The sequence below is a fragment of the Chitinophaga sp. ARDCPP14 genome (assembly GCF_051362515.1).
Taxonomy (GTDB): Bacteria; Bacteroidota; Bacteroidia; order Chitinophagales; family Chitinophagaceae; genus Chitinophaga.
Window position 1 is genome coordinate 1,038,087 of the sequence record NZ_JBKIXB010000001.1, and the last position, 57,671, is coordinate 1,095,757.

General features: G+C 46.7%; 44 protein-coding genes (2 of these 44 cut by a window edge). 23 read left to right on the top strand and 21 right to left on the bottom strand.

What is annotated here, in order from left to right; all coding sequences use genetic code 11:
- Both sprA and ruvA read right to left on the bottom strand, forming a co-directional pair.
- Positions 1 to 6,698, bottom strand: partial view of a cell surface protein SprA gene (gene sprA / locus ACLHR0_RS04005; RefSeq protein ID WP_436484901.1) — the 5' portion only. Its footprint begins 577 nt before the window's first position; 6,698 of the gene's 7,275 nt are visible here — the first part of the coding sequence; it begins with the start codon at positions 6,696 to 6,698; its stop codon lies beyond the left edge, outside the window.
- A gap of 35 nt (positions 6,699 to 6,733) precedes the next feature.
- Positions 6,734 to 7,321: a Holliday junction branch migration protein RuvA gene (gene ruvA, locus ACLHR0_RS04010; RefSeq protein ID WP_370909334.1), complete on the bottom strand. Its 588-nt coding sequence runs from the start codon at positions 7,319 to 7,321 to the stop codon at positions 6,734 to 6,736.
- Positions 7,322 to 7,511: 190 nt separating this feature from the next.
- Between ruvA and ACLHR0_RS04015 the strand changes: the two genes are divergently transcribed.
- Positions 7,512 to 8,522 (top strand): beta-ketoacyl-ACP synthase III, encoded by a 1,011-nt coding sequence (locus tag ACLHR0_RS04015; protein WP_436484903.1) that lies wholly within the window; start codon positions 7,512 to 7,514, stop codon positions 8,520 to 8,522.
- A gap of 50 nt (positions 8,523 to 8,572) precedes the next feature.
- Here the strand turns inward: ACLHR0_RS04015 and ACLHR0_RS04020 are convergent, their stop codons facing one another.
- The 4 genes from ACLHR0_RS04020 to ACLHR0_RS04035 all read right to left on the bottom strand — a co-directional run bounded on the left by ACLHR0_RS04020 (position 8,573) and on the right by ACLHR0_RS04035 (position 13,739).
- Positions 8,573 to 10,510 (bottom strand): sensor histidine kinase, encoded by a 1,938-nt coding sequence (locus ACLHR0_RS04020; RefSeq protein ID WP_436484904.1) that lies wholly within the window; start codon positions 10,508 to 10,510, stop codon positions 8,573 to 8,575.
- On the bottom strand, positions 10,507 to 12,429 hold the full coding sequence (locus ACLHR0_RS04025; RefSeq protein ID WP_436484906.1) for a sensor histidine kinase: 1,923 nt from the start codon (positions 12,427 to 12,429) through the stop codon (positions 10,507 to 10,509). The genes ACLHR0_RS04020 and ACLHR0_RS04025 overlap by 4 nt, the downstream gene beginning before the upstream one ends.
- A gap of 74 nt (positions 12,430 to 12,503) precedes the next feature.
- Positions 12,504 to 13,199, bottom strand: coding sequence for an NUDIX hydrolase (locus tag ACLHR0_RS04030; protein WP_436484908.1), 696 nt, complete (start codon positions 13,197 to 13,199; stop codon positions 12,504 to 12,506).
- A 48-nt stretch (positions 13,200 to 13,247) separates the two neighbouring features.
- A complete protein-coding gene (locus ACLHR0_RS04035; RefSeq protein ID WP_436484910.1) occupies positions 13,248 to 13,739 on the bottom strand; it encodes a DinB family protein in 492 nt (163 codons plus the stop codon).
- Positions 13,740 to 13,971: 232 nt separating this feature from the next.
- On the opposite strand from ACLHR0_RS04035, the gene ACLHR0_RS04040 reads away from it, so the two are divergent.
- The gene (locus ACLHR0_RS04040) at positions 13,972 to 14,439 is read left to right on the top strand and encodes an N-acetyltransferase family protein (protein WP_436484912.1); all 468 of its coding nucleotides are present in this window, start codon (positions 13,972 to 13,974) and stop codon (positions 14,437 to 14,439) included.
- A 71-nt stretch (positions 14,440 to 14,510) separates the two neighbouring features.
- On the top strand, positions 14,511 to 15,365 hold the full coding sequence (locus ACLHR0_RS04045; RefSeq protein WP_436484914.1) for a GNAT family N-acetyltransferase: 855 nt from the start codon (positions 14,511 to 14,513) through the stop codon (positions 15,363 to 15,365).
- Positions 15,366 to 15,575: 210 nt separating this feature from the next.
- Here the strand turns inward: ACLHR0_RS04045 and fabD are convergent, their stop codons facing one another.
- From fabD to ACLHR0_RS04060, 3 genes are all read right to left on the bottom strand, one after another.
- Complete coding sequence (gene fabD, locus ACLHR0_RS04050; protein WP_429044807.1) at positions 15,576 to 16,466, bottom strand: ACP S-malonyltransferase; 891 nt, start codon at positions 16,464 to 16,466, stop codon at positions 15,576 to 15,578.
- A gap of 120 nt (positions 16,467 to 16,586) precedes the next feature.
- Positions 16,587 to 17,174: a GTP cyclohydrolase I FolE gene (folE, locus tag ACLHR0_RS04055; RefSeq protein ID WP_429044805.1), complete on the bottom strand. Its 588-nt coding sequence runs from the start codon at positions 17,172 to 17,174 to the stop codon at positions 16,587 to 16,589.
- A gap of 45 nt (positions 17,175 to 17,219) precedes the next feature.
- On the bottom strand, positions 17,220 to 17,633 hold the full coding sequence (locus ACLHR0_RS04060; RefSeq protein WP_079469374.1) for a 6-pyruvoyl trahydropterin synthase family protein: 414 nt from the start codon (positions 17,631 to 17,633) through the stop codon (positions 17,220 to 17,222).
- A 114-nt stretch (positions 17,634 to 17,747) separates the two neighbouring features.
- On the opposite strand from ACLHR0_RS04060, the gene mqnB reads away from it, so the two are divergent.
- From mqnB to ACLHR0_RS04095, 7 genes are all read left to right on the top strand, one after another.
- Entirely contained in the window at positions 17,748 to 18,416 is a 669-nt protein-coding gene (mqnB, locus tag ACLHR0_RS04065; protein ID WP_436484917.1) for a futalosine hydrolase, read from the top strand.
- 26 nt (positions 18,417 to 18,442) lie between these two features.
- On the top strand, positions 18,443 to 19,240 hold the full coding sequence (locus ACLHR0_RS04070) for a 1,4-dihydroxy-6-naphthoate synthase (protein WP_436484919.1): 798 nt from the start codon (positions 18,443 to 18,445) through the stop codon (positions 19,238 to 19,240).
- Positions 19,241 to 19,272: 32 nt separating this feature from the next.
- A complete protein-coding gene (locus tag ACLHR0_RS04075; RefSeq protein ID WP_436484921.1) occupies positions 19,273 to 19,881 on the top strand; it encodes an RNA polymerase sigma factor in 609 nt (202 codons plus the stop codon).
- Between the two features lie 125 nt (positions 19,882 to 20,006).
- Positions 20,007 to 21,023: a FecR family protein gene (locus ACLHR0_RS04080; RefSeq protein WP_436484923.1), complete on the top strand. Its 1,017-nt coding sequence runs from the start codon at positions 20,007 to 20,009 to the stop codon at positions 21,021 to 21,023.
- Positions 21,024 to 21,121: 98 nt separating this feature from the next.
- Positions 21,122 to 24,568 carry a SusC/RagA family TonB-linked outer membrane protein gene (locus tag ACLHR0_RS04085; RefSeq protein ID WP_436484925.1) on the top strand — a complete coding sequence of 1,149 codons (3,447 nt, stop codon included), beginning with the start codon at positions 21,122 to 21,124 and terminating at the stop codon, positions 24,566 to 24,568.
- Between the two features lie 11 nt (positions 24,569 to 24,579).
- Positions 24,580 to 26,040 (top strand): RagB/SusD family nutrient uptake outer membrane protein, encoded by a 1,461-nt coding sequence (locus ACLHR0_RS04090; protein WP_436484928.1) that lies wholly within the window; start codon positions 24,580 to 24,582, stop codon positions 26,038 to 26,040.
- Between the two features lie 4 nt (positions 26,041 to 26,044).
- Positions 26,045 to 27,196 carry a TlpA disulfide reductase family protein gene (locus tag ACLHR0_RS04095; RefSeq protein ID WP_436484930.1) on the top strand — a complete coding sequence of 384 codons (1,152 nt, stop codon included), beginning with the start codon at positions 26,045 to 26,047 and terminating at the stop codon, positions 27,194 to 27,196.
- A gap of 54 nt (positions 27,197 to 27,250) precedes the next feature.
- On the opposite strand, the gene ACLHR0_RS04100 is transcribed toward ACLHR0_RS04095, so the two are convergent.
- The 9 genes from ACLHR0_RS04100 to ACLHR0_RS04140 all read right to left on the bottom strand — a co-directional run bounded on the left by ACLHR0_RS04100 (position 27,251) and on the right by ACLHR0_RS04140 (position 34,902).
- Positions 27,251 to 28,555 carry a cryptochrome/photolyase family protein gene (locus ACLHR0_RS04100; protein ID WP_436484932.1) on the bottom strand — a complete coding sequence of 435 codons (1,305 nt, stop codon included), beginning with the start codon at positions 28,553 to 28,555 and terminating at the stop codon, positions 27,251 to 27,253.
- Positions 28,556 to 28,569: 14 nt separating this feature from the next.
- Complete coding sequence (locus ACLHR0_RS04105) at positions 28,570 to 29,409, bottom strand: aminotransferase class IV (RefSeq protein WP_436484934.1); 840 nt, start codon at positions 29,407 to 29,409, stop codon at positions 28,570 to 28,572.
- A gap of 207 nt (positions 29,410 to 29,616) precedes the next feature.
- Positions 29,617 to 30,273 carry a 3-oxoacid CoA-transferase subunit B gene (locus tag ACLHR0_RS04110; RefSeq protein WP_370909315.1) on the bottom strand — a complete coding sequence of 219 codons (657 nt, stop codon included), beginning with the start codon at positions 30,271 to 30,273 and terminating at the stop codon, positions 29,617 to 29,619.
- 36 nt (positions 30,274 to 30,309) lie between these two features.
- A complete protein-coding gene (locus ACLHR0_RS04115) occupies positions 30,310 to 31,002 on the bottom strand; it encodes a CoA transferase subunit A (RefSeq protein ID WP_436484937.1) in 693 nt (230 codons plus the stop codon).
- An 18-nt stretch (positions 31,003 to 31,020) separates the two neighbouring features.
- Positions 31,021 to 31,512 (bottom strand): DUF4296 domain-containing protein, encoded by a 492-nt coding sequence (locus ACLHR0_RS04120; RefSeq protein ID WP_436484939.1) that lies wholly within the window; start codon positions 31,510 to 31,512, stop codon positions 31,021 to 31,023.
- A 4-nt stretch (positions 31,513 to 31,516) separates the two neighbouring features.
- Positions 31,517 to 32,446 carry a DUF4835 family protein gene (locus ACLHR0_RS04125; RefSeq protein WP_436484941.1) on the bottom strand — a complete coding sequence of 310 codons (930 nt, stop codon included), beginning with the start codon at positions 32,444 to 32,446 and terminating at the stop codon, positions 31,517 to 31,519.
- Positions 32,439 to 33,659: a bifunctional phosphopantothenoylcysteine decarboxylase/phosphopantothenate--cysteine ligase CoaBC gene (gene coaBC, locus ACLHR0_RS04130; protein WP_436484943.1), complete on the bottom strand. Its 1,221-nt coding sequence runs from the start codon at positions 33,657 to 33,659 to the stop codon at positions 32,439 to 32,441. The genes ACLHR0_RS04125 and coaBC overlap by 8 nt, the downstream gene beginning before the upstream one ends.
- Positions 33,660 to 33,761: 102 nt before the next feature.
- Positions 33,762 to 34,103, bottom strand: coding sequence for a DNA-directed RNA polymerase subunit omega (locus ACLHR0_RS04135; RefSeq protein WP_079469388.1), 342 nt, complete (start codon positions 34,101 to 34,103; stop codon positions 33,762 to 33,764).
- Positions 34,072 to 34,902: an outer membrane protein assembly factor BamD gene (locus tag ACLHR0_RS04140; protein WP_370909310.1), complete on the bottom strand. Its 831-nt coding sequence runs from the start codon at positions 34,900 to 34,902 to the stop codon at positions 34,072 to 34,074. The genes ACLHR0_RS04135 and ACLHR0_RS04140 overlap by 32 nt, the downstream gene beginning before the upstream one ends.
- Positions 34,903 to 35,403: 501 nt before the next feature.
- On the opposite strand from ACLHR0_RS04140, the gene mraZ reads away from it, so the two are divergent.
- The 13 genes from mraZ (at position 35,404) to ftsZ (ending at position 52,053) form a co-directional block, all read left to right on the top strand.
- Positions 35,404 to 35,871, top strand: a complete 468-nt coding sequence (gene mraZ / locus ACLHR0_RS04145; protein ID WP_079469390.1) for a division/cell wall cluster transcriptional repressor MraZ — start codon at positions 35,404 to 35,406, stop codon at positions 35,869 to 35,871.
- Between the two features lie 12 nt (positions 35,872 to 35,883).
- A complete protein-coding gene (gene rsmH, locus ACLHR0_RS04150; RefSeq protein WP_436484947.1) occupies positions 35,884 to 36,795 on the top strand; it encodes a 16S rRNA (cytosine(1402)-N(4))-methyltransferase RsmH in 912 nt (303 codons plus the stop codon).
- A gap of 101 nt (positions 36,796 to 36,896) precedes the next feature.
- Positions 36,897 to 37,268: an FtsL-like putative cell division protein gene (locus ACLHR0_RS04155; protein ID WP_429044777.1), complete on the top strand. Its 372-nt coding sequence runs from the start codon at positions 36,897 to 36,899 to the stop codon at positions 37,266 to 37,268.
- A gap of 239 nt (positions 37,269 to 37,507) precedes the next feature.
- On the top strand, positions 37,508 to 39,586 hold the full coding sequence (locus ACLHR0_RS04160; RefSeq protein ID WP_429065477.1) for a penicillin-binding protein: 2,079 nt from the start codon (positions 37,508 to 37,510) through the stop codon (positions 39,584 to 39,586).
- The gene (locus tag ACLHR0_RS04165; RefSeq protein WP_436484949.1) at positions 39,587 to 41,053 is read left to right on the top strand and encodes a UDP-N-acetylmuramoyl-L-alanyl-D-glutamate--2,6-diaminopimelate ligase; all 1,467 of its coding nucleotides are present in this window, start codon (positions 39,587 to 39,589) and stop codon (positions 41,051 to 41,053) included.
- Between the two features lie 88 nt (positions 41,054 to 41,141).
- Positions 41,142 to 42,401 (top strand): phospho-N-acetylmuramoyl-pentapeptide-transferase, encoded by a 1,260-nt coding sequence (gene mraY, locus ACLHR0_RS04170; protein WP_370909305.1) that lies wholly within the window; start codon positions 41,142 to 41,144, stop codon positions 42,399 to 42,401.
- Between the two features lie 28 nt (positions 42,402 to 42,429).
- Entirely contained in the window at positions 42,430 to 43,770 is a 1,341-nt protein-coding gene (murD, locus tag ACLHR0_RS04175; protein ID WP_429044772.1) for a UDP-N-acetylmuramoyl-L-alanine--D-glutamate ligase, read from the top strand.
- A gap of 64 nt (positions 43,771 to 43,834) precedes the next feature.
- Positions 43,835 to 45,031: an FtsW/RodA/SpoVE family cell cycle protein gene (locus tag ACLHR0_RS04180; RefSeq protein WP_370909303.1), complete on the top strand. Its 1,197-nt coding sequence runs from the start codon at positions 43,835 to 43,837 to the stop codon at positions 45,029 to 45,031.
- 38 nt (positions 45,032 to 45,069) lie between these two features.
- Positions 45,070 to 46,161 carry an undecaprenyldiphospho-muramoylpentapeptide beta-N-acetylglucosaminyltransferase gene (gene murG, locus ACLHR0_RS04185; protein WP_436484952.1) on the top strand — a complete coding sequence of 364 codons (1,092 nt, stop codon included), beginning with the start codon at positions 45,070 to 45,072 and terminating at the stop codon, positions 46,159 to 46,161.
- Positions 46,162 to 46,183: 22 nt separating this feature from the next.
- Positions 46,184 to 47,551: a UDP-N-acetylmuramate--L-alanine ligase gene (gene murC, locus ACLHR0_RS04190; protein ID WP_436484954.1), complete on the top strand. Its 1,368-nt coding sequence runs from the start codon at positions 46,184 to 46,186 to the stop codon at positions 47,549 to 47,551.
- 11 nt (positions 47,552 to 47,562) lie between these two features.
- Positions 47,563 to 48,645 carry a cell division protein FtsQ/DivIB gene (locus ACLHR0_RS04195; protein ID WP_429044767.1) on the top strand — a complete coding sequence of 361 codons (1,083 nt, stop codon included), beginning with the start codon at positions 47,563 to 47,565 and terminating at the stop codon, positions 48,643 to 48,645.
- Positions 48,642 to 50,045 (top strand): cell division protein FtsA, encoded by a 1,404-nt coding sequence (gene ftsA / locus ACLHR0_RS04200; protein ID WP_429044765.1) that lies wholly within the window; start codon positions 48,642 to 48,644, stop codon positions 50,043 to 50,045. Before ACLHR0_RS04195 ends, ftsA begins: the two co-directional genes overlap by 4 nt.
- 172 nt (positions 50,046 to 50,217) lie before the next feature.
- Positions 50,218 to 52,053 (top strand): cell division protein FtsZ, encoded by a 1,836-nt coding sequence (gene ftsZ, locus ACLHR0_RS04205; RefSeq protein ID WP_429044763.1) that lies wholly within the window; start codon positions 50,218 to 50,220, stop codon positions 52,051 to 52,053.
- Between the two features lie 84 nt (positions 52,054 to 52,137).
- Here ftsZ and ACLHR0_RS04210 read toward each other — a convergent pair whose 3' ends face one another.
- From ACLHR0_RS04210 to ACLHR0_RS04220, 3 genes are all read right to left on the bottom strand, one after another.
- Positions 52,138 to 53,895, bottom strand: a complete 1,758-nt coding sequence (locus ACLHR0_RS04210) for a glycoside hydrolase domain-containing protein (protein WP_436484957.1) — start codon at positions 53,893 to 53,895, stop codon at positions 52,138 to 52,140.
- Between the two features lie 179 nt (positions 53,896 to 54,074).
- Positions 54,075 to 56,027: a KUP/HAK/KT family potassium transporter gene (locus ACLHR0_RS04215; RefSeq protein WP_370909297.1), complete on the bottom strand. Its 1,953-nt coding sequence runs from the start codon at positions 56,025 to 56,027 to the stop codon at positions 54,075 to 54,077.
- Between the two features lie 157 nt (positions 56,028 to 56,184).
- Positions 56,185 to 57,671 carry the 3' portion of an OmpA family protein gene (locus ACLHR0_RS04220; RefSeq protein WP_429044756.1) on the bottom strand. It continues 64 nt past the right edge of the window, so 1,487 of the gene's 1,551 nt are visible here — the last part of the coding sequence; its start codon lies beyond the right edge, outside the window — the gene reads right to left on this strand; it ends in the stop codon at positions 56,185 to 56,187.

Here is a 57,671-nt window from a genome sequence, read left to right on the forward strand (position 1 = left end):
GATGTATTATAGGAGTTCATGCTCAGCGTACCGGTGTAGGCGTGCCTGATGGTAAAATTGGTGAGGAAGGAACGGAATGGTTCCAGCTTGGTTAAACCATTGTAGGTAATACTCCAGTTCGGTTTTGGAATATAATTACTGAATGGATTGCTCTTCACATTATCATTGCCTTGTTTCAGCAGTGATACCTTATCCGGGTCGGCGCCGGTATATGCCGCCAGGAAAGCTGGTATCAGCACGTCCTGCGCATACCTTGTATAACCGTATGCATAAGCCGGATCTTTAGGATCGGTGGCTGGTACGCCTGGATCTTTATTGTATGGATTGGCGGCGCCCAGTCGTTTTGAAATGGCGTTGCGGTATGATTCAAAGTTGCGGAAGGTTTGTGAAATACCATCCGACGTATTGATTTTACCGAACATGGTTTTGATGGCGATGTAAGTAATTTCAAAACCACCGGCATCATATGGACTCAGGTGCTGGAAGTCTGTTGGATCTGTGAGATTTTTGAACAGTTCCGTATGTGTTTTGGTAAACGACTTCGTCATGGTCAGATCAATACGCAGATCGTTTAGCGGTTCCAGCTGGGCCTGTAAGTCCCATCTTTGTGTAAATTGTTGTTGTGCCTGGATATTAAACATGGTATCCGGGGTAATGAGTCCTTTCTGCGCAAACCTGTCGAGCCATTTCCTGTCGGGCTGGTAACCAAATACGAAGTTAAGTCCCGGCGCCATGGTGGCCCAGTTCATACCAATAATTTTGGTACTGTCGATATACCCTGGCAAACGGGTACCGGCATTTTCATTGTAGTTAAACCCGATTCGTTTCAGCATCATCAGTGGTTTCAGCAGTCCTTTTACCCACGGTGAAATTTCGCTGGAAGAAGCGGTCTGGTTCTGATTGGACTGTTGATTGCCGTTGTTGTTTTTGTTATTGTTGTTATTATTCTGATTGTTGTTATTCTGTGGTTTCCTCGCATTTATTTCGCGCAGGAATTTCGATTTATTATACAGTTCCGTGAATTTGAATTCCGCCGTCAGTGTTTTCTGCTGAGAGTTTTCGATCGCGTTACCGAGGTACAAGGCCAGCTGGGAGGCGCCTGTCCACCGGTATTCCGTGCTGTAACCGAATGCGATGTTGGTCCAGCTGAGTGCGGGGAACTTCGACGTAGGCAATGTGTACGTGAAGTTGGCGTTGTGCATGTAGTTGGTATTACGCCCGCCTTTGAAGAAGTTACTGCGTACGGTATCTTTCTTCGCTGAGTTATTGATACGTCCGGCGGGTTCGTCGATGCGGGCGTTATTTACTGCGTTGAATTCAAAATTGATACTACGGGTAAGATCCCATTTAACGGTGTAGTACCGGTCGAACGTAAAGTATTTATTATAGGTTTCCGGGAGCTTGTATTTCACGTCGCCGCCTACATTACGTACGCGGGTAACGCCAAACTGCCTGGAAATATCTGCCCTGAAGCTCAGGATAGAAGGTACATAGTTGACATTGAAATCCCGTATCAGGTCGAGCCAGTGCGTTTTACTTTTGATCAGTTTCTTAAACGGTTCCAGGTAATGCGGCTGACCGGCATAATTATATCCCAGGCCTCCCCTGTGTTTGGTGAGCATATCATTTTCAATCAGGGGATTGTGCCGCAGGATCTGGGAAAAGGAGTAGCTGATATCAAAATTTTCCACATCCCACAGGTGTCGTTTTCCGCCGCCGCCCAGGTTGAGTTTCCGGACGTTGGTGAAGTTGAGACTTTTGATAGAGGTGAAGTCCTGTGCATCGCGCCGGATAGAATCTTTTTCCCGCCGGCTTCTGGCCAGGGCAATTTTATCTTTCAGTTTTATATCCAGGTCGTAAGGATCATACTCCGGGTTGCTGGCCGACTGTGAGTAACCGGCATATACGGGAATGGAGATACCTGCTTTCTTTGGCAGCAGTTTACCCAGATCCAGGTTGGCTGCGGCATCGTATTGCAGGAAGTTATCGCGGAACCGTTCATTTACGCGCTGATCAATATTTCCGAAGCCGGCGGTATGCATGTTGCCGGAAACAGAGATGGATCCCAGGTCGGAGAGTTGCACATCTACCCTTGCCAATGCAGCGTATCCGCCTTTCTCATCGAAATCGGAGAGACGCAGTTCATCCAGCCATACTTCCGCACAACGTGGCTGACCGTCATCTTTCGGGTTCTGGATACCGATCATCATGGTACGGGCATCTCCCAGGCTGGGGTTACCGATTACCGTCATAAAGTTTCCGTACTGGTCGGCTACCGGGTTAGCAGGATAAGGCAACAGCGGTGAACAGGAATCGCACATGTTGCGTTGCTGTTTCAGGGTGCTGAGCTGCGACATGAGCAGGTCGAGATTATTACGTTCCGGCCAGATGTCGAGCGCTGTTTTAGGACCGTTCCAATCCGTTACTTTCAGCGGGATGCGGTATTCATAATAATTGCTTACAAAGTCGCTACCAATGCGAATTACCGCCTGCACCTGTCCATCTTTCAGGGCAGTAGCGGCGCCTACCGCTTCGGCGTGAATATACATCTGCAGTTTTTTATACTGGCGGAGATCCATATTCAGTGTTTTGTACAATGCGCGGATTTCCCCATCCTGCAGATTACATAACTGAACAGACAACGATTGTTCATTCAGTTGCAGGGTGGTGTTATTGGTGCTGATGGTATTTTGCCTTACTACTCCCGGTGGTAACACGTATGGTATTGGTGTACGGGAAGAGTTTTCTTCAATATTAACAGCAGATGAATTAAAGGTAGTGGTATTATCCAACGGGATAGGATCACCGGGACGCAGTTCGTACATATAACGGCGCCATTGGTTACGTACCAGTTCCAGTTTACCAAAACGCACTACGATGGAGTCGTTAAAGTTGGTAAGGAACATACGCATAAACCGGATGGATTTAAAATCCGGTATGCTGCCTATTTTAGCGTTGTATTGGTTCAACGGTACTTTGAACTGGTACCAGGTTTCTGTTGTTTTCTGGTTATTGGGCAATGTCACATCTGCCTCTACTTTATCCACAATAAAGTTGGAACCTACCGCCATATTGGGTTTCAAATCTACCCTATACTGGAAATATTCCTCTGTTTCATTCATGGTATTATCCCTGTTCAGGTCTTCTGATTCAGGAATATTGGTAGCGGCGGAGGAGAATTGTGATTTCGGGTCAGACACCGGGGAGTTACCTTCCGGGTTGCTGTAGTTCTTATAGCGCTGCAGAATGGTGAGACCATTATATACCGGATCGCGGTAATGCTTGTAGTCATCATTGGCCGGGTCCTGTAAAGCGTGGTTATATACCGGGCTGCCGCCGAAATTTTGTCTCAACGTATCCATGTATCCTTTAAAGAAGGCCCCTTCGTCCTGTGACTTCAAGCCGTCGTAGCCCACATCCTGGTAGTTACGGATATTGGGGTCGTTATCAAAGGCCTGGGTGATCTGCTGCTGGAATTTAGGTACGCGGCCCCATTTGGAAGAGTCAATCTTATTCGGATCCTGGCGGGGATCGGGCATTCCGTTTTCAAAGAACTTTTTGGAGTCTTTGAGGATATCTTCCGACACGTTACCGAGGTTGAAATACAGGGAACCGCCGGTGCTGTTAGGCTGTTTTATAAAGGGGTCCTGTATCCAGAATTCGATGTATTCTATATTGGCTGTTTCGAAATCACTGTTGTCGATAGCCCTCATGATACCGCCCCATTTACCCTGTGGCCGTGCCAGGTGACCGTTATTGTCCATGGCTATGGGGGTATTGGTAAAGTTATAAGGACCTCTTTCCGTAGGATAGTAAGCCAGATCGAGGGTGCTCAGCTGGCTTTGCCCGAAATCGGTAGACCTGTTCTTGAACACTTCTTTCTGGTATACCAGCCTTACCCGCGGGTCCGACTGATCATCTACCGAAATACCTGCCGGCAGGTTGGGTGATTTTGGTAACTGGAGGGTAGGTTCGATGATATACCAGGACAGTTTTGCCCTGTTTTTTCCGTAATCCAGTATATTATTCAATTCTGCTTCCGGGAACATTACCCTGCCGCTGGCGTCTGTAGCGCCTTTTGGCGTAGAGGCGAGCGCCCAGCTGGTAGCAGGGAACTTCAGGTCGTAGCCACTTTTTACACCTTCGAAATCGTCGATATAAGCAGTACCGCTTTTGCTGCCGGGTTCATTAACCAGTTTGCTGTGGCCCGGGAATAAGCGGGCTACCTCACCGGTGAACAGGATATTGGAAGGGGAAGTGCTGTTATAGTTGGGTAGTTTATCCAGGAAGCGGTTAAGTCCTTTCCATTCGGAGGCGTAGTTTGCGTCTACGCCCACCATTGTATTTTTAATGGGGTCTTCGCCGTAGTTCACCTTTTGGTAATAGGGCCGTTCGCTCATACGCACCACAGTACCTCCGAGGCTTAACTTATCATTTACCAGATAGTCCAGGCGGGTACCAAAATAGTTCCGGACCTGTTGCCCGAACAGGGAGTTATTTTCAAACTGCACGTTGATAGGTACGCCGGAGTTGAGTACGCCTCCATTGATAATTTTCAGACGTCCGAGGTTATAATCAATGATATAGTCCACATTTTCGCGGAGTTGCTGGCCGCCGGCGGTTACTACCACTGACCCTGGCGGAATGGTGGTGCCGGAACCAAGGTTGATTTCCGAGCTGCTGGCTGATTTATAGGAGCCCCTGATCACGTACCGGTTCAACTGCGGGAATTGTTGGGCTATAACTTTGATGGAATCGTATAATACGTTGTAGAGATATTGTTTTTCCAGGCTGGCGTCGCCGTTAAAGGCTTTCTTCAATCCGTCGGCAAAGGGTTCCAGTACGGGGAACATGATTTTACCCGACAGGGAGTTGATCGTATAGCCTTCCACGTAGTCGAACACGCCATCCGGCTGTGGATCCAGCTGGTTATTGAGGCGGTCGAGGCTAAGGATGGTGATGATGGGTGCGCCGGCGTAGTCGCCTTTGGCATCGGGGATATACCGCTTATCGCTGGGGGGCCTTCCTTCAGCGCCCGGATCTTTATAATATACGTCCATGCGGAAGTCTTCCTTATTTACCTGGAAGGCGCCGGTAGCATAAATATTTTTCATCATCAGGTCCCATACCGGGAGGGTAGGACGGGCGGACGTGGCTTTAAGCAATTTGAGGAACAGAACGGGCTGATTGGCGCTGTTGTTCTGGTCCGGCGGTACATCCTGGGAGAACTCACCCACCTGGTACACCCTTCCGTTGTAGGTATATTGATAGGCTACAGCCAGTACTTCATCCGGTTGCAGCTGTTGGTTAAGGGAGATAAAGCCCAGTTGCCTGTTGTAGATGTATTCGGTAGAATCGAGTTTACGGGCGAATGTTTTTTCGAACTCTGATACCGGCTGCAAGCCGATATTGAGCAGGCGGCTCACCACTGTCCCGGTATTCCGGCTGCCCGGATCGCTGATCAGTTTTGAATAGAGGTCGTTGGTTCCTCTATCCGGCAGCTTGGAGCTGGTGAGTACAGTGATATCATCCTTATTATAAGGCTCCTGTTCCGCCAGGTCCATCAAACCAACGATGTCGCGGGTTTGGGTGGTGGCCCCGGTTTTATTGGTAACCCATACTTCCAGCCTGGTGATATTGACCAGTGACTTGATCACCGGCAGGTTGGACATGGCGCTGTTGAAATTATTGCGGAAGTATTGTGCCAGCAGGAAGTGGCGGTTATCTTCATATTCGTCGGCCCTCAGGTTATAGTCCTGTACCTGGGTACCGCCTTTGAGCATGAGGTTTTGTTTCTGCGACTTCTGATTGGAGAGTACACTGGTAACGGTTAAGCGGCCGAACTGCAACTGGGTTTTCACCCCGAAAAGCGACTGGATACCGGATATGAGGGTACTGCGCAGGGGAAAGCTGACGTTACCGGCTTCAATTTTCTTTATAATTTCATCGTTGTAGCCGGTGTATTCCAGTTTTACCTGGTTTTCAAAATCGAACTGTGACTGGGTATTATAGTTGGTGATGAGTTTCAGTTTATCCCCGATTTTGCCGACTACGTTCATGTTGATGCCCATATCAAAATTAAACCCGCCATTTTTCCTGGCTTGTTCCACCAGCACGGGGTTTTTGATATTCTGGCCCTGGTATCCGAAAGTGAGGTCCAGGCTACCTTGCGGGCGGATATCCACTTTGCTGCCTCCGAAGATACGGTCGAACAGGTTGTTGCCATTGTACAGGGTGGGTCCATTGGCACGTTGGTTCAGGTTACCAAGTGCGCTGGCTCTTTTCTGCCAGTAATCCTGTTCACTTTGTTTGGATTGCAGTTTATAGAACTCGTCGAAGTTCATATAGGTAGGGTTACGGTAATACTGGTTACCTATTTTTTCGGTAACGGTGTATTGTTTGGTAACCGGATCGTATTCTACTGACTTGTTGATATTGGAAGGGTCCTTGAGATCAATAGCATTCCCTGACCCCTGATCCGTTATTTTGGGGCCGCGTCTGTCTTGAAGGGGGTATTTCAAGGTATCTTTTTTCCCGGTAGTATCGATTTTGGTTTGAGGAGTAATGGTGGTATCCGGTTTCCATCTACTTCTCGATAATTTCAGATTCCCAGAACGATCCCTAGCGGCAGTATCAACAATGATAAAAGATACAATTGCTGTCACTACAAATGCACCATAGTATGTCTTTCTTGCCAAGAAAAATAGGTTTTATAGAGGATTTTATTTACTTCTTATAACGTTTTCAGAGCCTTCTTTATCAGTTCTTCCAAATTTTGCAATAGCGGCTCGGTTTTCATGACCTTCTGGATAGATGATTCTGCCATACCCCGGGCTATCCCCAGAGTTATCAGAGCATTTAACGCATCTTCGTGGATTGTATTGTTCACGTTTGCAGATAAATGTATACCGGTATCCTTATGCTTCGTCAATTTGTCTTTGAGTTCCAGGATGATTCTTTTGGCTGTTTTCGCACCGATCCCCTTCACGCTTTCGAGCATTTTTTCATTTTCCATCATGATAGCGCGTTGTACATCTTCCGGTTGTAGAGATGACAACATCATGCGCGCGGTACTTGCGCCTACCCCTGAAACACTGATCAGCAGGAGAAAAAGGCTTCTTTCTGCTTCTTCAAAAAAACCATATAACGTGTGTGCATCTTCTTTAATCTGGAGGAAGGTCAACAGTTTGCAACTTTCCATATTCTGTATACGGGAATATGTATTCAGGCTAATCTGTACTTCATAACCGATTCCATTCACATCCATATGAACAAGAGCAGGTGATTTATATGCTAATTTACCATTCAGATAAGCAATCATACGAGGTAAAGGTTCAGTAAATTAATTAAACTTTTGGAAAATGGTTAATAATGTATCCGGGAAAACCGGGGCAAAGATGCTAACTTTTAACGGATTGACAATCCCTAATATTTGTCATATGCGACTTTTTTAGGAAATATACGTTTATATCGTATTTTTACGCCTCGTTTTAAACACATATTTAGTTTATATGAATAAAATAACGGCCGCTATTACAGCGGTGGGTGGGTATGTTCCCGATTACGTGCTAACCAACCAGGAATTAGAAAAATTAGTAGATACAACGAACGACTGGATATTAACCCGGACGGGCATTTCGGAGAGAAGGATATTGAAGGGAGAAGGGAAAGGTACTTCTGATTTGTGTGTTCCGGTAGCATTGGAAATCTGCAAAAAGAGAGGAATTTCCCCCGAAGAAATCGATCTGTTGATTGTGGCCACCGTAACCCCTGATATGACTTTTCCAGCTACTGCCAACGTGGTAACCGACAAAATTGGCGCTAAAAACGCTTTTGGCTTTGATATCAGCGCTGCCTGTTCCGGCTTTTTATATGCCCTGGAAACCGGCGCCCGGTTCATTGAAAGTGGCCGTTACGCCAAAGTAATGATCATCGGGGCCGACAAAATGAGTTCTATCATTGATTATACCGACAGAACCACCTGTATCATCTTTGGCGATGGCGCCGGTGGCGTATTGCTGGAAGCCAATACAGAAGGTTTCGGGTTAATTGACAGCATCCTGAAAAGTGATGGTCACGGCCGTGAATACCTCCATATGAAGGCCGGCGGCTCTGTAAAACCTGCCACCATTGAAACCGTAAACAACCGCGAACACTACGTATACCAGGAAGGTAAAATGGTGTTTAAATACGCCGTTTCCAACATGGCGGAAGCAGCGAAAGATGTAATGGAACGCAATAACCTTACCTCAAACGATATTTCATGGCTGGTACCCCACCAGGCGAACAAACGTATCATTGCGGCCACTTCCCAATACATCAATGTACCGGATGAGAAAGTGATGATGAATATTCACCGCTATGGTAACACTACTGCGGGCACTATCCCTTTATGCCTGTGGGATTACGAAAAGCAGCTTAAAAAAGGCGACAACGTAATGATGGCTGCCTTTGGCGGCGGATTCACCTGGGGCGCCAACTACATCAAGTGGGCGTACGACGGCGATCAATACGGTAAATAACCTTACTCCCGATATTACAACGGATAACAGTGACGGATCACCCGCAGCTGTTATCCGTTTGTGTTTTTTACGCCTTCCAGCACGGCCGTAAACACCAGGTACCGTCCTTCACTGGCGGTAGCCAATACAGTCCCTTTCATCTTTTCCATAAAATCCCGGGTAATAGCGTAGCTAAGGGCATACATATCGTACTGCCAGCAGACCAGTTGCTGTAAGATCTCTTCTGTAGCAGGGCCGGCATCGGCAATGATGCGGATATATACCGCCCCTTCGTTGTTCCAGGCCGACAGGATCAGCAGGCTGCCCGGCTGTGCATACTGTATGGAGAGCCGCAGCAGGTGCAACTGTGCAATACGGAGCATTTCCGGATCCGCCATTACCACCGCCCCTTCCGGCAGCAGGTTAACTACCACCAGTATTTTTTCCTTTACAGCAGCCGCTGTTTGTTTTAATACCTGCCGGAAGATATCACTCAGCTGGCAATGTGTTCCCTGATAAGCAAACCCCGACAACTGCATGCGGATCCACATTAAGATGTTGTCAAATACATAGAGCGTGTTACCGGATACCGATGCAATTTCCCTGATCAAAGCAGCCATGGCAGGCTGGCCGGCCTCCTGATTCCGCAGCTTCATGGCCACCTCCGAAATATAATACAGCGGTGCGCGGAAGTCGTTGGCGATGATGGTAATCAGCTTGTTCTTAAACTCATCATTTGCCCGCAGGGCCACATTTTTAAGCGATACCTGTGTATAACTGTCTGAAATAGCATCTTCCTGTTCCTGCCAGGTGATGTATTGCCGGTATCTGCTGTAAAGCAGGATAAACAGCAGGATCACAATAATAAACAGGCCCGCTATTACAAACTGGCTATGCTTTTTCCGCAACTGCACCTGTTCCAGCTCCAGTTGTTGCTGCCTATTGCTGCGCGACAGCTGTTGCAGGGATTGTTCTTTTAAGAAAAAGGCCATGTAATTAATAGGGTCCTTTCCCTGCTGGTAGCGGTGTTGCGCGGCCAGCCGCATGATTTCCCGGCTGTAATAACCGGTTTTCACAACGTTGTTATGCCGTTGGTAGTAGTCGTACAACCCCGCCAGCACCGGCAGGTTCAGCTCAATGCATCCTGCTTTTTTTGCCAGCTCATAAGACAGCTCCCGGTAACGGGTAGAATCTGTATGGTAGCCGAGCCGGTGATAGTCTTCCAACCGGTTATAAATATCCATGGCCACATAGGGCAGTCCCCTGTTCAATGCAGCAGCAGCCAGGCTGTTGATCCTGGCCTCTGCCTCTTTTCCACGTCCCTGTATTACCAGTGTATCTGCTGCGTAAGCGTCGATGTACAACGGCAACCGGCTTTGCGGATACTTCTTACTGATACGCGCAGCTGTTTGTAATGCCCATTGTACGGAGTCCTTACGGGTACTATCCCTGTAAAAACGCATCGCGTAATTTACCAATAGTATACTGTAGACAGAATCCTGCGATGCCGGGAGCCTGGCAGCCATATGAAAGGCTTCATAGAAATAGTTATTGGCATCTGCCGGCCGGCCCATATTCCGGTAATAGAGATACAGGTTGCTCAGCGTTTTAGCGATGCGGGCACTGTCTGATGACGCTTTATGCAGCCGCAGGGCTTCGTACCCATAAATGCCGGCAACATTAAAATCTGTTCTCAGGGCGTAGCAGAAACTCATTACATCGCAGGCGTCTGCCAGGCCTTGTTTATACTGCCATCGTCCGGCCATTTCATATTCCCTGATGGCATAGATAAAGCTGCTGTCGAGGTTAATCATCATGTACAGCGCCCCGAGTTTTCCCAGGGTGTTGATATAAGCGATGCTATCCTGCTGAACAGACAACTCATGCAGCAATTCCGGCAGCTGCGGACTTTGGGGAACAGCGCGCTGTGCAGCGCACAACAATGCGAGCGCCAGCAACGTGGCGGATACCCAGCGTTGGTAATATGAGTTGTTTATGCTGCGCGTCATGCTGTTTCCGGTGATTCCGGCAGCTGATAATAAAAGGTGCTGCCTTCCTCGTAATTGTTTTCCGCCTTTATTTTTCCGTTCATTTTATCTATAAAATCCTTGCAGATGATGAGTGCCAGCCCGGCGCCTTTCCCTGCACGTTCGGGCTCGCTGGTGTGGCTGTTCCAGTTAAAGAGATGCGGCAGTACAGCGGCATCGATGCCGGAACCTTCATCAATAAAAGAAACCGTAAGCCAGTTATTTTTACGTATAGCCTTAATTGTTATTACGCCATAGTCGGGCGAAAATTTAACTGCGTTATGCAAAAAATTCCGGTGGATGAACTGCAACATTTCATAATCTGCCTGAACGGTGGTACCTGCAGGAATGTCGATCGATAACCGGATGTCTTTCGCGGCAAGTAAATGCTGCAGGGCGTTTGCCGTGGCGCTGATCATTTCTTCCAGCAGGAATATCTTCGGATGGTACACGAAGCCGGACAATTGGGTACGGATCCATCGTAATATTTCTTCAAAAATAACCAGGGTGTCTGAGGCCGTATGTTCCACCTGTACAATCATGCTGGCGGCATCTGTTACGGTGAGCGCTTTTTCATCTATAAACCCGGTGATATTGACGATGTTATACAGGGGCGTTCTGAAATCATGCGCGATCATGGAAATCAGTTTATTCTTAAAGTCGTCGCTATCCTGGAGCGCTTTATTACCCAGGCGGATCTCCTCCTGCAGCGTGGCCATACTGGCGGCATTTTTCCGGGAAAGGCGGTGGGCGCGCACATAGTAAGTGAGGAGGATGATGAGCAGGATGGCAATGCCCGCAATAATCAGCAGCTGGTAATACCAGAAGTGATTTGCGGCTTTATTAGAGGCCAGTTGCTCCCGTTGTGAGTGGTGTTGCAGCCGGAGAGAGTCCAGCCATTCATCGCCAAAGGCATAGGAAAGATAATCTGCTTCGCCGGCCAGCATATCTTCCTGTTGCTGCTGCATTACGCCGAGGGCGAGGCGGCTATAACTGTTGGCGTTGGGAGTGTCTCGCGATTGTAGGCAGGTGTTATACAGCCCGGTGATCACGGGAAGCATTAACCCGGTGTATCCGCCTGCTACTGCATAGTCCACTGATTTACGCTGATATAGCAACGAATCTGCCTTTCTTTGCCAGATACAATAGCCTGTTAGTTGCATGCAGGCATACATGGCGATGTAGTTAAACCCTGCACTGCCGGCCGCGGCCATTACTTCTTTCAGGGTTTCTTCTGCTTTCCGGGTTTCGCCTGCGCGCAGTTGTTCGTGCGCTGCAAATAAGCGGGTGTATAAAGTACCCGGGACGTCGTTATACCTGTGTGTGAGGTTGATGGCCTGTTTCAGTGCTTTCTGTGCAACGGGCAAAGCGGTGGAATCCGATTCATTAATAAGGTAGTAACTAACCAGTACCCATGCCCGCAGGGAGTCTAATCCTGCATCCCAGGCGACTTTCAGTGCCTTGTTAATATAGTGCTGGGCTTCCGCATGTTTTTGCTGGTATTGATAAAAGGTGCCAATATTCATCAGCGATACGGTAACCCCTGCGGAGTCGCCGGCAGCGCGGCAGGCAGCCAGTGCATTGTCATAGAAGAGAAAGGAAAGATACCGGTGGGGTCTCAGCGCATAATACCGGCCCATGCCCCGTAATGCGTCGCGTTGCCCTTTGCTGTAATGAATACGCTCCGACAGTTCGTTGGCGCGCCTGGCATATGCCCCGCTGCTGTCCAGCTGTTGCGGCAGATACAACGATGATATCCTGTTTAGCGCATCTGCATAGTCAGCACTGTCCGTTAACCGTGGTAACGCATGCTTAATTGCTACAATATCATTATGCTGGGCGCACAATGTCCGCGAAATAAAAAGCAGGGCACACAGGCCCATACGGCGTAAACATGACATAAAAGGGAATCAGCGGCCTGTAAAATAATTTTATTTACAGTCCCTTCTTCCATCCATTTTGTTCATTTTACCACCTAGATTTCAAATACCAATCCCTTACGTTTCAGGGCTTCATATTTTTCAGGATCGAAGCGATACAGGTGAGCCCCTTTTTTGGAGGAGGTTTTGTCTTTTTCCTCTAGTTTTTCCATCACATCCAGCGACAGGATCTTCTTCCGGAAGTTACGTTTATCGAGGGTTTTCTGGTAGATCTCTTCGTAGAGACTTCTCAGTTGTGAGAGGGTAAATTTCTCCGGCAGCAGTTCAAAGCCAATGGGATGGAACTGTGCGTTGTTGCGAAGTGCGGCCAGTGCATCTTCAATCATCTTTGTATGATCGAAGATCAGTTCCGGTATTTCGTGGAGTTCCAGCCAATGCGCACCATGTTCACGGGCCAGTGGCTTATCGTGGTTTTTAATACGTATCAGGGCATAATAGGCAACAGATATAACCCTGGCGCCGGTATCACGGCCTACATTACCGTAGCAATGCAATTGGTTCATGTAAATATCATTCAGCCAGGTGGTATGTTCCAGCACGCGGGCGGCCGCTTCATCGGTACTTTCATCTTCCTGCACAAAGCCGCCTACCAGCGACCATTCACCGGCCATAGGGGCAACTTTACGTTGCATGATCAATAATTTCAGGCGGCCCTCATCAAAACCGAAGATGATACAATCTACTGCCACCAGGTGTTTCGGGGCTTTAGCATAAAAAGAAGCAGCATTCATATAGGAATTTTAAAAGGCGGAAAATCTATCAAAAATAACAAAACCAACCTATTTTTTCGGCTTAAAACGACTGTATTCCGTAGCCGGTATCTTACTTATGCCCAACAACTCTAACATATATACGAGTTGACCACGGTAAAAGGTACTACTGTTGCACACCTGCATGATCACATCCTGCACCGCTATTTTATAGTGCTCACTCTTTTTGAGGGTGTAGGCAACGGTGTGGTTCAGCTTTACCTCGCTGGCCTTTTGTACCCATTCTTCCAGTTGTGCCGACTGTGTAAGCCAGGCAGCGCAGGCTGACGCAAAGCTCCCGCTGAAGCCCGCCGTAGGATCGGTTGTTTTCTCCGTGAGCTGTAAACGCTGATACCAGAGACTTTCCGTATGCCACAGGTGATAAACGGCAGCGCGCAATGTAGAAATCCCTCCTCCCAGGTCCCGGTCCAGCTGTTCATCCGTTAGTTTAAGTAACCCCTTTGCCAGCTGCTGGTTTGCCCAACAATTGTAAGCAGTATAATGCGCAAGCATATTTTTCATGTAAGAAGAGATTAATGCCGTTTCCATCCCAAACAACCTACAAATTACAATATTGTTTGTCATTTTAACCCACCGATATTTAGTTGCCGGTACATGGGCATCCGTGTACCGGAATGCATGACGGCGACGGACTTCGCAATTTTGATTAATTTGCAGCCTGCGGCCGGAGGCCGTTCCTGCAAACGGGTGTGTATAAACAAACGGCCAGGGTACCTGATTAATATATACAGATATGGAAGATATAACGTTAAGGGTTGCACGAAGAGAAGACAGTGCCCGATTGATGGAACTGATCCGGGAACTGGCAGCGTATGAAAAAGCATCGGAAGAAGTAACGGTGAGCCAGGAACATTTTGAGGAAGCCGGATTTGGCCCCAACCCGGTGTGGAAGGCATTTGTAGCCTCCACAGTTGTTAACGGGCAGGAAGTGATTCACGGGTTTGCGCTGTATTATACCCGTTACTCCACCTGGAAAGGTTGCCGGATGTACCTGGAAGATATTATTGTTACAGAGAACTGGCGGGGCCGGGGCATCGGCAAGCTGCTGTTTGATCAGCTGATCATTGAAGCAAAGGAAAAGCAGTTCAGCGGCATCGTATTCCAGGTGTTGGAATGGAATACACCTGCCATTAATTTCTACCAAAAATATACGGATAAATTTGATCCTGAGTGGATTAATGTCAGCATAGAACTGCAATAATTTTCCGCTCATACAATTCCGGAACGGTATGTCGTTAATCCTCGTTAATATTGATGACATACCATTCCACTATGATTTTTATCCAGGACTTCCGGACACTTCACAACGTATCCACACCCGACCTCTGCGACACTTTCAACGCGGCTTTCAGCGATTATATAGTACCGTTGCACCTCACTCCGTCTATACTGGAACAAAAGATGCAGGGCGAAAACCTGCTACGGGATTATTCTATCGGCGCCTTTGCCGGGAATTTGCTTGGCGGCTTCATTTTACATGCTGTGGACGACAAAGTGCATCCAACGGTGTTATACAACGGCGGCACCGGCATTATTCCCCAATACCGCGGCCAGCACCTCGTGCAGAAAATGTATGATCAGTTTATTCCTGCATACCAGCTGCAGGGTATCCGTAAAATAATACTGGAAGTAATCAGCACCAACCTTCCTGCCATCAAAGCATATACGAATACAGGGTTTCATAAAACCCGCACTATTCATTCTTTCAAAGGCAATATAAAAACGCATAAAAACCCGGCGGGCATCTCCATAAAAGAAAATACAACACCCGACTGGCCCCTGCTGGCTACCTTTATGGATATGATGCCCACCTGGTCCAACAGCGTGAACAGCATACAGCGGGAAGCGCCTTTTACAGTGACCTGGGAAGCTACTGTGGACGGGCAAACGGCGGGCTTTATCAGTGTTCACAAAGATACCCGCAGAATCAGGAATATAGCGGTTCACCCCGGGTTCCGCAGAAAAGGTGTAGGCAGCGCCTTATTGCAATACGCAGCCGATCAGTTTATGGGTGCGGCGGTGAGCATTATTAATATCGATGAACATTTTCCGGAGATCGACAAATTCCTGCAACAGGCGGGGTTGATGCATTATCTGTCGCAGTACGAGATGGAGATCGCGTTATAAAAATGCAGCGGATTTTGTCTTTCTCAGGATTACGCTGATTTTACTGATTTTACTTTTTGGATTTTTTTTGATTTTAAAAGATCAGGGAGATATAAGCGGATATATTCGCTCATATCTCCCTAATATTTTAATCAGTTATAAAATCCAAAAAATCCAAAAAGTAAAATCAGTAAAATCAGCGTAATCCTGGGAAAGACAACCTCCGCGGCATTAATTAATTCCGTTTACCACCGTTTCCTTGTTGATTTTCTGGATCAGTCCCTGTAATACTTTACCGGGGCCTACTTCGGTGAATTCCTTGCCGCCGTCGGCCACCATTGCCTGAACGGATTGTGTCCATCTCACAGCACCGGTTAACTGATCGATCAGGTTTTGTTTGATCTGTGCAGGCGCTGTTACGGCTACGGCTACCACGTTCTGGTATACGGGGCAGGAAGGATTATTGAAGGTGGTGGTGTTGATGGCTGCCTGTAACTCTTCTTTGGCAGAAGCCATTAAAGGAGAGTGGAACGCGCCACCTACCGGCAGGATCAGCGCTCTTTTGGCGCCGGCGGCCTTCATTCTTTCGCAGGCAATTTCCACGCCTTTGAGGGTACCGGAAATTACCAGCTGGCCGGGACAATTATAATTGGCAGGTACTACTATTTCGCCCGTTTCGGCGGTAACAGCAGCACATATTTCTTCTACTTTAGCATCATCCAGGGCCAGTACTGCGGCCATGGTGGAGGGTTGCAGCTCACAGGCTTTCTGCATGGCATTGGCGCGGATAGCTACCAGTTTCAGGGCAGCTTCAAATGACAGCACGCCATTGGCTACGAGGGCGGAAAATTCCCCGAGGGAGTGACCTGCCACCATTTCGGGCTGAGAATGTTCCGTGCAGAGGAAGGCGATCACTGCATGCAGGAATACGGCTGGCTGTGTAACGTTGGTTTGTTTCAGGTCTTCCTCTGTACCATTGAACATGATATCAGAAATACGGAAGCCTAAAATGTCGTTTGCCTGTTCAAAAAGTTCTTTTGCTTTTGCGTTGGTGTCGTACAGATTTTTGCCCATACCCGGAAACTGGGAACCTTGTCCGGGAAATACGTAAGCATGCTTCATGTGGATATAAATTAATATTTTTTCAAATATAAATAAGAATTACGGATTTACAGGTAGCTGATAAATATAAATTACTATTATCATCTACCCATAAATCCGTAATCCGTAATATAAATTATTTTATTTGCTGATCAGTTTCATGAATTCGGCCCTGGTGGTACCATGTTCGAACTGGCCACTGAAAGCAGACGTGGTGGTAAGGGAGTTTTGTTTTTGTACACCGCGCATCATCATACACAGGTGCTGCGCTTCAATCACCACTGCAACGCCCTGCGGCTGCAGGGTTTCCTGGATAGCATCTAGGATCTGGTGTGTTAAACGTTCCTGTACCTGTAAGCGGCGGGCATATACATCCACCACCCTGGCTATTTTGCTCAGGCCGGTGATATACCCGTTTGGAATATAGGCTACATGGGCCTTTCCGAAGAAGGGCAGCATGTGATGTTCACACATAGAGTATAACTCGATGTCTTTTACAATCACCATTTCACTATATGCTTCGGTAAACTTCGCTCCTTCCAGTATTTCGCGCGCGTCCTGCTGATATCCCTGTGTGATGAACTGCATGGCTTTAGCCATCCGTTCAGGTGTTTTTTGCAGTCCTTCCCTTTCAGGGTCTTCCCCCAGCAGGTGCAGGCATTCTTTATAGTTTTCTACAAGACCGGACGTGATCTTTTCATCGTAACTCTCGTTCTTATTATACGCCATTCTTATATGATTTAACAAATTTCAAAGGCCGGTAATATACAGGCATTACTTGCCACCATAGTACTCCACGTAGATGCGCGGGGTTTCATACAGTTTGATACAATGCAGCTGCACTTCTGCAGGCAGGTGTTTGGCCAGCTGATCCCAGATAGCGATAGATAAATTTTCAGCGGAAGTGAATTTATCTTTCATAAAATCAACATCCATATTCAGGTTCCGGTGATCGATCTTTTCTATCACCGCATCCCGGATAATTACCCCTAAAGTCTTGGCATTAAATACAAAACCCGTTTCCGGATCAGGATTACCTTTTATAGTGACGTGCAGTTCGTAATTATGACCATGCCAGTTCTCGTTGGCGCATTTACCGAAAACTTCTTCGTTCTTTTCTTTGCTCCAGCCCGGGTTAGATAACTTATGCGCAGCATTGAAGTTCTCTACTCGCGTTAAATAAATCATTATTGCAAAAAATTTTTGCAAAAATACCACTATTAAGTGAGTAGAGCCAATTTATCCTAATTCCTGTCAATTGTTTTACATGGGGAGCAATCATTTTTGCTGTATTTTTACGGGATGAAAATATTGGTGACCGCGGCTACCACGCTGGAAATACAGCCTTTTTTACAGTACATCGACCAGCACATTCCGGCCCTTAAAGCCGCGAACTGCAATATAGACATACTGATTGCGGGTATTGGCATGATGCACACCGCTTTCAGCCTCGGGAGGCACCTGGTGGTAAACCGGCCCGATATAGCCATACAGGCGGGTATTGGCGGTAGTTTCCGCCACAGCTGGGAGCTGGGACAGGTGGTACTCATTAAACGCGAATACCTGGCCGACCTGGGCGCGGAAGACAACGATCAGTTTAAAGATTTATTTGATATACAGCTCTGGCAGCCATCACAGCCGCCCTTTACCGGTACCAGCCTGGTGAATACCTTTGCCGGATTGCCCGAAGTACCTCCCCTGCCCACTGCTACCGGGGTGAGCGTAAACCTGGTAAGCGGCAGCGAGCCTACCATAACAAAGCTGGTGACCAAATACAACCCCGACATAGAAAGCATGGAGGGCGCCGCCTTTCACTATGCCTGCCTGTTGGAAGAAATACCGTTCCTTCAACTGCGCAGCATCTCTAACTATGTGGAAATCAGGGATAAAAGCAAATGGAAGATCCCCCTGGCAATAAAAACACTCAACGACGAACTGATAAAAACCGTGGAAACACTGGCCGGCATTTAACGACAGACTATAAAATTTTGATAGCTATGCATTTATCTTTAGGTTTTTCACCTTGCCCGAATGATACTTTCATTTTTGACGCACTGGTAAACAACAAAATAGACACCGGGGAATTTACCTTCGATACCCACCTGGAAGATGTGGAAACACTGAACAACTGGGCACTACAAGGCAAACTGGCCATTACAAAGCTGAGTTTTGCCGTATACCTCAAGGTAAAAGATCAATACGAACTGCTCAACAGCGGCAGTGCACTGGGACGTGGTTGCGGCCCCTTGCTCATTGCAAAGAAGGATATTCCCCGCGAAGAGATAAAAAATCTGACCATCGCCATTCCCGGAGAAAACACGACCGCCAACCTGTTGTTCTCCATCGCTTTCCCCGAAGCCACGAATAAAAAGGTAATGCTGTTTTCAGAAATTGAAAACGCTGTGCTGAACGGTGATGTGGATGCCGGCGTGATCATCCACGAAAACCGCTTCACTTACCAGCTCAAAGGCCTCGTAAAGCTGATGGACATGGGCGAGTACTGGGAACAAACCACCGGTAATCCTATCCCGCTGGGAGGCATCTTTATCCGTAAAGATGTGCCTGAAGCGACCCGTGCACAACTGGATGCGCTGATCCATAAAAGCCTGCAAAACAGCTATACTACTTACCCTCAGCTGTCTGACTATGTGAAATCACATGCGCAGGAAATGGATGAATCCGTGATGCGCCAGCATATTGATCTGTATGTGAATGATTTCAGCTTGGACCTGGGCGAAGAAGGCAAAGCCGCCGTAGTAGCGCTGATGGAAGCAGCGGAAAAAATCCGCCCGTAAAGCAGCCGATTTTTTCGTTCTTTTGTTGCGGTATGATCGAGAATAAGGATACAGACCTGTGGAACAGGTTCCGGCAAGGAGAGGAACAGGCGCTATATACCTTGTATGAAAAGTATTATCACCTGCTCCTTTTCCTGGGCCTTAAAATATGCGCAAGAAGCGAACCGGTAAAGGATTGTATCCAACAGGTGTTTCTTTATTTCTGGGAGAAGAAAGAAGGACTGGATACCGTCACCAATGTACGCAGCTACATTATCACCTCCTTTAAACGCAAACTGTTATTACATCTTCAGCAGGAAAAAAAGGACAATTGCCTGTTGTCGCTATGGATGGATACCGAAACCGGCAGCGACATTCCTTCTGCTGAACAATTGCTGATGCAGCAACAACAAAACAAAGAAGCCATCGGACGTATACAGGAAGCCATATCTTTACTGAGTCCGAGACAGAAAGAACTAATTAACCTCCGCTTTTACGAAAACCGGAGCTACGACGAAATAACAGATATCACGGGCCTTACGCACCGCACTGTTTACAATCACTTGTACGAAGCACTGAAATCACTCAAACAATCACTGGAACAGGATCTTAAATCCGGCAACCTGCATTTGAGAACTTTACTGCTGTTACTTCCCTTATAATTTCCCTGTTAGATTATTTTCAATAAAGCCTCTTTAAAATAAAATTTATCAAAATCTGAAAATTTACCGGTCCGTACCCGGTAAAAGAGCAATGATTGTCGCTCTACTTTAAAAATAGATGGGGAATGCTGCCAAAGGACCTGACTGAATTAGACCTGCTGCTCGACGACACCTTTCTGCAATATATCCGGCGAAACAACGACACGGCTATTGCTAAATGGGAAAGCTATATCCTGTTGCATCCTGAAATAAAGGATAAGGTGGCAGCGGCAGTGGCGCTATATTATAACATCAATACGGTTGAGGCGGAAAAAGACAGGACGGTACAGCTAAACAGGCTGCAACAGGCGATCAAAGCCACTCACCCAGCGCGTATCCGGCGGATCAACTGGCGGCAGGTGGCCTGGCGCGCAGCAGCAGTACTCCTGCTCGTGGGAGGCGCTACCCTGTTATGGCCCCGGCTAAAGCCACGGAAGCCCGCAACGGCCCCCAACACCTTCCTGGTGTATTCCAGCGAATGGGGACAACGGAAATTGCTCACCTTACCGGATGGCTCTTCGGTAATTCTCAACGCCAATACAACCGTTAGGATTCCTTCTGATTACAGTAACCGGCACCGGCATGTAGAACTGGTAAAGGGCGCCGCCCTGTTTGATGTAAAAACAAATTCCGATGATCCCTTTATGGTAACCAGCAAACAGATACAAACCACTGTGCTGGGGACTTCCTTCTTAATAAAATCTTATCCGTATGAGCCACAGTCGACCGTTTCATTACTCAGCGGAAAAGTAAAGGTAAGTGAGCAATCGGGTAAGGCAGATCCGCTCACACTGGCGCCGGGGGAACAGGCGCGGTGGAATGAATCTACCCGGAAAATGAGCAGGTCAACATTTGATACCATTGCATTACGCACCTGGAAATCAGGAAAATTAGTGTTTAACAATGCCAGTGCTTTTGAAGTTATACGTGAACTGGAAAATTGGTATGGAATACCTTTCGAGGTAACCGGAAATTCATTATATGCCAAACGGTTCTCCGGAGCCTTCGACAACGATAAATTAGAAAAAGTTTTGAACATCTTTTGTTTTACAGCCGGATGTAGTTTTCAAATACAACCGGACAAAGTGCTGATTCAATTTTAATAACAAAGCGTTTCCACCAAAATCGCTGAAACCGGGATCACATGCAGGCTGCCGGCGCCTGTAGTGACCATATCAACCATCATTAAAAAATCTGATGCATGACTTTTAATTATGCGCGCCTGCGTGCGCCGTTAAGCACTGCAGTAAAATGGCAGTTCCCTCTTTTGGTGTTGTTAATGCTGATGATCTGTATGCTATCATACGCCCAGCAAAGAAAATCAATAGCGCTCCGGGATGTGACAATTTCTACCGCCTTCAAAAAAATTGAAAGCACCTACCAGGTAAAGTTCTTTTATGACGCCGCCACCCTACCCATCCGGCATGTTACCCTGGCCATAAAAAACAGGAGCATCCGCGAAGTGCTGGCAGAGCTGGAAGATGCTTCCGGCCTTCAATTCCGGGTAAGCGGTAACATGATCGGCGTAGTAAAGCCTTACAATCCAACCGGCGTTACAAAGGCCCTACCCATGATAAGAGGAAGGGTAACCGACCGTCAGGGACAGCCGCTTCCCGGCACCACCGTGCGGGACATTATTACCGGCAAAGGCACCGTAACAGATGCCAACGGCATGTTCGCTGTTAGTGCTGAAGAAGGCCACCCGCTGCTGATCAGCAGCATCGGCTACCGCCAGAAAACGCAGGTAGTATCCGGGAAAGAAAATCATATTTCGATGGAGGAAGATGCTACCAGTCTTGGCGGCGTAGTAGTAATGGGCTATACCAATAAACAAGCGGCTGAACTAACCGGCGCTGTGCAAAAAGTTTCGGGCGACCAGTTGCGCAGCTCTGTTTCTTCTTCCAACATCCTCTCTATGCTGAAAGCCAAAACCACCGGCATGTACATCGTGGAACCCAGCGCCGATGCCGGCGCAAGGGGACAGGTATTGCTGCGCGGCGAATCTTCCCTCCCATCCGGTACCAGCGCTTACTTCGGACCGCTGATCGTTATCGACGGCGTGATTTCCAATTCACAGAACCTGCAGGATGTAGTAAATCCGGCTGATGTGGAAAGCGTTACTATCCTGAAAGATGCTGCGTCTACGGCCATCTATGGTTCACGCGCGGCACAGGGAGTCATTGTGGTAACCACCAAAAAAGCTGCCGCCAACAGCGGGGTGCATGTTACACTCGATACCCGTTACGGCGCTATTAAACAGAACCGCGCCATCCGCATGATGAACACCACAGAAAGTACTGCGCTGATGGATAAAGTAATGCAACGCAGATGGGAGGAAACACCTTCTCTTCAGCAACAATTTCCTACTGCAGCAGATTTTATTCAGCAAAGAAGGATTTATACAGATGAAGATAAATCCAAGAACTTCGACTGGGAAAAAGCCATGTTTGATGATGGTGATTTTTCTGATATCAGCCTGGGACTTAACAGTGGCAATGATAAAACAATGGTGTACGCAGGTGTAAACTGGTACAAGGAGAAAGGCATTAACATTGGTAATACCTTCGATCGCCGTAACCTCCGGCTCAACCTTGTCCAGAACTTCTCCAAAAAAGTTTCCGGCGGATTGAACACCAGTGCCATCATCGATAAAACCATTTCCCGCAATGGTGTGCCGGCACTTTATATGACTCAGCCTTTTGTAACGCCTTACAATGCGGATGGTACACTGGCCGACAGTATCCCGGTGAGGCAATCCAATAATTTTGGTGTTCCTTATACCACCTGGTCACAGAATTTTTTAGCCGAAAAGAAATTCGATAATACCGCGGTTATAAACAACCAGCACTTCACTGGTACCGCGTGGCTTAGCTATCGCGTATTGCCCTGGTTAAGTCTTAAAACCACCAATACTATCGATTATATCAATACCCACCGGAACTCATACCTGGATCCCCGTAGCTTCTCCGGGAAATATGGTGGTTATCCTTACCTGTTTGCTCCTGGCGCTGCTACTCCTAATGGAACCCTTACCATTGCAGATACCAGGTTCTTTAATTTTACCTCCACAAATACACTGAATGCCTCCAAACAGTTTGGACAGCACAGCCTGAATTTCCTGGCAGGAACAGAATGGGCAAGGCGTAACAGTGAAACCAGCAGTACAGATATGTATAACCTGCTGCCCGGTGAAAGAAACATGGGCGCAGCGAAAAATTTCGGTAGCGCTATCAATGTGGCGTACAATTCCCCCTACCGGCCCTCCGGCGGGTATACAGAAAGAGCGAGCTTCTCCGCTTTTAGTGAATTAAACTATAACTACCTCGCTAAATATTATGCAGCAGCCTCCCTTCGTACCGATGCCTTTACCAACTTTGGCCGTAATAAAAGATACGGTACTTTTTATGCCGTAAGTGCCGGATGGCTGATCAACAAAGAAGCTTTCCTGGCAGATGTGAAAGCAATAGACCTGCTGAAGCTGAGAGTAGTACACGGAACTTCCGGCAGGGATGTAGGCGATGGATACCTGAACCAAACCCTTTATGCTGCTGCCAGCAACTATACCTACGACAACGTTAATAGCATTGGCTCCGCCATCACACAACTGGAAAACCCGGATATCAGCTGGGAAACCACTGTTAACAATACCGCCGGGATAGACCTCAGTCTATGGAAACGCGTGGAACTCACGGCGGACCTCTACTCCAAGCTCAGTAAAAATCTGCTGCAACAGGTATTCGTAGGTTCTGCACAAGGATCTTTCCAACAGTATCAGAACGTGGGAGAAGTATTGAACAAAGGGCTGGAACTGATGCTGAACACCCGGAATATAGATGCCCGGAATTTCAGCTGGACCACCAACCTCAATGTGAGCTTTAATAAAAATACAATACAGAAATTATACAGCGATTCTCTTCTTGATAACTACAACCGCGCCTATTACCGTTATGAAGGAGAAGACCTGAACGTGATTAAAGCGATCCGCTATGCAGGGGTAAATCCCGACAACGGCGCTCCACTATTTGAAAATTATGACGCATCCGGCAAGAAGCAGGTGGTGGAAGGCATTGGCGCCATGTCAGATATCCGCAATTACCAGACAGTGGGTTCTGCTACACCCAAATTCTTTGGAGGTTTCACCAACACTTTTACCTACAAACAATTTTCGCTGAGTGCAGAGATGTGGTTCCAGGCAGGCAACTATACTGCGATGAGCCTTATCAACAACTTCCAGGATCCTGGTGCGCCGTTTCTCGGCAGGAACAATGTCAACTGGCAATCCAGCCAGAAAGTATGGCAACAACCCGGTGATAAAAATGCCAACTACCCTGACGTGTACAGCAGCAAGATGAATACCTGGCGGGCATTCGACAGCCGCTCATCGCTGGTGTATGGTAACGCCAGCCATATCCGCATGCGCAACATCAGGATCGGATACGATCTTGCTCAGAAAACACTGGCAAAGATCCACGCACAGCGTGCAGGCGTGTTCGTTAGTATGGACAATGTTTTTGTTATCAAACGTAAAGACTATGTAGGCGCAGATCCCGAAGGTGCCTCCATCGGCACGTCCACTTCCTATGGAGGAGTAGGTATCGGGAACGCAAATCCACGGCGCATTACTGCTGGTCTTAATGTTACATTCTAAACTACTGAAAAATGAAGCGTACAATAATAATAGCCGCCGTCAGCCTTATTTCATTAAGCGCCTGCAATAAACAACTGGATGAATTACGTCCGCATAACGTCATCAACGAAGATGCCCAGTTCAGTACTCCCGAAGGATTTTCCCAGGCAGCACTGGGTTTGTATCCGATGATCACCTCGGGTGTTGCCATGGAAAACAGCAGCTTTGGATATGGTGATGTTACGATGTTCCTTTCGGAAACACACGGCAACAATATCCATTCACTCGATCTGGGTCCGAACCGTTACTCCGATGCGTTCGATTATACCAATTCGCCCGATAAAGACCACAGCTGGACTTACTACTTATGGAGAGGGAGTTACTTTACCATCCTGCACGCCAACAAGCTACTGGATAATGTAACCAAAGAGGAACAACGTCCTGCCGTTTTACAGGCGAAAGCAGAAGCGTTGTTTGTGAGGGCGTTTGTATACTTTAACCTGGTGCGTTTTTATGCAAAGCCTTATTACCAGGACGCAGCAGGATCGCCCGGTGTGATGCTTATTACCACGGCGGCCAACGGCACCGGCTATAAGCCCGCGCGTGCCAGTGTTAAAGCCGTGTACGAGCAGATAGTTTCAGATCTGGAAACAGCTATCCCCTTGTTTAACCAGGAAAAGTCCAACAGCTTCGCCGGTAAAATGAGCGCCGCTGCTTTGTTGTCACGCGTGTACCTTTATATGGGTGGCACGTTCCAACAACCCGACGCCACTTTTAACCAGCAGGCAGTGAGTTATGCTGACCAGGTGATTAACAGTAACAAGTACACCCTGCTCACCGGCAACGACTACCGGGCCTACTACAACAGCAGCAATGCCGCCAATAAGGAAGATATTTTTGCAGGCAATACGGATTATGGCAGCACCTCTATCAGCCAACAGTACGCCTATCCGCCGCAGATCAATTATACGGGCGGTTACTACCGTCCTTCTCCCGATTTGCTGACGCGGATCAGCACAACAGATCTGCGCACATCGCACTATAAAGTAAACGTAACTCCCGGCTTTCCAAACGACAGCATTGCCACGGCCAAGTACATGTACCTGTACACCGCCATCTACAGCAAATCGCCGTTCCGGTACATCCGCCTCGCGGAAGTATACCTGAACCGCGCAGAAGCCAATGCCAAGCTCGGCAAAAAAGATCTTGCACTGGCCGATCTGAATATCATCCGTAACCGCGCAGGGCTTGTCTCCGTAGATCTTTCCGGGCAGGCACTGTTGGATGAAATCCTCCTGCAACGGCGCTTGGAACTCGCCTTTGAAGGGCATATCGGTTTTGATTTTTTCAGGAATGGATTACCGATGGTACGCAACTATGCTTCTGCCAGCAGCGGCGCCATGACGATTGCCGCCACCAGCCCGAAGATATTACTGCGCATTCCGCAGGAAGAAATTATCCTCAATCCTAATCTTACACAAAACGAACAATAGCATTATGAAAAAAATAATTTGCGTACTATCGTTACCGTTAGCATTCAGTCAGCTGGTAACCGCACAACAGAAATTCAGTATAACCGGTACCGTTACCGGCAATGCGCCCGCGAAATACTACCTGCAGTATAGCAATGGCACGAAATACATTACCGATAGCGCTGAAGTAAAAAATGGCAGGTTCGGCTTTGCGGGTACTTTATCGCAGCCCTCACCCGGCGTGTTTTCTGCAGCGCTGATCAACAACATGACCGGCAACAAAAAAGAGCAGGCTTACCTCTTCCTGGAACCCGCCGCCATGACAATTACTATCACAAACGGTGACCTCAGTACCACCGTTCTGAAAGGCTCTGTAAGTAATGACGAAAATGTACAACTGGAGAAAGAAAGAGAAATCGCTACTGCAAAATACCAGCCATTACTGGAAGCACTACGGAATGAAAAGGACCACGACAAAGCCGGCGCTATCCGCGAGCAACTGGCGCCTTACTTTGAAACAAACAACCAGTTGTCCAGGAAATTTATCCGGGAACATCCTAATTCTTTCCTGAGTATTTATCTCATGCGCTTCCAGGTAGGCAGCATGACACTCGATTCTGCCAAATATTATTACAACGGCCTAAGCACCACTTTAAAACAAAGTAAAAATGGTGTGGAGATAGCGCAGGAGATTAAAAAAATTGAACAAGGTTCGCCGGGCAGCGTTGCCTTTAATTTCAGTAAAGCAGATATCAATGGCCAGCCACTCAGTTTATCCGATTTCAAAGGAAAATATGTATTGGTAGATTTCTGGGCCAGCTGGTGCGTACCGTGCCGCGCGGGTAATCCTCATCTGCTGGAACTATACAAACAATACAAGGATAAAGGTTTTGAAGTGATCAGCGTGTCCGACGACGACCGCAATCATGATGCCTGGAAAAAAGCGGTAGAAAAAGATGGTATTGGTGTATGGAAACATGTACTGCGCGGACTGGACATGAATAAACGCCTGAAGAATGAACCTAACCCGGATGATATCAGTGAACACTTCGGCATTCATTCTTTGCCTACCCAGATATTAATTGATCCGAAAGGGATAATTATAGCCCGCTATGGCGGCGGCGGAGAAGAACATGAGGCATTAGACGTTAAGTTGAAAGAAGTATTTAACCACTAACATTCACCATAAAAAAGCAGTGGAGATGAATGATCATCTCCACTGCTTTTTTTATTATTTCTTCAGTGCTTTTCCATATACTTCCAATGCGCGCCGGCGTGCTTCTTCATGCAACACGATCGGTTTAGCATATTCAAATCCTTCAAATTCCGGCACCCACTTACGGATATATTTTAAATCTTTATCAAACTTCTGCGTTTGCAGCGTGGGATTAAATACCCTGAAATAAGGCGCAGCATCACATCCCGAACCAGCTGCCCATTGCCAGCCACCGTTATTTGCAGCAAGATCATAGTCTAACAGTTTAGCTGCAAAATAAGCTTCCCCCCAACGCCAGTCGATCAGTAAATGCTTGGTTAAAAAACTGGCGGTGATCATGCGAACACGGTTGTGCATGAACCCGGTAGTGTTCAGTTCCCGCATACCGGCATCCACTATCGGGTACCCGGTTTGTCCTTCACACCATTTCTCAAACTCCGCTTCATTATTACGCCATACTATCTTATCATATTCTTTCTTAAAAGAATTTCCTACTACATGCGGAAAATGCCAGAGGATCATCTGGTAAAACTCCCGCCAGATCAATTCCTTTGCAAAAGTGGCATTGAGCTGCATGGCCTGCTGCATTAATGCGCGGATGCTTACCGTACCAAAACGCAGATGGATCCCTAATTTGGAGGTACCATTCACAGAAGGGAAATCACGGGTTTCATCGTAGTGTTTAATCAGTGCTTCTTTCAGGTCTTTTGCCGGAAAATGTTTTTCACCCGCTGTAAATCCCATCTCTTTTAAGGAGGGAATTTTTACAGGGGATTGTTTAAAAAGATGCTGGTAATATTTTTTACAGGGATAAGGTTTCAGATGAAAAAAGGTGAGGGTGTCGTGCCATTTTCTGCTGTAAGGCGTAAATATCGTATATGGTTCACCGTTATCTTTCAGCACTTCTCCTTTTTCAAGAATCACCTGGTCTTTGTAGTTGTGAAAAGAAACACCCTGTTCGCTGAGCTGCTTTGCTATGGCAGCATCCCTGTTTCCTGCATAGGGTTCATAATCATGATTGGTGTATACGTTGGCAACGTTGTATTTGGCGGTCCAGTGCGCAAAAGCAGCCTGCGGAGTACCATAAAAAATGTCCATTGAGGAACCCAGCTGTTGCAGTTGCTCCTGCATATCCTCCAGTACTTCGTGAATAAAGGTGAGCCTGCGATCGTGTTTATCTTCCAGGTCATTGAGAATGTGGGTATCAAAAACAAATACGGGTACTACCGGGTTTCCGGCACGTAATGCATAATAGAAAGCGGCCTGGTCGTCCAGCCGCAGATCACGGCGAAACCAGCATAAACTGATTTTTTGTTCCATGTTAACGGTGATTTTTACAGCATGCTTTCATGTAATACTTCGTGCAAAATAGCGGCGGTGGCGTTACCATAGCTGCTGTCGCGGAAGAGGCCCACCCAACGGATGCCATAGATGGCGTTGGTTAAAAATATTTCATCCGCATTTTCGAGGTCTTCTATATTGAGTGGTTTTTCTTCTATTTTGAATGGCAGTTCTGTTTTCAGCAGGAACTTGCGCATTACACCGCACACACCGCCTTCAGACAGCGGTGGCGTATAAAGTACTTTATCCCGCACAATAAATACATTGGCGATGGTGCTGTCGGCAACCCTTCCATATGGATTAAGCAATATCGCTTCATTCAGCCGGTGCTGCTTGGCATACATGGCAGCCATCACATAAGGCAGGCAGTTATTTGATTTAATAGCGGATAATTTATCACAGCTCTTTTTTACATCCGGGAAGATGTCTGTTACGAGTCCGTTATCGTTTAATTCCAATACTGTTCTGCTTAATTCCCAGCATTGGATAATGTAGTTTGGTAAGTTATTGATGGGATCGTATAAGCCGCCATCGGAGCGGAAGATAGCCAGCCGTACGCGGGCCATCTGGGATATATCATTTTTATTGCAGAGTTCCAGTATCTGCTTAACAAAATATGCTTTGGTAAAATGTGTGGGGATATCAAAATGCAGCAGGTGTAAACTGGCGAGCATCCGTTCAAAGTGCAGGTCAGCCAGCAACACTTGTCCCTGGTATACTTTCAGGGTTTCAAAAAAGCCATCCCCGTATCTGAAAGATCGATTATCTGCCGTAAAAATCGGGTCGGCTGCGGGAATATATTTACCGTTATAACAGAGAAATCCAACTTGCACCTCGAACTATTTTAGCAGTTTGAAAGGTACCAATTATTTAGGTATTTTTAAGTTTAGAGATTTAGACATTTTGTTTCAGTGAAGTATGTATTCCAAAAACAAAACATCTAAATCCCTATACAGGTTACGTATTATTTACGGAGTTGCAATCCTCCGAAATGCAGACATACAAAGCCATCCGGCCGATGAGAAGATCCTATGCTTCAGCTAAATTTTCATCTCCGGGATATCTCCTTCAATGATCAGCTTACCGGCTGTTTTAGAGCGGATTTCCTCTACGGTGACACCGGGTGCACGTTCCAGGAGCTTAAACCCATCGGGCGTTACATCCAGCACCGCCAGCTCTGTAACAATTTTCTTTACACAGTTGACACCGGTAAGCGGTAATGTACATGCCGGCAGCAGTTTACTTTCTCCTTTGGGATTGGTATGCATCATGGCTACAATGATGTTCCTGGCAGATGCCACCAGGTCCATAGCGCCACCCATGCCTTTCACCATTTTACCCGGAATTTTCCAATTGGCAATATCGCCGGTATCGGAAACTTCCATGGCGCCCAATACGGTAAGATCTACCTTACCAGCGCGGATCATACCAAAGCTTTCTGCGGAATCAAAGAAGCTGCCACCGGGAAGCAGGGTAACTGTTTCCTTTCCTGCATTAATCAGGTCTGCGTCAACGTCATCAGCGGCAGGATACGGTCCCATACCGAGTATCCCGTTTTCAGACTGCAGCATAATAGAAACTCCGGCAGGTATATAGTTGGATACCAGCGTAGGAATACCAATACCCAGGTTTACATACATACCATCCTGCAGTTCCTGTGCAATTCTTTTTGCGATACCATATTTATCGAGCGGCATAAAATATCAGATTTGAAGCGTGGAGAATTGGATGAACTAGATCTTAACGGTTCTGCGTTCGATCCGTTTTTCATAGTTGCCGCCTTTGAAAATGCGGCGTACGTAAATACCCGGCACATGTACCTGGTCTGGTTCCAGCTCTCCGGGTTGCACCAGTTCCTCCACTTCGGCAATAGTGATTTGTCCTGCCCTGGCCATGGATGTGCTGAAATTCCTGGTGGTTTTACGGAACATGAGGTTACCCAACGTATCTCCTTTCCAGGCTTTTACAATAGCGTAATCGGCGTGCAGCGCCAGTTCCATCAGGTGAGGCTTGCCATCGAATACCCGAACTTCTTTTCCTTCAGCGATCTCGGTTCCGTAGCCGGCAGGCGTGAAAAAAGCAGGAATTCCCATGCCTGCCATCTGGATACGCGTAGCCAGTGTTCCCTGTGGAATGAGGTCTACTTCCAGCTCTCCGGCCAGCAGTTGTCTTTCAAATTCTGCATTTTCACCAACATAGGAAGACATCATTTTCCTGATCTGCCTGGTTTTCAGCAGCAGGCCAAGACCAAAATCATCTACTCCCGCGTTATTGGAAATACAGGTCAGATCCTTCACTCCTTTTTTTACCAGGGCGGTAATACAATTCTCCGGAATTCCACACAAACCAAACCCTCCCAGCATCAGTACCGCTCCATCCCGGATATCTTGTATGGCTTCATCGGCATTTGCTACTACTTTGTTCATGTTTTGGTGTTTTATAGATTAGGGCTGCCGCTTGATAAAAGGCCGGGGTGTATCCGCCTTCGGCAGCAATAGTACGCTGTCTGCATAGGGGAAAATGCTTTTCATACGAAACCGGAGCGGTGCATTTTCATCGATTGGATTGGGCAACCGTTGTTTCCTGGAAGCAATATCTGTTTGTACCATCTGGAAAACTTCCTTCAGCCTGTTGGGATGACTTTCGTAATACCGGTAGCTCTCCATAAATTCCTTCACGCTTACTTTGTGCAGGTCCAGTATCTGTTTGTAATAGACCTTTACTTTCTCCTGCCGGAGGGAATCGAAATTGGGCGTATAAGTAACCTGCATTTGTTGCTCATTGCTGTAGGCATCTGCAATAGACATATCTACCAGGATACCTGTCATACGTTCCTTTGAAATATATTTACCCGACACCTGGTCGCTGTTGGCACAGGCAACCAGGAATACCACTAACAAAGCCAGGGAGGCGTATTTCATCATCATGTTCATCATAGCGTTACTTCATCTGTTGATACTTCTGTGCATTGGGCACATCCATCTGGGAGAGCAATTCCGCTGCACGGCTTTTCTCCTGTGGTGTGGCACGGGAGAATATTTTTAATAGCTCCTCTCCTTTGGAGAGGAAGAAGGTTTGCATCAGCATGGAATTGGGGATATCCTGGTGGATGGAATAGAGCATATTCAGGCAGTTCAGAATGGCTGCACGGCCTTTTATCACATCATCATACATCAGGTCCAACCCCTGCCGGTGATACTGGTACATTACATCATGGAACCGGAGGAACTTGGCGTTCAGCAGGTTATCCTGTAACCAATAACGGTTGCGGTTTCCTTCGAAAGCTTTCCATCCGGAAATCTCCTTTCCATCCGGTGCATTATTTACAATATTAAGCGCTTTCTTAAAATATACATCTCCGCCTTTGGGGGAGAAGGAATCATAATCGAGCCCGAGGATGATATTAACATAATAGGCCAGGATAGCGGTTAAGTTGGAGGCCAGCGGATCATTTCCCACCACCCTGGTATCGCTGAACTCCAGCTGCTGGAATTCCACGTACCGGAACACCACATTGGGATCCTGGATATTCAGCAAACTCGTTACATAGCTGGCGTTATATACCGGCCTGGTGGCCTGTATGGTCAGGGTAGCCTTGTAACTGTCGTTCCCTGAAGTACCGGTGATGTTCAGCAAAAAGTTACATTCTATCCGTTCAGCCGGTGTAAAGGCATCGTTTGCCCAATGCCGGTTATTGAGGAAATCCCGGACGGAATTCTGCAGGGTAGTAAATATTTTTTTGTCTACGCCCTGTATCTGTTGGGCAACTACAGACACATTGGCCCTTATTTCCTGGGCTTTAACGGCCGGGGAGCAGCATAGTAAAAAGGCGCCTGCAAGCAGCAGGAACAACGGGAAACGATTATGCATGTTGCAATTCGATTATAGCGGAAACAATATCCTGGGCCACGGCCTGTTTGGATTTGAGGGGGAAACTGCGTTCATTCCCGTTTTTGTCAAACAGGGTTACTTTATTGGTATCATAGTTAAAGCCTGCACCAGTATCTGCCAGTGAATTCATCACGATCAGGTCCAGGTTTTTATCACGCAGTTTTTTCAGAGCATATTCTTTTTCGTTGTTTGTTTCCAGGGAGAATCCTATGAGCAATTGCCCCGGGCTTTTATTATCGCCCAGCGAGCGTAGTATATCGGGTGTTTTTTCAAGATCGATATGAAGCTGGGCTTCCCCTTTTTTAATCTTTTTGTCGGCCACATTTGCCGGGCGGTAGTCTGCTACGGCGGCGGCGGCCACTACTATTCCGGCGCCGGAATAGCGGGCCGTTACGGCATCAAACATTTCCTGGGCGGTTTGCACATGGGTAATGGTGATACCGGGGTGGGTTGTTTTCTGGGAGGTGGGACCCAGTACCAGCTGTACATCAGCGCCGGCATCTGCCAGGGCTTCCGCAATGGCAATTCCCATTTTGCCGCTGGAGTGGTTGCTGATGTAGCGAACCGGGTCAATATGTTCGATGGTAGGGCCGGCTGTAACAATAGCAGTGGTACCGTTCAGGGCTTTTTTTCCGTTTTTCTGCTGAAAATGCTGTTGCAGGAAAGTCAGGATCTGTTCTGGTTCTGCCATGCGGCCTTCTCCAAAGAGTCCGCTGGCCAGTTCCCCGGATTCCACGGGAATCTGCTGGTGACCGAAAGAAATGAGCTTTTCCACATTGCTGCGGGTAGCCGGGTGATGCCACATGTCTTCATCCATTGCGGGGGCGAAGAGTACGGGGCAGGTTGCCGAAAGGTATACCGCCAGCAGGAGGTTGTCGCACAGGCCCAGGGCCATTTTGGCGAGGGTATTGGCAGAAGCGGGTGCAATGAGCATAATATCTGCCCAGCGGCCCAGCATCACATGATTATTCCAGCTGTTGTGGTCGCTGATATTCAGGGGAACCTCGTTTTTAGAGAGGGTGGCCAGGGTGAGGGGGGTAATAAAGCCGGCGGCGGCGGTGGTCATGACCACTTTTACTTCGGCACCTTCCTTTACCAGCAGGCGTATGAGGGTAGCGGACTTGTAGGCGGCGATGCTGCCGCTCACTCCGAGCAGGATTTTTTTTCCTTGTAGCATTTTGATAGCGTCCATGGACATATATAAAAACAAAAGCGGCAGAAATCATTCTGCCGCCATGAAATTAATATTTTTATTTTTCGCAATCACGCACCTCACAAAATAATGTGTGGCGGATTAGCTAAACAAATCGTCGTCGTTCTTGCGGAAATAAATTTTGCTGTCCAGGAACTCCTGAGTAGCCTGGATGGCCGGATTTGCCAGTCTTTCATAAAAACGGGAAATCTCAATCTGCTCCTTGTTCTCGTGCACTTCTTCGAGGTTGTCAGTATGACTGGCAAACTCTTCCAGTTTGGAATGGAGCTCCTCTTTCACGGAAATATTGATCTGATTGGCGCGTTTGGCTATTACGGCAATAGACTCATATAAATTACCAGTTCTGTTCTTAATGTCGGTAGTATTTTTAGTTTCTACCCAGGGATTAAGGCTACTGGTTAGACTTCGCTTTAATTTGCTCATTATCCAGTGTTTTTATGTTGTTTTGTGCTAAGGTATAAAATTTTTCGGCATCTGGCTTTAATTTGCTGTTCGGGTAGTGATCCGCGAAGTCCAGGTATTCGTCGAGAACCGTTGCGTAGCGCTCTTTTTGTCTCTCCGGAATACTGTTTTTAGCATAATTATAGTAAGATCTGATGGCCATTACTTTGTAACTGTCGCTTTTATCAGAGTCGGGGTAGTTGCGCATCAGGTTTTTGAAGGCAATACCGGCGGCTTTGAAGAAGCCCAGGTTATAATATAGCTCTGCGCTGGAGAATTCTTTCTTTTCCAGCTTTCGTCTGCACAACTCGATTACCAGGTTGGCTTCCGACACTTTATCTGCGGTAGGGTAGTTATTAATGAAGGTTTGCATGGCAGCAATGGCCTTCATGGTATTAGTTTGATCCAGTGATACCTTTGGCGACTGCTTATAGTAGCAATAAGCCTGCATATAATCTATTTCCACCGCTCTCGGGCTGTTCGGGAACAGGTCCAGGTAGTTTTTAAACTGGAAGGCTGCCTGAACGTAGTCCTTAACGTAGTAAGAGCAATATGCGAAATTGTAATACATGGGCTCAAACTTCTCAGTTCCCTTGTACACCTGAACCAGGTCAGTGTAGAGCGTTATTGCCGTATTGTATTTTTTCTTCTGGAACAGCTGATTGGCGTAGTCCAACTTCTTTTCAAAGTTGTTACTTTTTTCTATTCTCCGTAACTGGTTGTTACAGGAGGTAGTTACGACAACCGCAAGAACACTGATGTACAATAAAAATTTCCGCATAAAAGAGTGGCAAAATTAAGAATTAAATGTAAATGTAAGGCAGAGAGATTTTGATTGCTGTTAAAATTTTGCAAAAGAGGGAATTAAATCGCCGAAAGACGGGTTTTCCACCACCGCCGGGGTTGCTGACATTTTTCCCACCCCGATGTGGAAAAATTGATTTCAGGTAACGGATGTACCTGAAAAAAGGGCTCAGATTATAAAAAAAATCCACTCATAACGATTTCTTCACCCCATTTTCCCACCCGCTATGCTATTCGGGAATGTCTTATCCCATGGGGCATCTGCAAGATATAAACACATAATTCACACTTATAAACACGTTATCCACACGTATTATTGTTTAATGCACCGTAAGGGTGCATAAATGAGGGTAAAATGGCTCTGATGCAGGCGCTTGCATCTGTGGAAAAAATTTATAAAGTATTTTTTCGTTAAAAAGTGGGAAAAAGTGTTATTTTGTGTTAGAAAAAGGATTTTCAAGGACTTTGCCCCCATGGTATGACAGGATTTCTCGGTGAATATGAATCGACGCTGGACGCAAAAGGACGCTTTCTGTTACCTGCCGGGTTTAAAAAGCAGTTGACAGACGGGGCCGGAGGACAGTTTGTGATTAACCGTGGGTTTGAAAAATGCTTATCCCTGTATCCCATGAACGAATGGCAGCCTATTTTTGAACGTATCAGCAAGTTGAATGACTTTGATCCAAAAGTAAGGGAATTCAGGCGGTACTTCTTAAACGGGGCCACCATTCTGGAGTTAGACAGTGCAGGAAGACTGCTGGTACCGAAAAACCTGCTGTCGTACGCCAATCTGGAAAAAGATATCGTGCTGGCAGCAGCATCCAATAAAATTGAGATCTGGGATAAAGGTAAATACCAGGAGTTCTTTGAAAATTTCTCACCAGGGGCGTTCAGTGATCTGGCACAACAGGTAATGGGAGGAGGAGATAATAACATATCAATTTAAAGAGGGGAGCATATGGGCGAACAACAATATCATTTACCCGTTCTGCTGCAGGAAACGACGGAGCTGTTACAGATAAATCCCGATGGGATCTATGTAGACGCTACGTTTGGAGGCGGAGGACACTCAAGAGCCATACTGGAGAAACTGGGTGAAAAAGGACGGCTGATAGTATTTGATCAGGATGAAGATGCTTACCGAAACAGGATTATAGACGAACGTGTCACTTTTGTACAACAAAATTTCCGTCATCTGCAACGCTTTCTGAAGTTACATAAAGCAGACCAGGTAGACGGCCTGCTGGCGGATCTGGGCGTTTCATCGCACCAGTTCGATACAGCAGAAAGAGGATTCAGTATTCGCTTTGATGGCGACCTGGATATGCGGATGGATACCAGAACGGAATTTACTGCCGCTCAGTTGCTGGCAACATGGGGAGAAGCAAGGTTACAACTGATTTTCCAGGAATACGGAGAAGTAACCAATGCAAAAACCCTCGCCCAAACAATTGTAAAGCAGCGCAAAACACACCCCATGCGCACCATCGCAGCATTTAAATCTGTGATTCAGCCCATTGTAAAAGGCAATCCGCAAAAATACCTGGCGCAGGTTTTCCAGGCATTGCGTATAGCCGTTAATGATGAACTGGGCGCACTGAAAGATTTACTGGAACAGGCCACCAATGTGCTGAAACCCGGAGGAAGACTCGCCGTCATCACCTTCCATTCGCTGGAAGACAGGATGGTGAAAAATTTTATGAAGACCGGAAGTTTTGAAGAAGCACAGGAAGACCCGTTTGCAAAAGAAACACCCCCTAAATTGTTCAAATTAATCACAAAAAAACCGGTTACCGCCAGTGATGCAGAATTGAAGCTTAATGGAAGATCCAGAAGTGCAAAACTGCGGGTAGCCGAAAAACAAGCGTGACAAGGTTGTAAACTGCCTGTCACATCCTACCCTATCCTATACACACCCGTTTTGAATTTGCGTTCAGATTAATATTGTCAATTTTTAAAAAGACATAGCGCGTGGGAGACGACTTAGATACAATCCAGGAAAATCCGGCTGAAGAAAGTACCCTTCCCCCGGAGCAACGTAAAGAATGGCGTCTGCGCATCAACTACAAAGCGTTGGTGCAAAACATGCCGTTTATCGGTTTCCTTTCCCTCCTGGCTTTAGTATATATCGCCAACAGTCACCTCGCTGAAAAAAAAATCCGGCGCATTAACAAACTAGGCAAAGAAATTAAAGAGCTGAAGTGGGAGTATATCAATGTGAAAAGTGAGCTCATGTTTCGAAGCAAAATGAGTGAAGTCAGTAAGTCAGTAGAGCCGCTGGGCCTTAAACAACTCAGCTCCCCTCCGCAAAAGATTGTGCTGAAAAAGGATACAGAAAAATGAATTTAATATTGATGCCTGACGCTGCCCGCCTGACCCATCACTCAGGCCGGGGATGCTGGTAAATCAAATCAATGGCAAGCATCTCAATTATAAATGCAGCCAGTGTCAGGTATCTTCTTATAAGTTATCAGCCTTTAGCCGTCAGCTATCTGCCCCAGGGTAAATAACTGACAGCTAAAGGCTAAAGGCTAAAATGCTAATACAACATCGTGGATGTAAAAAAGGACATATTGTGGAGAGTGTATCTGTGCCTCATCGGCATGGCGCTGTTCAGCGTCGCCATCCTGGTGAAAGTGTTCTATATCCAGAACGTGCAGGGCAACTACTGGCGTAGTATGGCCGATAGCCTGCACACCGGCTACGTGGCACTGGACGCAGAAAGAGGCACTATTTACTCGGAGGAAGGCAGGATGCTGTCGACCTCCATCCCTTATTTCGACATCCGGATAGATTTTGCAGCAGATGGCCTCCGGGATAAGAACGGACTGGTGTTCAAGGAAAACCTTGACTCCTTATCCTATCGCCTGTCCCAGATATTCACCGACCGCAGCAAAGCCGCCTGGAAGCAGCAGCTGCAGGAAGGATATAAATCAAAGGACCGCTACTTTTTACTTAAAAGAGACGTACCCTTTAATCAATACCAGGAATTACGCAGCTTCCCGATGTTTCGCCTCGGCAAAAACAAAGGCGGCATGATCGCTGAATCCAAAAGTAAGCGCATCAACCCCTTTAAACTGCTCGCCAACAGGACCATCGGGCTGGCCCGCGAAAATTCACAAAGCGTAGGACTTGAAAGAACCTACAACGAATACCTGAAGGGCGTTACCGGTAAAAGACTGATGCGCCGCATCGCAGGAGGTACTTATGTACCCGTAGACGGTTACGATATTGAACCTGAAAACGGGCGTGATATAGTTACCACTATCGATGTAAACATGCAGGACATCGTGGAAACAGCCCTCATGAATATGATGGTGCAGAATGAAGCCGAACACGGCACCTGCATTCTCATGGAAGTGAAAACAGGCAAAATAAAAGCAATAGCCAACCTCGGCAAACAACCCGATGGCAACGGCTACTGGGAAGATATGAACTACGCACTGCAGGTAGGGGAACCCGGTTCCACTTTTAAACTGGCTACCGTTATCGCAGTGCTGGAAGATAAATACGCCACCATGAACTCTATGGTAAACATGGATGGTGGCCGCTGGCAGGTAGGACGCAGAACCGTATTCGATTCTGAACCTCACCCGGGCCCGCAAAATGTAACGATCAAACACGCATTTGAACTCAGCTCAAATGTGGGTATGGCAAAACTGGCCTACCAGTTCTATAACCGGCAACCTAACAAATTCGTCGGCCATCTGAAAAGATTAAGGCTCGACCAGTTTTCCGGTATAGACCTGATAGGCGAAGGAAGACCGGTTATTAAAACCACCGCTTCCAAAACATGGAGCGCCACATCCCTGCCCTGGATGGCATTCGGATATGAAGTGCTTATCAGCCCGCTGCAAACGTGCATGCTGTACAATGCAGTGGCTAACAACGGTAAAATGATGAAACCCTACCTCGTCAACTCCATACAGGAATATGGCCAGGTAGTAAAACAGTTTGAGCCTACTGTATTGCTGGACAGCATCTGCACGCAAAGCACGCTGAAACAGTTACAGGCCATGCTGGAAGGTGTGCCCATTGATGGTACTGCAAAAAAACTGCGCAGCCAGTTTTACACCTTCGCAGGTAAAACAGGTACCGCACTCGTGGCAAACGGCAACCGCGGGTATGCAGATAAAATTTACCAATCGTCATTCGCCGGTTATTTCCCGGCAAATGATCCGCAGTACACCTGCGTGGTGGTGATAAAAAATAAACCGCATGCATTGCACTTTTACGGTGCAGGCGTTGCGGGTCCCGTGTTTAGAGAAGTGGCAGATAAATTATATGCCATCGCGGTAGAAAGACAAAAACCCATGCAGGCCACCATGCAACTGGATACCCTGCTGTCACTGAAAAATGGCAAAGGCAGTGAATGGAAACAAATCCTGGGTAAACTGCAGCTGCCCATCGGCAACGCCCCCGCTAATAACAGCTGGGTAAGCGCCAAGGTAACAGACCGCAAAATTGCCTTCCAGCAGGTAGCACAAACAAAAGGCGCAGTGCCCGATGTTACCGGAATGGGCCTCAAAGATGCCCTGTATCTGCTCGAAAATGCCGGGTTACGGGTAGTAATAAAAGGCGCCGGTAAAGTGAAAATGCAATCACTCCCCGGCGGAACTAAAATAGGAAACGAACAAACAATCGTAATAGAACTGAGCTAGATGAAGACGCTGCAAGACATATTGTATAATGTAAGCATCCTGGCAGTGCATGGTAATACAGATATTGCCATTCACGCACTCGCCATCGATTCCAGATCCATCGGGTCCGGAGATGCTTTTATTGCAGTGAAAGGCGTACACACAGACGGACACGCGTACATTGAAAAAGCAATTGCGTTGGGCGCCGCAGCAGTGATCTGTGAAACATTACCCGGACAACTGACAGAAAATGTTTGCTATGTACAGGTAAACAACAGCGCTGTCAGCAGCGGTATCATGGCAGGTAACTTCTATGATAACCCTTCTCATAAAATACAACTGGTAGGCGTTACCGGTACCAACGGAAAAACAACCATCGCTACCCTGCTGTTCCGTTTGTTCACCAAACTGGGATATCACTGCGGACTATTATCCACCGTGCAAAATCAGATAGGCGATACCGTTATACCCGCCACACATACCACGCCTGATCCCATTAACCTGAATGCCCTGCTGGCACAAATGGTGGATGACGGCTGCCTGTATGTGTTTATGGAAGTAAGCTCCCATGCTATTCACCAGCAACGTATTGCCGGGCTAAAATTCGCGGGAGGCATCTTCAGTAATATCACCCACGACCACCTCGATTATCATAAAACTTTTGATGAATATATCCGGGTAAAGAAATCATTCTTTGACAACCTGCCCTCCTCCGCTTTTGCACTCACTAACCTGGACGACAAAAGAGGAATGGTAATGCTGCAGAATACGAAAGCTAAAAAAGCAACGTACAGCCTGCGCACACTGGCAGATTTTAAAGGAAAGATCCTGGAAAATAATCTCACAGGACTGGTAATGCTGACAGGAGATACAGAAGTGCATTTCCGCCTGATCGGTGAATTCAACGCCTATAACCTGCTGGCCGTTTACGGCGCCGCAGTGCTGTTGGGCATCGATAAAGCCAAAACATTACAGGCCCTCAGCGACACCTCCGGTGCAGAAGGCAGATTTGATTATATCATTTCCGATAAAGAACAGATCATCGCTATAGTTGATTACGCACACACGCCGGACGCACTGAAAAATGTGCTGGCTACCATCAAAAACCTGCGCAAAGGCAATGAACAGGTGATCACAGTAGTAGGCTGCGGCGGCGACAGGGATACCACCAAACGCCCCGTGATGGGAGATGTAGCCGTGGAAAACAGCGATCGCGTTATCCTTACTTCTGATAATCCCCGCTCGGAAGATCCGGCGGAAATTATCCGGGAAATGGAAGCAGGCGTTCCTGTTCACCTGAAAAAGAAAGTCATTTCCATTACCGACAGAAAAGAAGCCATTAAAACGGCGCTGTCGCTCGCCAACCGGGAAGACATCATCCTGGTGGCAGGTAAAGGACATGAAAAGTACCAGGAAATAAAAGGCGTTAAACATCACTTCGATGATAAAGAAGTGCTGCTGGAGCTGATGAAAACCCTGGAGAAATAGACTAAAACTGAAGATAGATACTTAATAATCCAATGACTTAAAAGCCTGTACTCCCCGGACAGCGGAGAACAGGTTACGACTAAAACATATGTTATATTATTTTTTAAATTACCTGAAAACAGAATTTAAGATCAGCGTCATCGGCGGTGGTATGTTTCAGTATATCACTTTCCGTGTAACGATGGCATTACTGCTGTCGCTGGTTATTTCTTTGCTGTTCGGTAAAAGGATTATTAAATTTCTACAGAAAAAACAAATCGGCGAAACGATCCGTGAACTGGGCCTCCAGGGAGAAAACACCAAAAAAGGAACCCCTACGATGGGTGGACTTATCATCTTATCTGCCATCGTAATTCCCACTTTACTTTTTGCACAACTGGCAAATGTATATATCTGGCTGATCCTGTTATCTACCGTATGGTTAGGAATGATCGGTTTTGTAGATGATTATATCAAAGTATTTAAAAAGAATAAAGAAGGACTGGCAGGACGTTTCAAGATCATGGGACAGGTGGGACTTGGTTTGATTGTGGGCTGTACACTTTATTTTAATACAGATGTGGTGGTATCCCGTGAGGTAATAGGCGCAAAAACACTGGCGCCTTATGAAAGACAGGTGACTAATCACCCGGAGCGTGTAACTCGCGACGGACACCGTTTTGTGGACGTTAAAACGCCGATTACCACGATTCCGTTCGTAAAAAATCATGAGTTCAACTACTCCAAACTGATCTCCTGGATTCCCGGCGCAGAAAAGTACACATTCGTACTCTATATCCTGGTGGTCATCTTTATTATTACGGCCGTATCCAACGGCGCTAACCTTACTGATGGTTTAGATGGACTGGCAACAGGCGTTTCGGGCATCATCGGGATAGGACTGGGCATCTTTGCCTATGTATCCGGTAACATCCAGTTTGCGGAATACCTGAACATTATGTACATCCCGAACCTCGGGGAGCTGTCAATTTTCATTGCAGCCTTTGTGGGCGGATGTATCGGGTTCCTCTGGTATAATGCCTATCCGGCGCAGGTTTTCATGGGTGACACCGGTAGTCTCGCGTTGGGTGGCATCATTGCTTCACTGGCCATTATAGTAAGGAAAGAATTACTGATACCTATCTTCTGTGGTGTATTCCTGGTGGAACTACTGTCGGTGATGTTACAGGTATCTTACTTCAAATACACTAAAAAGAAATATGGAGAAGGCAGGCGTATTCTGAAAATGTCGCCGTTGCATCACCATTATCAGAAGATCGGTTACCACGAAAGTAAAATATCAGTGCGGTTCTGGATTATTACCATCATGTGTGTGGTAGTAGCTATTGCAACACTGAAAATGAGATAAAACAACACTAAACAAGAAGATAAAACGAATGGAATATAAACTCGTCATATTAGGAGCAGGAGAAAGTGGAATAGGTGCGGCTTTGCTGGGAAAACAGCAAGGGTATGATGTATTTGTATCTGATGGAGGAACAATAAAAGATAATTATAAACAGGAACTGGCGGTAAACCAGATCTCTTTCGAAGAAGGACATCATTCCTGGGATATCATACTGGATGCAAACGAAATCGTTAAAAGTCCCGGTATTCCTGAGAAATCGGAATTGATGAAAAAGGTGCGCGAAAAAGGCATACCCGTGATTTCTGAAATAGAGCTGGCCTACCGTTTCTCGACAGGTAAAAAGATCATTGCCATCACCGGCAGCAACGGCAAAAGTACCACTACGGCCCTCACCTATCACATCTTTAAAAACGCAGGTTTGGATGTGGCGATGGTAGGCAATATTGGCGTGAGCTATGCCAGGCAGGTGGCAACCGCACCAGCGGAGTATTATGTGATTGAAATCAGCAGCTTTCAGCTGGATGACATTAAGGACTTCAAACCCAATGTGGCCATCCTGTTGAACATTACGCCTGATCACCTGGACCGCTACGACTATAGCATGGAAAATTACGTAGCCTCCAAGTTCAGAATTGCCATGAACCAGACAGCTGAAGACTACTTCATCTACTGCATGGATGATCCTGAGATCATGCGACATTTAGCGCAGCAACCCATTTATTCAGCATCAATACCTTTTACCATCATGAAACCACTGAAAGAAGGCGGCTCTATTGCCAACGACCAGTTGCACATAGATGTCAACGGAGAACCGGTTATCATGTCAATGTATGACCTGTCATTAAAGGGAAAACACAATCTGTACAATTCAATGGCAGCAGCAATTGCAGGCAGGACCATGGATATAAGAAATGAGAAAATCCGCGAAAGCCTTGCATCGTTCGAGAGCCTCGAACACCGCATGGAATATGTGACATCGGTTAGAGGCGTGGATTTTATTAACGACAGCAAAGCTACCAATGTAAACTCCGTTTGGTTTGCACTGGAAAGTTTTGACAAGCCCATTGTGCTGATCATGGGCGGCGTGGACAAAGGCAACGACTATGATGCCATCCGCGACCTCGTGAAAGAAAAGGTAAAGGCAATTATTTGTATGGGTGTGGACAACACCCCCATCTTTACTGCGTTATCAAAAGACACACCGGTAATGATCAACACTACCAGTATGCACGACGCAGTACAGGAAGCATTTAAACAGGCCGCAAAAGGAGACATCGTTTTATTGTCGCCCGCCTGCGCCAGCTTCGACCTCTTTAAAAATTATGAAGATCGTGGCAGGAAATTTAAAGAAGAAGTAAAAGCATTGTAACAGGTGTTGATAAACAGAATAAAGGGTTACATCTTAAAAAATAAATGAAAGCAAAACGCAGCTAATGATGGGATTGCTCTATAGAACAAAAGGCGATAAGGTTATCTGGACGGTAGTATTTTTTCTATCGCTGGTAAGCCTGCTTGCTGTATATAGTGCTACCGGCTCACTCGCTTACCGCGAAAGGGGCGGCCATACGGAGTATTATCTCCTGAAACAGCTCACGGTACTGGTAATGGGATTGCTGATCATCTATTTTGCACACCGCGTGAACTATACGATTTATTCCCGCGTGGCACAAATCGGTTTCCTGGTATCCATACCACTGCTGATGTACACGCTGGCCTTTGGGTCTAATATCAATGAAGCCAGCAGGTGGATCAAGCTGCCGATCATCAACCTTACCTTTCAAACATCCGATGTGGCTAAACTCGCCATATTCATGTATGTAAGCAGGCAATTATCAAGACGGCAAAACCTGATCAATGATTTCAAAAAAGGATTTCTGCCCATCATTATACCGGTAGGCATTATCTGCGCGCTGATCATGCCCGCCAATATGAGTACCGCACTTTTGCTGGGTGCCAGCTGTATGCTCCTTTGCTTTATTGGCAGGGTGCCTATCCGGTTCCTGGCCTCTATGGTGGCCGCGGGAGCGGTAATGGTAGTGCTGCTTTTTGGAATCGCCAAAGTAACCGGCATGGAGATGCGTACGAAAACATGGGAAAAACGTATCGATAACTTCCTTCATGGTGATCATACAGAAACGCCCTACCAGGTGCAACAGGCCAACATTGCCATTGCAGGCGGCGGTATTTTGGGAAAAGGACCCGGCAACAGTACACAACGTAACTTCCTGCCACACGCCTATTCCGATTATATCTACGCTACTATTATAGAAGAATATGGCATGTTTGGCGCTTTCCTGATACTGGCGGCTTATATGATTTTATTACTGAGAAGTATCAGGATTTATAAAAGATGTCCATATGCTTTCGGGGCATTCCTGGCAGTAGGACTCAGTGTAACATTGGTCATACAGGCGTTAACCAATATGGCGGTAAACGTACAGCTGTTCCCGGTTACAGGGCTGCCACTGCCTTTGGTAAGTATGGGTGGTTCCTCTGTATTATTTACCAGTATGGCCATTGGTATTATATTAAGTGTATCCCGGAACGTGGAAGAGATGGAAGGTAAACAGGCAGAGAAAGAGCGATTGGAAAGAGTTATTGCGCAATCGGAAACCGCTGCAGTCGCTTAATACGTATTTATAACAATAATTGTAATCAGGAATAGAACATGCAACGCAAAGTGATCATAGCAGGTGGCGGTACGGGGGGACACATCTTCCCGGCGATAGCGATCGCGAATGCGTTGAAAAAAATAGAGCCGGACATCAACATTCTTTTTGTGGGCGCCACCGGGAAAATGGAAATGGAGAAAGTGCCGCAGGCAGGGTATCCGATCGAAGGACTTGAAATAGCTGGTTTTAACCGCAGCAATATTTTTAAAAATATCCTGCTGCCGTTTAAAATTTGGAAAAGCCTGCGTCGCGCAAAGGCCATCCTGCAAAGCTTTCAGCCTGATGTGGTAGTAGGTGTGGGCGGGTATGCGAGCTTCCCCATGCTGAACAGGGCACAGAAAAACGGTACGCCTACCCTGATACAGGAACAAAATTCCTTTGCGGGTAAAACGAATAAAATACTGGGCAGGAACGCGAAAAAGATCTGTGTGGCATACGATGGTATGGATAAATTTTTCCCGTCAGAAAAACTGGTGATGACCGGCAATCCTGTGAGGAACAGCATTTCCCAGTCGGCCGTAACACGGGAAGATGCCTTGCAGCATTTCGGACTGAGTACGGCAAAGCAAACGGTTTTCGCCGTGGGAGGAAGCTTGGGCGCCAAGTCAATAAACGAAGGATTACAACCACTGTTAAAAGAATTAGTGGCTAAGGATATACAGCTGATCTGGCAAACAGGGAAGCCTTATTACGAAACAGCGAAAGCTGCCGCGGCGCCTTATGGATCGCATATCAAGGTATACGATTTCATCAACGTAATGGATTTTGCCTATAAAGCGGCAGATGTAGTGTTATCACGGGCCGGTGCATTGGCGATTGCTGAATTATGTGTAGTGAAAAAGCCGGTGATATTTGTGCCTTACCCGTTCGCGGCAGAAGATCATCAAACGTCCAACGCCATGAACCTGGTAAACAAACAGGCGGGCCTGATCATTAAAGACGACCAGGTGCCATCACAACTGGGCAACGTGCTGTTCAGCCTTTTGCAAAATAAAGCGCTGATGGAACAACTGGAAAGCAATATCGGCAAGCTGGGAAATCCCCACGCGGATGTGACAATTGCGAACCAGGTTTTAGGAATCATTTAGAAGAGATTTTTTAGAAGAGTATATGGATTTGAACAACATACAAAGGGTTTATTTCATCGGTATCGGTGGTATTGGCATGAGCGCCATTGCACGCTTTTTCAATGAGAAAGGGGTGCAGGTAAGCGGTTATGACCGTACCTCCACAGCGCTCACAAAGCAGCTGGAAGCAGAAGGTATGCAAATCCATTATACAGACGATATTAACTTAATCGACAAAACCATTAACCTGGTCGTATATACGCCGGCGATTCCGGCTACTCATACGGAGTTGCAGTGGCTGCGCGATAATGGTTATGAAGTAGTAAAGCGCAGTGATGTGCTGCAGGAAATTACCCGTTCCCTGTTTGCTATCACGGTGGCAGGTACGCATGGCAAAACCACGGTATCTACCATGATCGCCCACCTGCTTACCGACAGCGGTTATGGCTGCAACGCTTTCCTGGGTGGCATCAGCGTGAACTATAATAAAAATTTCTGGAGCAGCGATAAAGCGGTAGCAGTAATTGAAGCAGACGAATATGACCGTTCTTTCCTGAAATTAAGTCCGGATATCGCGGTGTTAACTGCCATGGATGCAGATCACCTGGATATTTACGGCACTCCGGAGGCAATGGAAGATGCTTTTATCCAGTATACGCACAATATTAAGCCCAATGGCACGCTGATTGCTAGGTTCGGCCTGCATCGCAACAAAGAGCTCAATGCAACAAACAAGTTGTTGTACAGTTTACAAAACGATGCTGCCAACGCTTACGCCTCCAACATCCGCATGATCAATGGCGGATATGAGTTTGATGTAATGCATCAGGACTGGATGATCGATAACATTTCCATGCACATTGGTGGTATGCACAACGTGGAGAATGCAGTAGCAGCTATTACAGTAGCACACCTGCTGGGAATAGATGCGGCTAAAATCCGTGCAGCCATTGGTAATTTCAAAGGGATCCGGCGGAGATTTGAATATGTGGTAAAAACGGATCAGCAGGTATATATCGATGATTATGCACACCATCCGGAAGAATTGCGTGCATTGATCACCAGTGCAAAGGCATTGTTTCCAGGTAAAAAATGTACCGTTATTTTTCAGCCGCACTTATTTACCCGCACCCGTGACCTCGCGGATGGCTTTGCAGAAAGCCTTTCCCTGGCAGACGAGGTGATATTACTTCCGATCTACCCGGCGCGTGAGCTGCCGATAGCCGGTGTTACCAGCGAAATGATTGCAGATAAAATAACAGTACCTGTAAAGATTTTACCGAAAGAAAAAGTAGCGGAATACCTGGGCAAACAGGACGTGCCATTACTGATTACCGCCGGAGCGGGAGATATAGACCAGTTAAAAGAACCGTTGGCTCATCTTCTTAAAAATAAAACAACACAACATTAAAAATAAAAAGCTTGTCTAAAACTACCACAATATTAAAACGACTGGGTGTCGCCGTTCTCTGGGGAATGGTGCTCACAGGCTTTACAGTATTGCTGGTGGCGGCTATACAGGACAAGGATGCCGGTAAATGTAAAAGTATACAGGTAAAATTTGAGGGGAAAGATGATAACTTTTTTATCGAATCAAAGGATATCAAATCTTTGATCACGAAAGATAAAAATCTGAACCCGGTCGGTAAAAGTATTGCCGATATCAATATCGCTCAGCTGGAATCCATTGTAGACCAGGATCCCTGGGTAAAAAATGCGGAGATCTATTTTGATAACGGCCAGCAGCTGAATATCAAAGTAACACAACGCGAACCGGTAGCAAGGGTATTTACTTTCTCAGGGAACAGCTTTTACCTGGATGGCGCCGGCGAACATATACCGGTATCCAGTCGTTACGCAGCCAGGGTGCCCGTATTCACAGGGTTTCCCACGGATGCAGAAAAGCTGCAGCAACCCGACAGCCTGTTGGCAGCGCAGATAGTAGATATGGGTACATACATTGGTAAGGATCCTTTCTGGATGGCTCAGGTAGAGCAACTCATGATCACGGGCGACCGCAGGTTTGAGTTCATACCGAAACTGGGAGACCAGGTGATTGCATTCGGAGAAGGTATAGACATAGAAAAAAAATTCACCAAACTGCTGGCTTTTTATAAGGAAGGATTGAATAAAGTAGGCTGGAATAATTATACACGCATCAACATCGCATTTGAAAACGAAGTGGTGTGTACCCGTAAGGATGGCGTTGTTCCATTGCAACCAGTGATCAAAACGGATAGTTTGAAACTGGCCGATGCAGATGAACCGCCGATAGCGGACAGCGAAGATTCAACGACGGTAGCACCGGTAGTAGCAAAACCGGTACATTCCGAACCTGCCAAACCGGTAACTAAACCGGCACATGCAGCGAAAGAAAAGGCTAAACCGCAGAAAGCAAAGGTGAAGAAAGAAAAAGCAGCTGCGCCGGCCAAACAACAACCTAAAGCAGTGTATAAGCCAGGGAATAAATCTGTTAACACATCAAAAAAACAAAAAACGCCATGAATCAGGAAGCTCCCATCATTGTAGGACTCGATATAGGTACTACGAAGATTGCTGCCATTGCAGGACGGAAGAATGAATACGGGAAACTGGAAATCCTGGGATTCGGTAAAGCTACATCGTTTGGTGTACAGCACGGTATGGTGCTGAACATTGACCAAACCATTAAAGCTATCAGGCAAGCACTCGAGAATTGTTATGCATCCAACCCTAACCTGGAAATTAACGAGGTATATGTTGGTATAGCCGGTCACCATATAAAAAGTTTGCAAACCCGTGGAGATATTGTACGCAATGACACTGATGCGGAAATATCCCAGAAAGATATCGACCAGCTGATCAACGATCAGTACAAAACAGTTATTCCCGCGAGCGATCAGATCATCGATGTGATTCCGCAGCAATATATAGTGGACAGCCTGCAGAACATCACTTACCCTATCGGTATGTCCGGGGTAAAGGTGGGTGCAAACTTCCATATTATTACCGGCGACAAAAACGCCATCCGTAACATTAACCGCAGCGTGGAGAAATCCGGTCTCAAAATCCGCGACCTGGTGCTTCAGCCACTGGCTTCTGCTGCAGCGGTAATGTGCGACATGGATTTTGAAGCAGGTGTAGCCATTGTGGATATTGGTGGTGGTACCACCGACCTGGCAGTATTTTATGAAGGTATATTGAAACATACCGCCGTTATTCCGTACGGTGGTGAAAACATTACCAACGACATCAAGAACGGCCTGGGTGTATTAAAAACACAGGCAGAACAGATGAAAGTACAGTTCGGTTATGCCCTGGCAGATGAAGCCAAAACAAATGCCTATATCACGATCCCCGGATTAAGAGGTCAAAGCCCCAAAGAGATCTCCGTGAAGAACCTGGCACACATCATCCAGGCACGCATGAGTGAAATACTCGATTTCGTGGTATATCATCTCAAGCAGATCGGTATGGATAATAAAATGTTGAATGGCGGCATCATTCTTACTGGTGGCGGTTCTCAGCTGAAACACCTCATACAGCTGACAGAATACACCACCGGTGCAAGCGCCCGTATAGGATTCCCCAACGAGCACCTCGCAAGCGGCCACATAGATGAATTAACAAAACCTATGTATGCTACCTGCGTGGGCCTGATCCTGAAAGGCTACAACGATTTTGAAAACGATCGAAAAGCACTCGAAGAAAATTATGTAAAAATTAATACCAGCTATCTGGCCAAAGAACAGGCTGCTCAATCCGTAGCTTCAGCCGAAGACTGGATAGAAGAAGAAACCCCCAGCAGTCAGGAAATACAGGACCGGAAAGCAAAAGAAAGAAACGCCTCATTGAAAAACTTCCTGGACAAAATGAAAACAAAAATCATTGATATGTTCACCGAAGAAGAAGATGCAAAACTTTAAAAGTTTAATGGCGCAATTGTTGCAAAAAGCAAACGTTTAATATAATAAGAATTAAGAACGATAATTAATAATGACAGGACAAATGAACCATAGTAACATACAAGCATACACGCACTTAATTCTTAATAGTTCATTATTAATTATTCGTACTAACCCATAAAAGTATAGAGTCATGATACATTTTGATCTTCCTAAGGAAAAATCTTCCATCATCAAAGTCATCGGTATCGGTGGCGGTGGAAGTAATGCGGTGAATCATATGTATAGCCAGCGCATTGAGGGGGTAAATTTCATTATTTGCAATACCGATGCACAAGCTATTGCTAATAGCCCGGTTCCCAATAAAATACAGTTGGGCCCGCACCTGACACAGGGACTTGGCGCCGGTGCAAATCCTGAAATCGGGAAACAGGCGACGGAAGAATCCTTTGAAGAAATCAAAAAAATACTGGAGGTAAATACCAAAATGGCCTTCATTACTGCCGGTATGGGCGGTGGCACCGGAACCGGTGGCGCTCCTATCATCGCGCGGATATGTAAGGAACTTGGTATTCTGACCGTTGGTATTGTTACCACTCCCTTTTCTTACGAAGGAAAAAAGAGAATGCTGCAGGCTGATGAAGGCGTTAACCGCCTGAAAGAGTATGTAGATACCCTGCTGATTATCTCCAATGATAAATTACGTCAGAAATTCGGCGACCTGAAGTTCAAGGCTGCTTTCGAAAAAGCAGATAACGTGCTGGCTACTGCCGCCAAATGTATTACCGATGTAATCAACTCTACCGGTCAGATCAACGTGGATTTTGCCGACGTTTGTACCGTTATGCGTAACGGTGGCGTAGCAATCCTCGGTGCAGCACTGGCAGAAGGCGAAAACCGGGCGCAAAGGGCTATCGAAGATGCATTAACTTCTCCGCTGCTGAACGACAACGATATACGCGGTGCTAAATGGATCCTCATCAATATCTCTTCTTCTGAAGGTGAATTTGAACACACCCTCGATGAAATGGATATTATCCAGGCATATGTACAAAGCCAGGCGGGTGAAGATTGCGATGTGATCCTCGGTGTTGGCTATGATCAAACACTCGACAGGCAATTGGGCGTAACCATCATTGCTACCGGTTTTGAACAAAAACCCATTACACAACAGAAAATCACACCCTCCAACCCGGAGCGCGTAGAACCTAAAATTGTAATGCAGTTAGGTAAAGATGGTGACGAAAAAAAGATGAGCGTACAACAGGCACAGGGCACCTTATTCCAGGAGCCGCAAGACCTGATGGCGCCACGCCTGATGGAGCCGGTAGTAAGTCATCCTGAGCCTGTAATGGCTTATACGCCACCGCAGCCACAACAACAGGCGCCTATTGCTCCTGCACGTCAAAACTATGTGCTGAACATACAACAGGTACCACCTGCACAGCCACAACAGCCAGATCCGCAGCAGATACAACAACAAATGCAACAGGCGCAACAGCAGCAGATGCAGCAAATGCAGCAACAGCCTGTTCAACAACAGCCTGTTCAGCAAGTGCCACCTGCACATACACAACAGCCTGGTGTAAATATCATTCAACCGCAAACAGGTAATGCGGCCGGAGGATATTTAAACAGACCTGCACATATTTACGTGGAACCAGGCGCTCCTGCTCCCGAAATGAAAATGGTATTTAAAGAGGAAGAAGAAAGTGCGGTAAACGTACCTCCTGCTCCTCCGGAAGTGCCTATGCAACAGGCTTACGAAGACCTGGAAGAACAGAAACGCAAACAAGCGGAAAGAGTGGCCAAATTACGCAGCATCAGTTTCAATGTGAAAAACATGGACAACAACGCGGAACTGGAAAACGTACCTGCTTACCTGCGCAGAAATGTGAACTTGGATAATGGTGCTGGCTCTGCTGAACACCTCTACTCCAACTATACGGTGAGTGGTGATCAGGGCCCTAATAATCATACGGAAATCAATACGATCAATACCTTTTTAGATGGGAAAAAGCCCGATTGATGAACACATTTGATTGTTTTTTAGTTGTGTTAAAAAAAGTCCTCCGGTTCCCCGGAGGACTTTTTTTATGATACTTTTATTCAATTAAAGTTCGTTCAACCCTTGCTTGGCTGTATTCAGTATTTGAGCTGCCGGTGTGGTTTTCAGCGTTTCTTCCTCGAAAGGCTTTACTAAATTATCCAGCTTACTCAAACCTGCCGCGTTGCCGCTTTTTGTAAATGCTTCGCGCAATATTCTAATCTTTTCATAGTCCTGTATACCTTCTATCAGTCTTTCATAACGGATAGAAGATCTCGGTCCCGGATATACGAAATAGGTATCTCCTGCAGCCCATGAGCGGAAACGGGAATCATGCAGCGGATCTGCAACCCAGCAGTTGAAAGCCCAGCGCAAATACCCGTTATATCCTTTGTTTGCAGCATGCCAGCCCATAAAAGCTGCTTCTGCAGGTGGGGAAAAAGTAAAAGTATTGGGGAATCCTTCTGTACAACAGGTGTAAAAAGTAGTGGGCAATCCCTTCTCTAAGCGGGTTTTCATGATGTTGGCAGGAAAAGATTCTTTCAGTGCAATACAGTAATCATGTATTTCATTGGCCAATGGTTCATGATAGCTACCCGCCAGTGATAATTTGAAGTCGCTGCTCGCACCACGGATCACTTTCAGTGTTTGCAGCATGTCTTCCATAGGCCGCTCATCCATAGCGATAGCCGTAATATCAAACCAGCCCTTTGCCTTCAGGTGCTTTACAAAATCAGTCAGCATAGGCTGCCAGTGTTTTGTATATTCCGCAGAGCCAGGCTTCGCTACAATAAAAGTATCCTTTGCAGCTGCCTCATCATAATAATAGAACTTCAGGTTCCAGGGGATCATGCTGTAGCAGTTGATTTCCTTCCGGATGCCCTGGTCCATCATAAACTGCACCCATTTATCAAAGATGCTGTAGTCGTATGTCCAGCTGCCATTTTTCTTCTTTGTCCATTTTACCATTGTGCCATAAATGTCCTGTGTCTGGCTATTCCAGGGATCATAAATAATGGTGGCAGTGATCACTTTCTGACCTGCATTTGCCAGCATTTTCATGTAAGGTTTCATAGCTTCGAAGTGTGCATTACTCCAGGGCTTTACGCCATATACGCGTGCTATTGCATAAGGGCTCTGCCACAAATCAAGATGAAATTGCCAGTCTTTCGGAGCAGGCAGGGTATGTTCCAGCACGGTTACTGCAAAAGGCATATCCACCGTGGTAACGCCTGATTTTACACTCACCGAGCCTTTATATGTGCCGGCTGGTGTGTTTGCCGGCACCTGAACGCTTAGCCATACCGGCTGTGTAGTATTGGCGGCAATAGTGCTTTTATTGATGATATCAATGCCATCTGCCACGAGCGAGGAGTCGTAATCCTTCGGGTTGCGGTGCCCGCAGCCGCCGCCGTCTTTATTCAAACCATCTGTGAGTACATATCTAACAAAACCGGTGGTGACTGCCGAAGCCGCAATTTTATTGCCTTTGTTGTCCTGCAGTACAGATGCCCGGAGGCTTACTTCGGGCTGCACAGCGGCAGACCAGATCACCAACTGGGTATGGACTCTCTCACCTTTCCAGGCTTTCGTTTCCCAGGCTGGCGTTAATCTGCTGTTATCGGGTGCATTTCTTTTTTCATAACGGGTATCTGCAGTACCGAATGCAACGTGAAGCCTGGTGTCATTAACAGCCGCCCAGGACGCTTTATTAACGGGTTTGGGATCGGGCAGGTCCCTGTAGCCAGCGGCGGGAGATATTTGCGCCCATACGTTTTGTTGCAGTGCCAGCATTACCAGCACGCCAAAAAATTTGTTCACCATACTAAAATTTAGCGTTTTCAGATATTCGGATAACGTGATTTGTTCACTGATCACCGTCATCCCGAAACCTCAATATCTATAAAAAAAGTGGATTTTTCCCTTTAAAGAGGACGATCGGTTATATAAAACAGAAAAGCCGGATCATAATAAGATCCGGCTTTTCTTGTTAAAGATTTATATTAATGTACGATCCGCTTCAGCTGCAGATTGGTGACCGGCGCTACCACCAATGGGTATTTCTCGATGGTCACATAGCTGGAATCCAGTCCAAAGCCCCTTTCTTCTGACAAACTGATCTTTTTCAGGAAGAAATACATCTTCATCACCATTCTTTCATACAAAGGCAGGTCGTTGTCGTGCGACAGGAATTTCTCCATAACAATAAACTGGAAGTCACCCACCACGTTATTCTTACTCAGTGATTCATAGCGGCTGGTGATATTTACTTCCTTGTTACGAACCATATCTTCCACCACCATTCTGAACATCAGGTTAATACGTTGTTCCACTTTGAAGCCCAGTCGAAACTCTACGCGTATCACTTCGTTTGGAATAATTGTTTGTACAGAGTATTCACTCAGGTAAGGTTCGTCTACCACATCCACGTGTACAAACCAGTATATATCCGCCCGTTTGGGTTTTTTATTGAGAATTGAATAGATGATCTTATGTTCTATTTCTTTCGGATTATCGGCACTGCTCATATACACCAGGTGGGTAGCGTATTTTGGAATGGAGGTATCATTGCTCAGTTCCTGGATGATAGGCAGATAATCTTCCAGTCGCACAAATTCCACGTAACGGTTCTTGATCTTACGCGATTTGAACCATACAATCATCACGAGGAAGAGTGCGCCGGCTACAATAACCGTTACATAACCTCCGTGCATGAATTTAATCACATTGGCGAAGAGGAATGAAAATTCTATGGTGAAATAAACGATGAGATATAGCAGTATCCAACCTACCCATACCCGCTTTGTATAAAGGTAAAAAGCGAAGAGGCAGGAGGTCATGAGCATACAGATAGTGATGGAGAGGCCATAAGCCGCCTCCATATTCGACGATTCCCGGAAGATCAGCACAATGGAAACGCAACCTACAAACAGCATGGTATTGATACCGGGAATGTAGAGCTGTCCTCTTTCTTCTGTAGGATAGTTTACCCGCATTTTGGGCCACAGGTTAAGCCGCATGGCTTCTGCAATGAGGGTAAAAGAACCTGATATGAGTGCCTGGCTGGCAATTACCGAAGCCAGTGTGGCAATTAATACCCCGAAAATGATGAACCATTCCGGCATAATGGTGAAGAATGGGTTCTGATCTTTTGGCAGGATCTGACCTTTTTGCGTGAGCAGCCAGGCACCTTGACCGAGATAGTTCAGGATAAGACATGTTTTAACGAAGATCCAGGATACCCGGATATTGCCTTTACCGCAGTGACCGAGATCAGAATAAAGGGCCTCCGCTCCGGTGGTACAAAGGAATACAGCTCCCAGGATCAGGAATCCCCGGGGATAAGTAGTTAAGAGTTCAATGGCATAATGGGGACTAAATGCTTTTAAAATGCTTAAATCATCTGCTACATGCGAAATACCAAGGATTCCCAGCATTGAAAACCACAATACCATGATGGGGCCAAACATCCGGCCAATGGAAACGGTACCGAACTGTTGCATAACAAAGAGTCCTGTAATAATGGTCAGCACTATTTTGACGATGGTCAACTGGCCCAGGTCTTTAAAGACTTCCAGCGTCCGGAGACCTTCAATGGCGGCAGTAACAGTGATGGGTGGGGTGATGATACCATCTGCGAGCAGAGCGGCGCCGCCAATCATACCAAAAATCACGGTCCATCTGGCGTGGCGTCTTACGAGTGCATAGAGTGAAAAGATTCCGCCTTCCCCCTTATTATCTGCCCGGAGGGTGAGGATAACGTATTTAACGGTAGTTTGAAGGGTTAGTGTCCAGATGACACAGGAAATACCTCCAATTACCAGCAGATCGCTGATGGGGTTCCCTCCTACGATGGCTTTGAAAACATAGAGTGGAGATGTTCCAATATCGCCGTAGATAATACCGAGCGCTACTACCAGGCCTGCCAGGGATACCCTGTTGATGTTAATTCCCACGTAATAATAAGTTTATTAAAAAAGCCTCCAAAATTAGGGGTAATAATTGACACTTCAACAATATTTCGTACAGGAGTGTTTGCTTCAAAAAAAAGTCCTCTCCCGAATGAACGGGAGAGGACTTTTTTTAAGTTATCATCTTAATGAGTGATACTGATTAGTTAGCAGGAGCTAAGTCAACAGTGCCAGACTCACCAGGAGTGTTTTGTTTGATGAAACGACCGCGGTCGATACCTTGTTTGTCAGCCAGGTAGTCGATTACTGAGTCAACACGACGGCTGCTCAGGTCAACACCACCTTTCTTACCTTTAGCACCTGCGTGACCGGTAACCAGTACGTTGCAGGAAGGGTTAGATTTCAGGGAAGCTGCAACAGAAGCCAGGATAGCTTCCTGATCGTTACCTATTTTGGTAGAGCTGCCTTTGAAAGAAACGCTAGGCAGAACCAGGCTTGCGCAAGGCGCAACTGGAGGATTCTTGCAGCATTCTGGATCTGGGCATTTACCAACACCATCAGCATCAACTGGCTGGCAGTAAGTAGGAGTGATCAGTTGTTTGTCTTTGTAATCAGGAACACCGTCACCGTCAGTATCTTTAGCAACACCGTGAACATCCACTGGTGCACCTGCTGGGGTGTTAGGTTCGCGATCGAACTGGTCAGTTACGCCATCGCCATCAGCATCAGGCAGAACCGGAGTTGGAAGCTTCATGTGACGTGGGTTGCTCAGCTCGCTGTAAGCATATTCCAGTGGGTTGATCCACCATAATGGCTGTACACGTTTAGCTGGGTTACCCAGGTTGAAGTTCAGACGTACGCTTGTGTAAGAGTAGAAATCTTTAGAAGCACCGCCTGGTCCAGCATAGCCGTCCATGTATGCATCGAAAGGCATAGTTACTTTTTCTTCAATACCGATGTTGAAACGTTTAGAAACTTTAAACGCAACGCCAGTACCTACATCCAGTGCATGACGGAGTAACTGGTTGTCGTCGTTACGGCCGATGGAAATACGGTTACCCTGAGAAGGAGCATTTTGCTCGTATTTATCATCTCTCAGATCTTTGATCTGTTTTCTGATATCACTGCGTTTTGCATTGAAATTAATACCGGAATAGTTATAGCCATTTCCGCTTGCATCTAATGCATCAACGTCAACGTCAGCCATTACGATAGAGTAACCAGCCAGTAAATACCAGTTAACCTTAGGTTCAGCTCTGTAGAACAGGATGTTGCTTAAAGAAGCGATCACATCCAAAGACAGCTGATGGTTTTGAGACTTGTAGTTAGGAACAATCATGCCGCCGTTTAAAGCTGCAGTTCTTCCCCATGGATTGATACCACCTGCAGCCTGAGTAGGACGCAGTTTGTAGTCCTGACCCTTATCGATGGAACCGATGTACTCAGCTCTCAGGGAGAAAGTATGTCCCAGTGCTTTTCTCAGGGAAACACCGCCACCAAAACCTGGTTGAGGAGGAACGGTTCCGCTGATCAGGTGTAAACCACCACTAAAACCCAGTTCCCACATATCTCTCGGTTTAGCCGGGAAATTTGATTGGTGGTTCGTGAAGTTATTTTGTTGTACCATACGCTTGCTAGACACTTTGGAGCTATCCAGAGCATCGTAGCCGGTTGGTTGAACCTGTGCAA

What these genes read in the sequence shown, in the direction of transcription:
- ruvA (WP_370909334.1), bottom strand. Translation starts at nt 7,321, where the DNA reads ATGATTGCTTATCTGAATGGTAAATTAGCATATAAATCACCTGCTCTT.
- ACLHR0_RS04015 (WP_436484903.1), top strand. Translation starts at nt 7,512, where the DNA reads ATGAATAAAATAACGGCCGCTATTACAGCGGTGGGTGGGTATGTTCCC.
- ACLHR0_RS04020 (WP_436484904.1), bottom strand. Translation starts at nt 10,510, where the DNA reads ATGACGCGCAGCATAAACAACTCATATTACCAACGCTGGGTATCCGCC.
- ACLHR0_RS04025 (WP_436484906.1), bottom strand. Translation starts at nt 12,429, where the DNA reads ATGTCATGTTTACGCCGTATGGGCCTGTGTGCCCTGCTTTTTATTTCG.
- ACLHR0_RS04030 (WP_436484908.1), bottom strand. Translation starts at nt 13,199, where the DNA reads ATGAATGCTGCTTCTTTTTATGCTAAAGCCCCGAAACACCTGGTGGCA.
- ACLHR0_RS04035 (WP_436484910.1), bottom strand. Translation starts at nt 13,739, where the DNA reads ATGAAAAATATGCTTGCGCATTATACTGCTTACAATTGTTGGGCAAAC.
- ACLHR0_RS04040 (WP_436484912.1), top strand. Translation starts at nt 13,972, where the DNA reads ATGGAAGATATAACGTTAAGGGTTGCACGAAGAGAAGACAGTGCCCGA.
- ACLHR0_RS04045 (WP_436484914.1), top strand. Translation starts at nt 14,511, where the DNA reads ATGATTTTTATCCAGGACTTCCGGACACTTCACAACGTATCCACACCC.
- fabD (WP_429044807.1), bottom strand. Translation starts at nt 16,466, where the DNA reads ATGAAGCATGCTTACGTATTTCCCGGACAAGGTTCCCAGTTTCCGGGT.
- folE (WP_429044805.1), bottom strand. Translation starts at nt 17,174, where the DNA reads ATGGCGTATAATAAGAACGAGAGTTACGATGAAAAGATCACGTCCGGT.
- ACLHR0_RS04060 (WP_079469374.1), bottom strand. Translation starts at nt 17,633, where the DNA reads ATGATTTATTTAACGCGAGTAGAGAACTTCAATGCTGCGCATAAGTTA.
- mqnB (WP_436484917.1), top strand. Translation starts at nt 17,748, where the DNA reads ATGAAAATATTGGTGACCGCGGCTACCACGCTGGAAATACAGCCTTTT.
- ACLHR0_RS04070 (WP_436484919.1), top strand. Translation starts at nt 18,443, where the DNA reads ATGCATTTATCTTTAGGTTTTTCACCTTGCCCGAATGATACTTTCATT.
- ACLHR0_RS04075 (WP_436484921.1), top strand. Translation starts at nt 19,273, where the DNA reads ATGATCGAGAATAAGGATACAGACCTGTGGAACAGGTTCCGGCAAGGA.
- ACLHR0_RS04080 (WP_436484923.1), top strand. Translation starts at nt 20,007, where the DNA reads ATGCTGCCAAAGGACCTGACTGAATTAGACCTGCTGCTCGACGACACC.
- ACLHR0_RS04085 (WP_436484925.1), top strand. Translation starts at nt 21,122, where the DNA reads ATGACTTTTAATTATGCGCGCCTGCGTGCGCCGTTAAGCACTGCAGTA.
- ACLHR0_RS04090 (WP_436484928.1), top strand. Translation starts at nt 24,580, where the DNA reads ATGAAGCGTACAATAATAATAGCCGCCGTCAGCCTTATTTCATTAAGC.
- ACLHR0_RS04095 (WP_436484930.1), top strand. Translation starts at nt 26,045, where the DNA reads ATGAAAAAAATAATTTGCGTACTATCGTTACCGTTAGCATTCAGTCAG.
- ACLHR0_RS04100 (WP_436484932.1), bottom strand. Translation starts at nt 28,555, where the DNA reads ATGGAACAAAAAATCAGTTTATGCTGGTTTCGCCGTGATCTGCGGCTG.
- ACLHR0_RS04110 (WP_370909315.1), bottom strand. Translation starts at nt 30,273, where the DNA reads ATGCCGCTCGATAAATATGGTATCGCAAAAAGAATTGCACAGGAACTG.
- ACLHR0_RS04115 (WP_436484937.1), bottom strand. Translation starts at nt 31,002, where the DNA reads ATGAACAAAGTAGTAGCAAATGCCGATGAAGCCATACAAGATATCCGG.
- ACLHR0_RS04120 (WP_436484939.1), bottom strand. Translation starts at nt 31,512, where the DNA reads ATGATGAACATGATGATGAAATACGCCTCCCTGGCTTTGTTAGTGGTA.
- ACLHR0_RS04125 (WP_436484941.1), bottom strand. Translation starts at nt 32,446, where the DNA reads ATGCATAATCGTTTCCCGTTGTTCCTGCTGCTTGCAGGCGCCTTTTTA.
- coaBC (WP_436484943.1), bottom strand. Translation starts at nt 33,659, where the DNA reads ATGGACGCTATCAAAATGCTACAAGGAAAAAAAATCCTGCTCGGAGTG.
- ACLHR0_RS04135 (WP_079469388.1), bottom strand. Translation starts at nt 34,103, where the DNA reads ATGAGCAAATTAAAGCGAAGTCTAACCAGTAGCCTTAATCCCTGGGTA.
- ACLHR0_RS04140 (WP_370909310.1), bottom strand. Translation starts at nt 34,902, where the DNA reads ATGCGGAAATTTTTATTGTACATCAGTGTTCTTGCGGTTGTCGTAACT.
- mraZ (WP_079469390.1), top strand. Translation starts at nt 35,404, where the DNA reads ATGACAGGATTTCTCGGTGAATATGAATCGACGCTGGACGCAAAAGGA.
- rsmH (WP_436484947.1), top strand. Translation starts at nt 35,884, where the DNA reads ATGGGCGAACAACAATATCATTTACCCGTTCTGCTGCAGGAAACGACG.
- ACLHR0_RS04165 (WP_436484949.1), top strand. Translation starts at nt 39,587, where the DNA reads ATGAAGACGCTGCAAGACATATTGTATAATGTAAGCATCCTGGCAGTG.
- mraY (WP_370909305.1), top strand. Translation starts at nt 41,142, where the DNA reads ATGTTATATTATTTTTTAAATTACCTGAAAACAGAATTTAAGATCAGC.
- murD (WP_429044772.1), top strand. Translation starts at nt 42,430, where the DNA reads ATGGAATATAAACTCGTCATATTAGGAGCAGGAGAAAGTGGAATAGGT.
- ACLHR0_RS04180 (WP_370909303.1), top strand. Translation starts at nt 43,835, where the DNA reads ATGATGGGATTGCTCTATAGAACAAAAGGCGATAAGGTTATCTGGACG.
- murG (WP_436484952.1), top strand. Translation starts at nt 45,070, where the DNA reads ATGCAACGCAAAGTGATCATAGCAGGTGGCGGTACGGGGGGACACATC.
- murC (WP_436484954.1), top strand. Translation starts at nt 46,184, where the DNA reads ATGGATTTGAACAACATACAAAGGGTTTATTTCATCGGTATCGGTGGT.
- ftsA (WP_429044765.1), top strand. Translation starts at nt 48,642, where the DNA reads ATGAATCAGGAAGCTCCCATCATTGTAGGACTCGATATAGGTACTACG.
- ftsZ (WP_429044763.1), top strand. Translation starts at nt 50,218, where the DNA reads ATGATACATTTTGATCTTCCTAAGGAAAAATCTTCCATCATCAAAGTC.
- ACLHR0_RS04210 (WP_436484957.1), bottom strand. Translation starts at nt 53,895, where the DNA reads ATGGTGAACAAATTTTTTGGCGTGCTGGTAATGCTGGCACTGCAACAA.